Origin of the sequence: Catenulispora sp. GP43 (assembly GCF_041260665.1) — a bacterium.
Lineage (GTDB): Bacteria > Actinomycetota > Actinomycetes > Streptomycetales > Catenulisporaceae > Catenulispora.
Window position 1 is genome coordinate 114,792 of record NZ_JBGCCT010000025.1, and the last position, 57,671, is coordinate 172,462.

Sequence of the window (57,671 nt, forward strand, 5' to 3'; positions counted from 1 at the left end):
CGATCTTCTCGATCCAGTGGTACTTCTGCAGCGCGACGGCGTCGAAGCCGCCGAGGTCGCCGATCGCCTCGAACGAGGGCTTGAGGCCGGACAGGGTCTGCACCGTGGTGCCGGGACGGATGAACTCGTCCTCGTCCAGGATCGTCAGGCCGTTGCGGTCCCGGACCGGGACCACCGAGTTCTTGAAGTAGCCGGCGGCGCGCGCCGCGGCGGCCAGTTCCTGCGAGCGGACGGCGAACTCGTCGACGTCGGTGCGGGAGAAGCCCTCGATGGTGGCGATCAGGTCCGCGCCGATGCCCTGCGGGATGAAGGAGATGTCGTAGGCGGTCTCCGGGTCCTCGAACCAGGCGCCGCCGTCGGAGCCCATCGCCACCCGGGACATCGACTCCACGCCGCCGGCGAGGATCAGGTCCTCACCCAGACCCGAGGCCACCTTCTGCGCAGCGGTGTTCACCGCCTCCAGCCCTGAAGCACAGAACCGGTTGAGCTGGACCCCGGCTGTGGTGTCCGGCAGGCCCGCGGCCAGCGCCGAGACCTTGGCTATGTCCGAGCCCTGTTCGCCGATCGGGGACACCACGCCGAGGATGACGTCCTCGATCAGCGCCGGGTCCAGGTTCGGGTGGCGGGCCGTCACCTCCTGGATCAGACCGACCATCAGCGAGATGGGCTTGACGGTGTGCAGCGAGCCGTTCTGCTTGCCCCGGCCGCGCGGTGTCCGGATCGCGTCGTAGACGTACGCGTTCGACATCGCAGTTCCTCTCTATCTCGTCCGGTCGCCTCCGCTACAGGGAGCGGGCGATCAGTTCCTTCATGATTTCGTTGGCGCCGCCGTAGATGCGCTGCACCCGGCCGTCGGCGAACAGCCGGGCGATCGGGTACTCGAGCATGTAGCCGTAACCGCCGTGCAGCTGCACACAGCGGTCCACGACCTCGGTCTGGCGGTCGGTGATCCAGTACTTGGCCATCGAGGCGGTGGCCGCGTCCAGGCCGCCGTCCAGGTGCTTGATGACGCAGTCGTCGAAGAACACCCGGGCCACGCGCGCGACGGTCGCGCACTCGGCCAGCTCGAAGCGGGTGTTCTGGAGCTTGAACAGCGGCTTGCCGAAGGCCTCGCGCTCCTTGGTGTAGGCCACGGTGTAGTCAACGGCGGCCTCCAGCATCGCCATTCCGATCGCCGCGACCAGCAGGCGCTCCTGCGGCAGTTGCAGCATGAGCTGGATGAAGCCTTGGCCCTCGACACCGCCGAGCAGGTTCTCGGCCGGGACGCGCAGGCCGTCGAAGAAGAGTTCGGCGGTGTCGGTGCTGTGCTGGCCGACCTTCTTCAGGACGCGGCCTCGGGCGAAGCCGGGGGTGTCGTCGCCGACCTCGGCGACCAGCAGGGAGACGCCGTGCGCGCCCTGGGTGGTGTCGGTCTTGGCGACGATGATGATCAGACCGGCGTTGTAGCCGTTGGTGATGAAGGTCTTGGCGCCGCTGACGACGTACTCGTCGCCGTCGCGTACCGCTTTGGTGGCGACGTTCTGCAGGTCCGAGCCGGTGCCGGGCTCGGTCATGGCGATCGCGCCGATGAGCTCGCCGGAGGCCATGCGAGGCAGCCAGCGAAGCTTCTGCTCCTCGGTGGCGTACGCGTTGAGGTAGTGCGCGACGATGCCGGCGTGCACGGTGATCGCCATGGCGCCGGCGCCGGAGCGCATCTGCGCCTCGGTGATGGCGACCTCGTGGGCGAAGGTGCCGCCCCCGCCGCCGTACTCCTCGGGGATCGAGGCGCACAGCAGCCCGAGCTTGCCGGCCGCCTGCCAGATGTCCCTGCTCGGGAACCCCTGCGCCGCGAACTCCTCCTCCCGGGGCAGCGCCTCGTTGGTGAAGAAAGCCGTCGCGAGCTCCCGCAACGCCTCCACATCCTCGCCCGCCCAGGCCGATCTGCTCATGTGCGACTCCATGTCTGCCGAGGCCCACCGCCTAACGGCGATTAACATCGCGCGCCCCGCGGGCCGGTGTCAAGAGCACCGCCAGCATCAGCGCGCGCAGCCGGCCGGCCAGCCCCGGGCGTTCCAGCAGGCGGCGGGTGCGGGCGGTGTCGTTGACGACGGCGAACGCGGCCAGGACGCGGATGCGGATCTCCGCGGGAGACGCTGAGGGATTCGCGGCGGCCAGGAGCGCGGACCAGTGAGCGGTGTAGGCGCGCTGGAAGCGGCGGGTCTCGGCGCGGTCGCGGTCGGGGAGGTTGTGGCCCTCGGTGAAGTAAGCGGCGACCAGGTCGCGGGAGGAAAGGACGGTGGCGACGTAGCGGGTGGACAGGTCCGTGAGGGTGGTGAGCGGGGTGAGGGCTGCGGATGACGTGGCGGGGTCGGCCGCCGCATCACTGTCGGCCAGGTCCTGCCGCAACAACTCCCCGATCCGCTCCGTGATCGTGCGCAGCAACTCAGTCTTGCCGGCGAAGTGGCTGTAAACACTCGGCCCCGCGATCCCGGCGGCGGCGCCGATCTCGTCGAGCGTCACCTCGTGATACCCGCGGTCCCAGAACAGCCGGGCCGCGGCGGCGAGGATCTGCTCTTTCCGGTCCGCTGCCGCCGGCTCGTCGGGCCTGTTATCGCCGCCAACGCCGCCGAACTCCACCGACACCACATCCATCGCGATCCCGGCCAGCAGCTCCTCGAAGGCCGCCCGGGGCAGCCGGATCCGGTGGTCGGAGATGCTGCCCATCACGCTCAGCGCCGCCCACGCCACCAGCTCCGCGTCCGCCGGGTCCAGCTCCGGGCGCAGTTCGCGCAGCTCGGCGACCACCGCGTCGGTGGCCTCGCCCATGCGCTTGGCCAGGTCGGCCGCGTCCTCGGGGGCCAGGTGGCGGTACTCGCGGCGCCACATCACGCCGAAGGCGGGCCGGCGGATCACGAAGGATGCCAGGTCGCGGTAGGTCCGGCGGAGCCGCTCGGCCGGGTCGGACATGCCGGCCAGGTCGGCGGCCAGGACGGCGGCCATCTCGTCGAAGCCGGAGCGCACCACCTCGGCCAGGATGGCCTGCTTGCCGGGGAAGTGGCGGTAGATGGCCGGTCCGGACAGGCCCGCGGCGGCGGCGATGTCGCCGACGGTCACGTTGTGGTAGCCGTCGCGGGCGAACAGGCCGGCGGCGATCGCCGTCAGCTGGTCACGGCGCGCGCTGGTCCGCGGGGTCCGGGTCGTCATGGAAGTCAGCTTGATCCCGCGCCGCCGCCGCTGACAAGGCCGCGGCCGGGCGGTGCTCCGGCCCGTCAGTGCTCCGGCAGGTCGACCACGGCGACGTCGGCCACGTGCGCGCGGATCCGTTCCGGCGGCAGCGCCACCGCCTTGGCCCAGTAGTAGATCACCAGGCTCACCACGGCCACCACGGCCAGCGACCACCACTCCGACAGCCACGGGTCCTTCATCGGCCCGAAGGCGCTGACCCGCACGATGATCCCCATCCCCAGCAGGTACGGCAGCAGCCACTGCGCAGAGCGCAGCTCCAGCGGCGGCTGGGCCGGGTTCAGGTGAAAGATCCGGGAGATCGCCAGCAGCACGTAGCCGATGACGATCGCCACCCCGAGCCGCCAGTCGGTGTCCCAGCCGGCCCACAGGATGATCAGGTTCGCGACGATGAAGGCGAACGGCGCCATCACCTCCCCGGCAGCCAGGCGGTAGGGCCGCTCCACGTCCGGGAGCTTGTCGCGGAACACGCCGAAGGCCAGCGGCGCCCCGGCGTACATCAGCACACTGGCCGAGGTGATGAACGACACCAGCTGCTGCCAGCTGGGGAACGGCAGGAAGCAGATGCAGCCGACCACGAACGCGGTGAGCATGCCCAGCCACGGCACCCCGCGCCGGTTGACGTGCTCGTACTGCACCGGGATGTAGCCGTTGCGGCTCAGGCCGTAGGTGATGCGGGAGGTGGACGTGGTGTAGATCAGGCCGGTGCCACCGGGGGAGATGATCGCGTCGATGTACAGGATCGTCGCCAGCCAGCCCAGGCCCACCAGTGTCGCCAGGCCCGCGAACGGCCCGCTGATGTTCTTGTAGTCCAGGTGCGCCCAGCCCGCGGCAAACGTCGCGGCCGGCAGCGCGGCGATGTAGACCACCTGCAGCATGATGTAGATCGCGGCGCCGATCAGGATCGACAGGATGGTCGCGCGCGGGATGTCCTTGCGCGGGTTGCGCGACTCCCCGGCCAGCTGGATCGCCTGCTCGAAGCCGAGCAGGGCGAAGATGATGCCGGAGGTGGAGACCGCCGACATGATGCCGTGCGCGCCGAAGGGCATGAAGCCGCCGGCCTGCTTGGCCGTGAAGTTCGAGGCGTGGAAGTGCGTCAGGGCCAGCACGAAGATGGTGAGCAGCGGCACGCCGACCTTCCACCAGGTGGCGGCGTTGTTCACGGTGGCCAGCTTCTGGATCCCGAGGAAGTTCACGGCCGTGAAGATCGCCATCAGCAGCACCGCGACGAGTTCCCCGTAGCCGGTGAGCGTGCCGTCCTTGTGCTGCCAGCTGTCGGCCCAGGTGTAGTGCTGGGCGTAGCCGATCATCGCCTGGACCTCGATCGGCGGGACGGTCACGGCCTGCAGCCAGGTGAACCACCCGAACGAGGCCCCGGCCGCGCCGCCGAAGGCGTAGTGCGGGTAGCGCGCGGTGCCGCCGGCGACCGGGAACATGCCGCCGAGCTCGGCGTGCACGAACGCCAGCGCGATGATCGCCACCGCCGCGATGCCCCAGCTGATCAGGGCCGCGGGTCCCGCCGCGACCAGCGCCTTCTGCGCGCTGTAGAGCCAGCCCGACCCGATGATCGACCCTTCGGAGGCCCACAGCAGACCGATCAGGCCGATGTCGCGCCGCAGATGGGTCGAGTGCTGCCCGGAGCCGCCGGCCGCTTCTTGTACCGCCATATTCGGAGGTTTCGTCCGAAAGGGCTCTTCTGTAACCTTTCTGCCTCCGAACGGGTCACCGGCTGGCGTCCGCGCCGTGTCAGGACCGGGACACCAGCTCCCTGGCTTCGGCGGGGTCCGCGGCGTCGCGCGCCATGGCCGCGAGGTCCCGGCACTGCGCCAGGGTGCGCGCGCCGAGTGCGGCGTGGACGGCGGGAACCGCGGCGGCGGCCATCGACAGCGAGGTCACCCCCAGCCCGACCAGCACCGGGGCCAGCCGCGGATCGGCCGCCGCCTCGCCGCAGACGCCCACCGGCTTGCCCGCCTCGCGCCCGGCCCCGGCGGCCAGCGCGATCAGCTCCAGCAGCGCCGGCTGCCAGGGGTCGAGCAGGTCCGGCAGGCGGCCGTCCTGGCGGTCGGCGGCCATCGTGTACTGGCCCAGGTCGTTGGTGCCGATGGACAGGAAGTCCAGGTGCTCCAGCAGCCGGGCCGCGCGCAGCGCCGCGGCCGGGATCTCGATCATGGCGCCGACGTGCTCCAGGCCGTGCGCGCGGGCCCGTTCGGCGAACTCGGCGGCCTCGCCGGGGGTGGCGACCATCGGGGCCATGGTCCAGACCTCGCAGGACGCTTCCGCGGCAGCCGAGGCGATGGCGGCGAGCTGGTCGTCCAGGACTTCGGGGCGCAAGCGCGCGGTGCGCAGGCCCCTGACGCCCAGCGCCGGGTTCTCCTCGGCGGGCAGGCCGAGGAAGGGCAGGGGTTTGTCGGCGCCGGCGTCCAGGGTGCGGATGACGACGCGGGTGCCGGGTTCGGGGAAGGCGTTGAAGAGCTCCAGGTAGGCGGCGTGTTGTTCAGCTTTGGAGGGGGCGTCTTTGCGTCCGAGGAAGAGGAACTCGGTGCGCAGCAGGCCGACGCCTTGGGCGCCGGGGCGGACGTCTTTCAGCGCGCCGATGTTCAGGTAGAGGGACACGGGATGGCCGTCGGCGGTGCGGCAGGGGCCGAGGGCGGCGAGGTCGGCTTGGGTGCGGGGGCGCGGCACGGTGGCGCTGGACTGTTCTACGCCGACGGCGACCGTCCCGGCGGTGCCGTCGACCGCGACGACTGTCCCGTCGGCGACCCCGGTCGCGCCGGCGGCCGCGACGACCGCCGGGATGCCGAGGCCGCGCGCCAGGATCGCGGTGTGGCTGGTCGGGCCGCCGCGCTCGGTGACGATCGCGAGGACCCGGTCCGGGTTCAGGTTCGCGGTGTCGGCGGGGGCGAGGTCGGCGGCCACCAGGACGAAGGGATGGCCGGGGTCGGGGATGCCGGGGATCGGCCGGCCCAGGACGGTCGCCACGGCCCGGTCGCGCAGGTCTTCGAGGTCCGCGGCACGCTCGGCGAGGTAGCCGCCGTCCTCGCGCAGGAGGTCGGCCTGGGCGTCGAAGGCTTCGGTAAGGGCGTGGGCGGCGTCGGAGCCGGCGGCGGTGCGGTGGCCGATGTCCTCGGCCAGGAGCGGGTCCTGGGCGATCATCGCGAGGGCTTCGAGGATGTCGCGGGCCTCGCCGGACAGGCGCTCGGCGCGGGTGGTGAGGTCGGAGGCCAGGGCGGTGACGGCTTGGCAGGCCGAGGCCAGTTCGGCGGCGGGGTCGGTGACCTGGTGCGGCGGCGGGAGGGGCGCCGGGGCGGTCATGCGGACGACCGGACCGGTCGCCGCGCCCGCGCTCACCCCGACACCGCTGAGCATCACCAGATCAGTGAGTTGTCGCTCAGGCATCCCCGCCCTCCTCGTCCAGGTTCCGCGCGATCAGCTCGGCCAGCGCCGCGACCGCCGCCTCGGCGCCCTCGCCGTCGGCCTCCAGGGTGACCTCCGTCCCCTGCTTCACCCGCGCCGCGAGCACCGCGAGGATGCTGCGGGTGTCGATCGCCGGCCGGTCGCCCACCCGCAGGCGCACCGTCGCCGGCTGCTGCGCGGCGGCCTGGACCAGCAGTTTCGCCGGGCGGGCGTGGAGTCCGCTGGTGGATCCGACGACGACGGTGCGCTCGATCATGGCTGTCTCCTCAGCTCGGGACTCGGTTCGGGGCCCGGTTCAGGGCTCGATGGTGACCTTGATGGCCTCGCCCTTGGCCACGATGTCCAGGGCGTCCAGCACCCGCTCCAGCGGCAGCCGGACCGAGATCAGGTCCTTGACGGGCACCTCGCCGGTGGCGATCAGCTCCAGGGCGCGGGCGTTGTGCGCCGGCGAGGAGCCGTTCGCGCCGACGATCGTCAGTTCGCGGTAGTGGACCAGGTTGGAGTCCAGGGTGATGGTCGGCTTGTCCTTGGGCAGACCGCCGAAGAAGCTGATGCGGGCGCGCGGGGCGGCGATCTGCAGGGCCTGCTCCTGCGCGGCGCCGGCGGCGGTGGCGGTGATCACCACGTCCACGCCGCGGCCGTCGGTGAGCTTGCGGACCTGCTCGATGATGTCGCCGTCTTCGGCGCAGACCGTGTCGTCGGGGTGGACCAGGTCCGCGGCCAGCTGGAGGCGTTCGCGGTTCACCTCGATCATGATGATGCGCGCCACGCCCCGGGAGCGGGCCAGGCGTACGTGCAGGCAGCCGATGGGGCCCGCGCCGAAGACCGCCACCACGTCGCCGGGGCCGGTGCCGGCCAGTTCCTGGCCGTTGAGCACGCAGGCCAGCGGTTCGGTCACCGAGGCCTCGTCGGCGCCGACGCCGTCGGGGATCCGGTTCATCCCGTCCACGGCCAGTACGCTGCGCGGGACCACCATGTACTCGGCGAAGCCGCCCTCGTACTGGTAGCCCATCGACTCCTGGTTCAGGCACACGGTCTGGTGGCCGCGGGTGCACTCCTCGCAGGTGCCGTCCGGGATCGCGGCGATCACCTGCACCCGGTCCCCCGGCGCCCAGCCGTCGACGCCGTCGCCGACCTCGACGATCTCCCCGGCGATCTCGTGCCCCATCACCCGGGGCGGGGCGATGCGGAAGTGCCCGGAGCGGAAGATCTTCAGATCGGTCCCGCACATCGAGCAGGCCAGCACCCGGATCTTCACCTCGCCGGGGAGGGGCGTGGGTTCGGGCACCTCCTCGATCCGGACGTCCCCGGGTCCGTGGAACACTGCGGCCTTCATACGTTCTCTGCCTTTCCTGCTGGCTGAAGCAGCCGGATCACTTCGTTCGCGGTTGTTGCCTGGTGCAGTTGGTCGGCCCGCTCGGGGTCCATCAGGACCTCGGCGAGTTCGGCGAGGATGTCCAGGTGCCGGTCGCCGAGGGCGGCGATGGCCACGCACATCGACACCTCCTGTCCATCGCCCCAGTCGACGGGTTCGGCCAGGGCGAGGACGGCCAGCGCGTCGCGCCGGACGTACTTCTTGCCGGCGGCGGTGGAGTGCGGGATCGCCACTCCGGCGCCGATGTAGGTGGAGATCTCGTCCTCGCGCTCGCGCATCGAGGGGATGTAGTCCTCGCTCACGGCTCCGATCTCGACGAGCAGCTCGCCGCAGCGGCGGACCGCGTCGTAGCGGTCGGAGACCGGGACGCCGAACCGGACGCCCCTGCCGGCCAGCAGGCCGTCACGGGTGTCAGACATCGATGGTGCCGCCTTCCTTCACGGCCTTGACCACCTTGGTCACCGCCGGGTCGCCGAGGAAGACCTGGAAGGCCACCACCGGCTTGCCGGGGGCCGCGGCGCGGGCCCGCTCGGCCAGGCTCTGCTGGGTCAGGATCAGGTCGGCGTCGGCGGGGATCGCCGAGACCTGCGCGTGCTCGACGCTCACGCCGGTGTTCTTCAGCTGGCGCTTCAAGGTTCCGGCCAGCATCACCGAGGACCCCATGCCCGCGTCGCAGGCCACGATGATCTTCTTGATGTCCGTCGCGGACAGAGTGCTCATGCCGTCGCTCCTTCCGGTGAAGCCTGTGCGGGCACGGCCGCGCCGTCGTCCGCGTCTGTCGTCTCCTCAGCTTCTTCCGGTTTTTCGCCGCGCCCGAACCCGAGCAGCAGCGAGGCGACGATGAAGGACACCGCCGCGGCTACCACGACTCCGGCCAGGACTCCGAAGTAGCTCCCGCGCGGGGTCTCGGTGAGGTAGGCGAAGATCGAGCCCGGCGAGGGCGAGGCGACCAGGCCGGCCCCGGTGACGGAGAACACTGAGATACCCGCGAAGCCGCCGGCGATCGCGGCCAGGATCAGGCGCGGCTTCATCAGGATGTAGGGGAAGTAGATCTCGTGGATGCCGCCGAGGAACTGGATCACGATGGCGCCGGGGACCGACGGGCGCAGCGCGCGCGGGCCGAACAGCAGGTAGGCGCACAGGATCCCGAGGCCCGGACCGGGGTTGGACTCCAGCATGAACAGGATCGACTTGTGGTGCGGGCCCGCGGCCTGGGCCACCGCCAGCGGGTCCAGGACGCCGTGGTTGATGGCGTTGTTCAGGAACAGCACCTTGGCCGGCTCGATCAGGATGCTGACGAAGGGCAGCAGGTGGTGGTTCAGCACCCAGTTGACGCCGTGCCCGGCCCAGTCGGTCACGTGGTTCACGGCCGGGCCGATCGCCCACTTGCCCAGCACCGCGAAGGCGCCGCCGATGATGCCCAGGGAGAAGTTGTCGACCAGCATCTCGAACCCGGCGCGCAGCCGGTCCGCGGTCAGCTTGTCGAACTGCTTGAGCACCCATGCCGAGGCCGGGCCGGCGATCATCGCTCCGAGGAACATCGGCACCGAGGAGCCGACCACCACGCCGGTGGTGGCGATGGCGCCGATCACCGCGCCGCGCTGGCCGTGCACGATCCGGCCGCCGGTGTAGCCGATCAGGATCGGCAGCAGGTAGGTGATCATCGGCGAGACCAGCTCGCCGAGGGACTTGTTCGGGGTCCAGCCGGTGGGGATGAACAGCGCGGTGATCAGGCCCCAGGCGATGAAGGCGCCGATGTTCGGCATCACCATCGAGGCCAGGAACGAGCCGAACTGCTGAACCTTGGCTTTCAGTCCGGTGCCGGTGGGGGCCGGCGTATAAGCCATCGAAGACATGCGTCCTCCTAGGGACGTCAGGACAATCGTGTGGGTTGGTTCCTCACTTGCTGTGCTGGGCAGTGCTTCGGCGCAGGTGGCGGCGGGGTTCAGCCGTTGTCGGCGAGGTGCAGGGACCCCGCCGGTTTACCTCCCGGGTCGCGCACGACCCGGATTCCCTCCCGGCTCACGTCCGGCGGGCCGGGCATCTGGCTGCCCGGCAGCCCGACCGCGGCCCTGGCCCAGGCCATTCCCTCGATCAGCGCCTGGCCGCCCTCACCGCCGGCGGCCAGGAACCCGGCCAGCAGCGCGTCCCCGGCCCCGACGGTGCTCACCGGCTCGATCGCCTCGGCGGTGCCGAACAGCGCGCCGGAGGAGTCGACGAGCACGGAGCCGTCCGCGCCCAGGCTTGCCAGGACCGCCTTGACGCCCCGGGAGCACAGCTTCTCGGCCGCGGCGACGACCTCGCCGATGCTGTTCAGCGGGGTGCCGACGGCGGCGGCCAGCTCCTGGCGGTTCGGCTTGACCAGATCCGGGCCGGCGTCGACCGCGGCCAGCAGCGCCGCGCCGCTGGTGTCCACCGCGACGCGGACCCCGTGCTCGGCGAACTGCGCGGTCAGGGTCGCGTAGACGTCGTCGGGCACACCCGGCGGCAGGCTGCCGGACAGCACGGCCCAGGAGGCGCCGGCGTTCGCAGGATCCTGCGACACGCAGCGGTCCAGCACCGCCTCGGCGAGCAGCGCCACCTCCCTGCCGGTCAGCGCCCCGCCGGGGGCGTTGACCTTCGTGACCCGGCCGTCGGCCTCGGCCAGCGTGATGTTCGACCGGGTCCAGCCGTCGACCTGGACCTCGGTCACCGGTACGCCGTCGTTCTGCAGCAGGCGCGCCAGTTCCTCGCCGTCCGGCCCGGCACACGGGATCACCGCGTGCGAGGCGACGCCGAAGGCGCGCAGCACCCGGGTCACGTTCACGCCCTTGCCGCCGGGGTCGATCCGGGCGGAGGTGGCGCGCAGCACCTCGCCGCGGCGCAGCGAGTCCAGCGCCAGTGTGCGGTCCAGGCTGGGATTGAGGGTCAGGGTCACGATCATGCCCGGACCACCCGCACCCCGGCGCCGCCGAACTCGGCGGCGGTCTCCTCGTCCAGGCCGGCGTCGGTGACGAACAGGTCGACGTCGTCCAGGCCGCCGAAGCGCGCCATGCAGTCGTTGCCGACCTTGGTGTGGTCGGCCAGCAGCACGGTGCGCCGGGCCGCGCCGATCATCGCCCGCTTCACCGCCGCCTCGGCCAGATCCGGGGTGGTCAGCCCGCGCGCCACCGACACCCCGTTGGTCGCCATGAAGGCCACGTCCACACACAGTTGGGACAAGGGGGCCAGGGCCCATTCGTCCACCGCGGCCAGGGTGCGGCCGCGGATCCGGCCGCCGAGCATCAGGACCGTGAGATTCGGCCGGGCGACCAGCTGCGCGGCCAGCGCCGGGGCGTTCACCACCACGGTCAGCTCGCGGTCGGCCGGCAGCGCCGAGGCCAGCCGGCCCGTGGTGGTCCCGGCGTCGATGATGATCGAGCCCTCCTCCGGGATCTCGGCCAGCGCGGCCTTGACGATGCGCTCCTTCTCCGCGGTCATGCTCTGGTCCCGCACGGCCAGCGCCGGCTCGAAACCGAGCCGCTCGACCGGGATCGCCCCGCCGTGCACCCGGCGCACGAGGCCGGCCCGCTCCAGGGCGGTCAGGTCCCGGCGGATCGTCTCGGTGGTCACCGTCAGGTCCTCGGCCAGGACCACGACGTCGACCCGGCCGTCGACCCGCGCCTTGTGCAGGATCGCCTGCTGTCGTTCCTCTGCGTACATGGGCCACCCCGGGTGTGCTCGGTGAGCTCAGCGATCTTCTTGCGGCATCCGGCGTTTGGTTTCCACGCCGTTTCCCTTTGTTCGTGTTGGTTTTACGCCCAGCCGCCGGGGCTGTCAAGGCTCCGACCTCGGACGTCGCAGACCGCTGATTCTTTGCGCGCGAACCCTGGCCGTCCGCCGCGGGCCGGAGTAGCATCCCCGGTGACTTCGTGGGTTGAATCGATTTAATCTTCAGCGCGACCAGCACAAGCTGTGCACTCCCAGTACTTCTCATGAGCTCGATTCCCCATGCCCGAAAACGTTTCAGGAGAGGCACCACCGTGAGACACCTACCGATCGCCGTGCTCGCTTTCGGCCTGACCGCCGGCGGATTCGGCACCGCCGCGAGCGCCTCCGCCGGCACCCCGGCACCACATCCGGCCAAAGCCCACGCCGCGTACGCCAATCCCTGCGCGGCGGACAACCTGTCCCCCACGTCCCGAACGGTGAACCCGGTCGCGGTCTACGCCACCAGCGGCACCGTCGCAAACGCTTCCGCCTTGCTGAACGGGCAGAACACCCGACTGACCGGCAACGGATCGGCGGTGACGCTGGACTTCGGCAAGGACGTCGGCGGCCTGGTGAGCCTGCGCTTCGCGGACGCCAGCGATTCCAGCCAAAGCGTCGGGCTGGCCTTCTCGGAGTCCAGCCAGTTCGTCGGCAACGCCAGCGACGCCTCCAGCGGCGGCGGTGCCGACGGCTTCGTGGCGGCGGCGGTTCCGGTCGGCGGTGGGAGCTACACCGTGCCGAAGGACAAGCTGCGCGGCGGATTCAGGTATCTGACACTCTTCCTGAACTCCGGCGGCTACGCCGATCTCGACGGCGTCTGGCTGGCGTTCAGCGCGGCGCCGAACGCCTCGGACCCGGCCGCGTACCCGGACTACTTCTGCTCCAACGACACCGCGCTGAACCAGGCCTGGTACGCCGGCGCCTACACCACCCAGCTGGACACCATCGATCCGACCGAGGGCCGGGTGTGGCCGCCGCCGTCCTCGGGCTGGGAGAACAACGGCGTCGTCGGCACCGGGACCGAGGTGCTCACCGACGGCGCGAAACGGGACCGGTCGGTGTGGCCGGGCGACATGGGGGTCTCGGCGACCACGGCGTACGTGAGCACCGACGACATGCTCGGCGTCCGCAACTCCTTGTCCACGATGTATCAGAACCAGAAGTCGACCGGCGAGCTGCCGTACGGCGGTCCCGAGTTCCTCTTCTACAGCTCGGACACCTACCACATATGGACGCTGGTCGGGACGTACGCGTACTACCTGTACACGGCCGACAAAACCTGGCTGGACAGCATCTGGAGCAAGTACCAGCTCGGCATGAACTTCATCACCGCGAAGATCGACGGCAACGGCCTGCTGAACGTCACCGGCACCAACGACTGGGCCCGCGGCGACCAGGGCGGGGAGAACATCGAAGCCAACGCCCTGATGTACGAGGCGCTGTCCACCGGGGCGAAACTCGCCACCGCCGAAGGCAACAGCTCGCTGGCCTCGACCTACACGAACAAGGCCGCGACCTTGAAGACGGCCGTGAACGCCACGCTGTGGGACTCCTCGACCGGTGCGTACAAGGACAACCCGAGCAGCACGCTGTACCCGCAGGACGGGAACTCGCTGGCGGTCTGGTACGGCCTGGCCGGCGGTTCGCAGGCTACTGCGATCGCGACCCACCTGCGCGGGAACTGGAACAGCCTGGGAGCTCAGGCCCCTGAGTTCAACAGCAACATCTCGCCGTTCTCGGGCTCGATGGAGCTCTATGCGCACTTCGCCGCCGGCGACGACGTCAACGCGCTCAACCTGATCCGCGACGAGTGGGGCTACATGCTCGACTCCCCGATCGGCACCGGCAGCACCTTCTGGGAGGGCTACGCGAACAACGGCACGCTCAACGCGTATTCGAGCCCCTTCACGAGCCTGGCGCACGGCTGGTCGACCGGCCCGACCGGCGCGCTGACCACCGACGTGCTGGGCATATCCCCCACCGCACCGTCGGGGAGCTCGTACCAGGTCGTGCCGCACCCCGGCGACCTGACGCACGTCGAGGGGACGCTGACGGTGGCCGCCGGCAAGCAGATCCACGCCAGCTACGACCACGACAGCGCGGGCGACTTCAGCCTGCAGGTGGATTCCTCGACGAACAGCGGCTCGGCCGGCGTCATCGCGGTACCGACGTGGGGTCAGAACCGGACGGTGACGGTGAACGGGCAGACCGCGTGGAACGGCAGCGCGTTCGTCGGAGCGTCCGGGATCACCAGCGCGGACACCGACGGGCAGTACGTGTACTTCCGCGGGGTCTCCCCCGGTGTCTACACGGTCGCCTACAGCGCCTCGGCGACCGCACCGCCGATCTCCTACCGCGAGCTGCCCGGCACCTGGACCCGCTGCGCCGCCGAGAACGGCAGCTGCGCGGTGAGCGGGACGTCGGTGATCGCGTTCGGGGCCGGCGGGCAGTTCAACTACCTGCAGACAGCCAGCAGCACCACGTGCAACGACACGAACTTCGGCGACCCGGCGCCCAACGTCCCGAAGTGGTGTTACGTGCAGACCACACAACCGGCCTCGCCCGGCTGGCAACAGTGCGCCACCGAGAACCAGAGCTGCTCCTACAGCGGCCTGATGACGATCGCGTACGGCGGAGGAGGCACCTACAAGTTCGCCACACTCGGCAGCGGCGGCACCGCCTGCGACAACGCGGTCTTCGGCGACCCGGCGCCGAACACAACCAAGGCCTGCTTCCTGCTCGGCCCTCCCCCGGGCTTCACGACGTGGACGTCGTGCGCCGCGGAGAACGGGAGCTGCGCGTTCTCCGGGACCCGTGAGGTGGCCTTCGGTGCGAACGGCCGGTACTACTTCGGCAGCTACAGCGGCGGGACGCCTTGTACGGACACGGTTTTCGGCGACCCGGCGTTCGGGTCGGCGAAGGCGTGCTACCTCCAGTAGTCATGAATCGATTCAGCGATGATCAGCCCGCTTACTCAGCCAAACCGGCTCCGCAGCCCTTGACGCACCTCACTCTCGGAGCTAACTTCACCGCAATTTCATTGAAACAATTCACTCGGGAGTCTCATGGACAACCCCGAAAACCCCGACCCGGACCCCACGACTCCGGTCCTCGCGCTGGAGGGGGTGAGCAAGTCCTTCGGAGCCGTTCACGCTCTGCGTTCGGTGTCCCTTCAGCTGTTCAGCGGCGAGGCGCACGCACTGGCCGGCGAGAACGGGGCCGGCAAATCCACGCTGATCAAGGTGCTGGCCGGGGTGCACCGGCCGGATGAGGGCTCTGTGCTGCTGGACGGGGCACCGGTCGAGTTCGGCGGGCCGGCCGCCGCGCGGGACGCCGGTGTCGCCGTCATCTATCAGGAACCCACGTTGTTCCCCGACTTGAGCGTGGCGGAGAACATCTTCATGGGCCGCCAGCCCACGCGCTCGTTCGGGCGGGTCGACCACCGCGCGGTGCGCGAGGCGGTGGCCGCGTTGTTCGCCAGGCTCGGGGTCGCGATGGATCCCGAGCGGCCGGCCCGGGGCCTGTCCATCGCCGATCAGCAGCTGGTGGAAATCGCCAAGGCGCTGTCCTTCGACGCGCGGGTGCTGATCATGGACGAGCCGACGGCTGCGCTGACCGGCAGCGAGGTGGCCCGGCTGTTCACGGTGGTGCGGGCCCTGCGCGAGCAGGGCGCGGCGGTGCTGTTCATCTCGCACCGGCTGTCGGAGATCTTCGAGCTCTGCCAGCGGGTCACCACGCTGCGGGACGGCGCGCTGGTCGCCGCCGAACCGCTGGCCGGCCTGACCGAGGCCGATCTGGTGCGGCGCATGGTCGGCCGGACTCTGGACGAGCTCTATCCCAAACAGGAAACGGCGGTCGGGGACATCGCGCTGGACGTCAGCAGGCTGACTCGCGAAGGGGTCTTCACCGACGTCTCCTTCCAGGTCCGCTCCGGCGAGATCGTGGGCCTGGCCGGACTGGTCGGTGCCGGACGCAGCGAGGTGGCGCGCGCCGTGTTCGGCGTCGACCGCTTCGACGCCGGCCACGTCGCCGTCGGCGGACGCCGCCTGAAACCGGGCTCGCCGAGCCTGGCGATGGCCGCCGGACTGGCCCTGGTTCCGGAGGACCGGCGCGCGCAGGGCCTGATCATGCAGATGAGCGTCGAGCGCAACATCGGCCTGGCCGATCTGCGCGCGGCGACCACCGCCGGGCTGGTGAGCCGGCGCGCAGAGCGTGACCGCGCGGTCGATTGGGCGGCCAGGCTCCAGGTGAAGTACGCGCGCCTGTCGGATCTGGTCGGCACGCTCTCCGGCGGCAACCAGCAGAAGGTGGTCCTGGCCAAGTGGCTGGCGACCGGGCCGCGGGTGCTGATCGTCGACGAGCCCACGCGCGGGATCGACGTCGGCACGAAGGCCGAGGTGCACCGGCTGCTCTCGCAGCTGGCGGCGGACGGCGTCGCGGTGCTGATGATCTCCTCGGATCTGCCGGAGATCCTGGGCATGGCCGACCGGGTGCTGGTGATGCGCGAGGGCCGGATCAGCGCCGAGATCTCCCGCGAGGGGGCCACGGAGCAGACCGTGATGGCGGCGGCCACGGGCGCGGCAGCCACCGGCGCGGCGGCCGGGGGTGCGCGATGACGGCGTCAGCCACAGCGGCGGCCGTGCAGGCGGTGCCGGCCGCCGACGCGCCGCGCGCGCTGCTCGACCGGGTGCTGCGGATGCGCGAGCTGGCGATCCTGGCGGTGCTGGCCGTGATGCTGACGGCCACGCAGATCGACAACACCTCGTTCCTGTCCGAGCAGGGCATCAAGGACCTGTTGCTGAACGCGACGATCCTGGTTCTGGTGGCGGTCGGCGAGGCGGTCGTGGTGGTCACCGGCAACGTCGACCTGTCGGTGGGCTCGGTGCTGGGCGTCACCGCGTTCGCGGCCGGGGATCTGCTGCGGCACGGAGGGAATCCGGTCCTGGCGGTCGGGCTGGCGATCGTCCTGGGCGCCGGCTTCGGTGCGTTCAACGGGGTGCTCGTGGGCGTGGGTCAGGTGCCTTCGCTGGTGGTCACTTTGGGGACGCTCTACATCATCCGTGCCTTGGACTCGATCTGGGTCGGTTCCCGGGAGGTCACCGCGGCCCGGCTACCGAGCGGCTTCAAGAGCTTCGGCCACGACGGGATCTGGGCGGTGCCGTATCTGGCGGTGCTGGCGGCGGTCGTGCTGGTCGCGGTCGGCTACTTCCTGCGGAACTACCGCAGCGGCCGGGAGTGCTACGCCCTGGGTTCGCACGCGCAGGCCGCGGCGCTGGCCGGGGTGCCGGTGCGGCGGCGGATCGTGGGGGCGTTCGTGCTGTGCGGGGCGCTCGCGGGACTGGCCGGGGCGTTGTATCTGGCCCGGTTCGGGTACGCCGACGCCGGGACCGGCAGCGGCTACGAGCTCACGGTGGTCTCGGCCGTGGTGGTCGGCGGCGTCGGGTTCACCGGGGGTTCGGGCAGCGTGTACGGGGCGGCGCTGGGCGCGCTGCTGCTCACCTCCATCAACAGCGTCCTGCCCGCGATCGGCGTCAGCTCGGTGTGGGTCGAGGCGATCGACGGGATCCTGCTGCTCCTGGCCATCTCGGTGGACCGGGTCGTGGCGCTGCGGATCGCCGGGCTGCTGCGCAGCCGGGCCCGACAGGCGAGGACCATCGCTGATGGCTGATATTCCGGCCGCGCCGAGCGGCTTGCGCCGGCCGCCCCTGCACGGCGCCCTGCGCTGGGACACCGTGGTCTCAGTGCTGCTGGTGATCCTGCTCGCCGTCTCCTTCAGCACCGTCGGCGGTTTCGGCAACGCGCTGAACATCAGCTTCCTGATCGGTAACACGCTGCCGGTCGCGGCAATCGCGCTGCCGATGACGATGCTGGTGGCCTCTGGGGAGATCGACCTGTCGGTGGGCTCCACGGTGGGCTTGTCGGGGGCGGTGATGGGCGCGCTGTGGAACCACGGCATGAACATCAACGCGATCATCGTGGTCTGCGCGGCGCTCGGCGTGGTCTGCGGTCTCATCAATGCCCTGCTGGTGACCCGGCTTGGGCTGCCCTCGCTGGCGGTCACGATCGGCACGATGGCGCTGTACCGGGGCGTCGCGCAGATCGTGCTCGGCTCGAATTCGGTCACCGACTTCCCGCAGAACTACCTGGATTTCGGCTCCGGGCGCCTGGCCGGCTCGTTCCTGCCGACCGCCGTCCTGCCCTGGCTGGTGCTGGCCGCCGCGGCCGCGGTGGTGCTGCACGCCACCGGCTTCGGCCGCTCGGTCTTCGCCGTCGGCGCCTCGGCCGAGGCCGCCTGGTTCGCCGGGGTGCGGGTAAAGCGGGTCAAGCTGTCGCTGTTCGTGGCCACCGGCCTGGTGTCCTCGCTCACCGGGGTGTTCTGGGTGCTGCACTACGCCAGCGCCACCTACAGCAACGCCACCGGTCTGGAGCTGTCGGTCGTGGCCGCGGTCCTGCTCGGCGGCGTGGACTTCGACGGCGGCCGCGGCACCGTCGGCGGCGCGATCGCCGGGGTCTTCCTGCTGGGCACGCTGCAGAACGTGATGAGTCTGGCCGACGTCTCGGCGCAGTCCCAGACGATCGTCACCGGCGTGCTGCTGACCGTCTCCGTGCTCGGGCCACGCGTGGCCCGGCAGATGTCGCCATCGATCCGTTGAGGGGAATGCCATGAGCAAAGCCACGAGCTTCGCGGCCCTGGCCGCCGGCAGTCTGCTGGCGCTGAGTCTGAGCGCGTGCGGCGGGGCCACCAAGAGCTCCACCGACAAGGCGGCGTCCACCGCCCCGGCCGCCGGGCAGGGCGGCGCGGCGAACCCGGACGCCGCGACGAAGAAGGGCCTGGCCGTCGCCTTCCTGCCCAAACAGGTCAACAATCCCTACTTCAACATCTCCGACGCCGGAGGGAACACCGCACTGACCGCACTCGGCGAGAGCTACAAGGAGGTCGGCACCAACAGCGCCACCGACACCGCCGGACAGGTGTCCTACGTCAATACCCTGACGCAGCAGCACGTGTCGGCCATCGCGGTGTCCGCACAGGATCCCGGCGCGCTGTGCACGGCGCTGAAGCAGGCGATGAGCTCGGGCATCAAGGTCGTCACCTACGACTCGGACACCGATCCGGGCTGCCGGCAGGCGTTCGTGTCCCAGGCCAGTTCCGAGGACCTGGGACGCAGCGAGGTCGACCTGCTGGGCAAGGAGCTGAACTACTCCGGGCAGATCGCGATCCTGTCGGCGGCGCAGACCGCGACGAATCAGAACGCGTGGATCGGCTACATGCAGGACGAGCTGAAGAAGCCGCAGTTCGCGAACATGAAGCTGGTGAAGATCGCCTACGGCAACGACGACGCGCAGATGTCGTTCCAGCAGACGCAGGGACTGTTGCAGCAGTACCCGGATCTGAAGGGGATCATCTCGCCGACCACGGTCGGGATCAAAGCGGCCGCGCAGTATCTCGACGGCTCGCAGTACAAGGGCAAGGTGCTGCTGACCGGCCTGGGGACGCCGAACGACATGCGCTCCTACGTCCAGGACGGCACGGTCAAGGCCTTCGAGCTGTGGGACCCGGGCAAACTCGGCCAGCTCGCGGCGTACACCGCGGTGGCCCTGGCCTCCGGGCAGATCTCCGGCGCGCAGGGGCAGAGCTTCACCGCCGGGTCGCTGGGCCGTTTCACGGTCGGGGCCCAGGGGGTGGTGACGCTCGGCGCGCCGACCGTGTTCGACTCCTCGAACATCGGCCAGTACGACTTCTAGCGACCGTTGCGACAGCCGGCCGCCGGGGCTGCGCGAGCGGCCCGGCGTGCTGGGCGGCGCGGCGTGCTGGGCGGCCCGGCGGTCAGGCGGTCAGGCGGTCAGGCGGTCAGCTGTGCAGCGTGACGACGTACCCGTCGGGGTCGGCGAACGCGAAGGTCCGGCCGAACGGGCCGTCGAACGGCTCGGTCACGATCGGCACGCCGTGCTCGGTGAGGTCGGCGTGGATCTTGTCGACGTCCTCGGCCTTGAGCCACAGCGCCACGCCCCAGCCGAGCTTGTCGGTGGCGTCCAGGTCGACCAGGGGTTCGCGCACCGCGAACGGGATCGGCCGGGTGTCGAAGACCACCCCGTGGGGCGGGGAGACGGCTGCGCGGGTGAGTCCCAGCCGCTCCTCGTAGAAGCGTGCGGACGCCTCCAGGTCGTGTACCTGCAGGGCGATGAACGACGGTCCGACGGCGGCCATGGCGGCACCTCTCCTTAGTTGTCAGGAAACCTGATATCCAGGGTAGGCCCGCGGCGCGAACAATGCAAGGTAACCTGATAACCATGAGCGGCTCAGAACGGCCCCAGGACACCGTCGACCGGCCCGGGTACCTGATCAAAAGGGCCCAGGCCGCGCTGCACGCCCACATGGCCCGGGCGCTGCACGAGCACGGCGTCACCCTCACCCAGTTCGCCGTACTCACGGCCCTGGACGAGGAACCCGGCCTGTCCAACGCCGAACTGGCGCGACGGGCGTTCATCACCCCGCAGAGCATGAACGAGACCCTGCGCGACCTGGAAAAGCACGCGTGGGTCACCCGCAGCCGGCATCCCACCCATGGACGGATCCTGCGGATCGAACTCACCGAGCAGGGCCGCGCGACCCTGCAGGCCTGCGACAAGACGGTGAACGTCATCGAGCAGCGGATGCTCGCCGACCTCGACGCCGGCCAGCGCCGCCAACTCGCCACGGCATTGAGCAGCTGTATCGCCGCCTTGAACGCCGCGCAGCCGGACACAACCCACGCGCCCTCATAAGGAACCGCGGACGAACGTCGAGCCCCGCCTCGGCGGGAGGCGGGGCTCGACGGTTCCGGTGGGGTGTCAGAACACGTACAGCGTCAGGCGACGTAGACGGAGACGCCCATGCCGGCCAGCGCGGAGACGTGCGCGCCGGGGTCGATGTTGTTCCAGATGACGTCGCGCGCCGGCGGCGCGGTCCGGGTGAGCCAGTTCGAGTACCAGCCGCGCGCGCCGCCGTCGGGCATCACGAAGATCATGCCGGCGTTGCTGTTGATGGAGGGGAACCACCAGTAGTTCGCGGGGTCGGCGCCCGGCGTGGAGCCGTTGAACAGGTACAGCACCGGGTAGCGCTTTGTCGGATTGCTGTAGTAGTCCGACGGCAGCACGATCCGGATGTGGTGGCCGCCGTTGTCCAGCCCCGGCTGCCCGGCGACCTGCGGCGTGGAGACCGTGATGACGAAGTCGTAGGCGGTGTTGGTCTGCGTGTAGGCGGGCACAGGCGCGGCTGGGGGCCACGACGCGCTTCCAGGCAGGGTTACAGGCCGGGCGGCGCGGGTGGTTGTGAGGTCTGCGAGGGTTGTGAGGGTTGCGGAGGCTGTGAGGACTGCGGAGGTTGCGAGGGCTGTAAGGACTCTGAGAAGCCATCGGCAGATCGGGCGTGCGGCAGACGCCACAGCGCGGCTGCCTGGTGGCGCTGGTCGTCGGTGAGCAGGGTCCGGGCCTTCTCGGCGGCGAACTCGCGGACCAGGGCGTGCAGCGCGTAGCGGCCGTGCCGCGGCGATTGGAGCAGGTTCAGGTCGACCAGGCGCTCCAGGATGTCCTCGGCTTCGGCGGACGGACGGCCCAGCAGGGACGCCGCGACTGGAAGGCCCAGTTCTGTGCCGCTCCACAGACCGAGCAGGCACAGGGCGGTCGCTGAGGTCTCGCCGAGTGCGGTGAAGCCGGCGGCCAGGCTCGCCCGCACGTCGTGGTCGGCGAATCTGAGTTCGTCCAGGAGCGTGGAGCCGGCGTTTCCGATCGCCGAGTTCGCCAAGCGGGCGGCCAGATCGGCGATCGTCCAGCAGGGCCGCGCGACGAGACGGCCGGCGGCGGCCCGGATGGCCAGAGGCAGTCCGGCACAGGCCTTCAGGACCTCGTCGGCGGCCTCGGGTTCGGCGGCGGTCCGATCGCTTCCGGCCATCCGATCGAGCAGGTCGCGCGAATCATCGAGGGTCAGAGGGCTGACAGAGATCCGCAGCGCCCCGGCGGCACCGACGTGCCGGTCCCGCGTGGTCACCAGCAGCCCGCAGCCCGGCGAGGCCGGAATGAGCGGCGCCAACTGCCTGGCGTCATGGACATCGTCGAGCACGACCAGAACTCGCCGCACGGCCAACAGACTGCGGTACAGCGCCGCGGACTCCGTTTCGGAGCTCGGCAGATCTCCTGGTGCGATGCCGAGCAGCCGCAGGAACACAGCCAGCACCTGCTCGGCCGAGGCGCCCCGCATGTCCGCGTAGAGCTGGCCGCCGGGGAACCGGCCGGCCAGCCGGTGGGCCGCGTGCACGGCCAGGGCGCTCTTGCCGACCCCGGCCATGCCGTCGACGATCACGGTGTTCGGGCCCGCCGTCGTTCCGATCGTGTCGGTGATGCGGCGTAGCAGGTCCTCGCGGCCGGTGAAGTCGGCGGTGTCCCAGGGCAGGGTGTGCGGCGTGGGCCAGGCGACATATCCGGCGCTCGGCTCGTCGTGGTCCTCCGCGGCTCTGCCGTCGCTGTCGCCGGCGCCGTCGCTGCCGCTGCCGGTGCCACTGCCGGTGCCGGTCCCGGTCCCGGTGCCGCCGGGTCCGGCGTCCATCGCCAGAATCCGCTGGTGCAGCGCACGCAATTCGGGGCTCGGTTCCATCCCCAGATCACGCACCAGCACCGTCCGCAGCAACCGGTACACCTGCAGCGCCTCGACCCGGCGGTCGGCGGCGGCCAGCGCCGACATCAGCAGCGCGTAGGCCGGCTCGCGGTGCGGATGGTCGGCGGCCAGCCGGCGCAGCGCCGCCGCGGCGTCGGCCGCGCGGCCCAGCGCGATGTCCGCGCGCGCCCGCAGCTCGATCGCCTCCACCCGCATCTCGGCCCAGGCCGCGGCCTCCTCCAGGTGCAGCAGCTCCGAGGGCACGTCGGCCAGCGGCTCGCCGCGCCACAGCGCCAGCGCCTGGCCGGCGAAGCGGGCCGCCGAGCGCCAGTCGCCGGCGTCGGCCGCCTCCTGGCCGGCCTGGTAGCGGGCCACGAAGATCCGGGTGTCCAGTTCGGTGGCCGGGTCGAGCAGGAGCCGGTAGCCCGGCGCGACGGTTTCCAGGCGGCGGGCCTGCGGGCCCAGGCAGCGGCGCAGCCGCATGACGTGGCTGCGCAGCGTCGTGACCGCCCCGTCGGGCGGATCGGCGCCCCAGACCGCGTCCACCAGCCCGTCCACGCTGACCACCCGGTTGGCCTGGCACAGCAGCGCGGCCAGCAGCGCCCTGGTCCGCGCCGACGGCAGCGGGACCGGTTCCCCGTCCAGCCGGATGTCCACCGGACCCAGCAGCCCGAACCAAACGGTAGAGCCCACCCCCGCGCCCCTTCCCCCAAACCCTTGTTCAACAGGTATTCAACACCAAACCGCGAGACTGGCGCGGTCATATGTCGACGCAAGCGCCTTACGCTCGCTGTCCGCGACACTCGGGGGAGGTGAAGAGTGACGAACGCAGCTGTGGTGCGCGTGTGCCACACCCCGGCTCGTCACCCGCTCACCCGCGAGGCCTCGTCGGCCTCGATCTCACACCGGAGCCACACACCGGCGGGATTCCCGTTGTCCGGCACCGGTTTCGCCTACTACAGCGTCGGCGGGTGGGCCCAGGACTGAACGTCACCCCTCTCGTCCACGCAGTTCACATCACTCGGGGAGTTGTCTCAACACCATGTCTCACGCCGCAAAGAAGCGCTCGAAGATACTGGCCGTCGGTTCCATACCGATGGCCACGGCCGTCATCGCGGCCGTCGGCATGTCGTCCGCGCAGGCCCAGAGCAACGACACGACCAACAACGGCCACACCGACTCGCTCGGCCGGGTCGCGGTCGCCGGGACCCAGCCCGACTGGGCGACCCCGGCCACCGAGAAGGCCGCCGTGCCGGCCACCCAGACCATCAGCACCCGGGTGTACCTGGCGGGCCAGAACCAGGGCCAGCTGGCGGCGCTGGCGCAGTCGGTCACCGACCCGAGCAGCCCGAACTACCACAAGTACCTGAGCACCTCGCAGGTACAGTCCGAGTTCGGCGCGACCGCCGCGCAGATCAAGACGGTCACCGACTGGGCCAAGGGCGCCGGCCTGACCGTCAAGAACGTCGCCGACAGCTGGATCGACCTGCAGGGCGAGGCCTCGGTGGTGCAGGCCGCCTTCGGCACCAAGCTGGCCAACTACACCGCGCCCGACGGCCAGGCGCACTACGCGCCGGCCACGGCCGCGATGGTCCCGGCCAACGTCGCCAACGCGATCTCGGGCATCTCCGGGCTCTACGACGCGCCGAAGTTCCACACCCCCGGCGCCGTGCAGTCCCCGGCCACCGCCTCGCACCCGGCCTCGACCACCTTCGACACCTCGTGGTGCGCGACGTCGTGGGGCTCGAAGAGCTACGACGGCATCCCGGCGCCGATCTGCGGCTACGACTCCGCGCAGCTGCGCGGCGCCTACGGCGTGGCCAACTCCGGCCTGACCGGCAAGGGCGCGACCGTCGCGATCGTGGACGCCTACACCAGCGGGACCATGGCGCAGGACGAGACGACGTACAACAACCAGTTCCACCAGCAGCAGTTCCGCCCGGGGCAGTACCGCGAGGTGACGAACACCGCGGCGTACAACAACCAGAGCAGCTGCCACCCGGACACGTGGGCGGAGGAGCAGAGCCTGGACGTCGAGGCCGTGCACAACATGGCCCCGGACGCCAATGTCGTCTACGTCGGCGCGGCCTCCTGCGAGGACAACGACCTGATGGCGGCCTACGAGTACGTGGTCAACACGCACGCCGCCGACATCGTGTCCGTCTCCATCGGCGGCCTGATGCACACCAACGGCTGGAACCAGGACGCGGCCACCACCGCCGCCTTCGACCGCATCTTCATGAAGGGCGCGGTCCAGGGCATCGGCTTCAACTTCTCCACCGGCGACTGCGGCGACGACGACCCGGCCAACGCGGCCACCGGCCGCAACTGCGACTCGGGGTCCGCGGGCCGGCAGACCGAGTACCCGGCCAGCTCACCGTGGGTCACCGCGGTCGGCGGCACGGCGCTGAAGGTCGACGCGAACAACAACTACGGGGGCGAAGAGCCCTGGGGCGACTACGAGACCCCCGCGGGCAGCCCCAGCAGCCTGAAGCCCGGGCAGTTCACCGGCGGTGGCGGCGGCGGTACCTCGACCGACATCGGGCAGCCGTTCTACCAGCGCGGCGTGGTCCCCACCAGCATGTCGCAGACCGCCCCGAACGGCGCGCACCTGAACACCCCGATGCGCACCATCCCGGACGTCGCGATGGACGCCGACCCGCTGACCGGCATGGCGCTGTTCCACACCGCCGGCGGGCAGCCGGAGTGGACCCCGATGGGCGGCACCTCGCTGGCCGCGCCGCTGTTCGCCGCCGAGACCGCGCTGCAGATGCAGGCGCACGGCGGCACGGCGCCGGGCTTCGAGAACCCGACGATCTACGCGAACGCCGGCAAGTTCCGGGACGTCTCCGCGAACGACAACATGTACACGATCATCCCCGAGGGCTCCCAGGTCCAGGAGGAGATCATGGGCCACGACACGTCGCTGCGCGCCGGCGCCGGCTACGACGAGGCCACCGGCCTGGGCTCGCCGACCCTGGCGTACCTGCAGGGCTCCTACGACGCCAACCGCGTGGGCCGCATCGCCGGTGACGACCGGTACCAGACCGGCATCCAGATCTCGCAGCAGCAGTACCGGAACAGCGGCTCGGCCGACAACGTCGTGCTGGCCGTGGGCACCAACTTCCCGGACGCGCTGTCCGGCGCCCCGCTGGCCAAGAAGGTCGGCGGCCCGCTGCTGCTGACCCCGGGCAACGTGGTGGACGCGCAGGTCGTCGCCGAGATCCACCGGGTCCTCAAGCCCGGCGGCAAGGTCTACGTCCTGGGCGGCACCGGCGCCATCAGCCAGACCGTGGTCAACGGCCTGGGCCTGCCGGCCGGCCAGATCACCCGCATCGGCGGCGTGGACCGGTACGACACCTCGCTGAAGATCGCGGCGGCCATGGGCAACCCGGACCACGTGGTCCTGGCCACCGGCACCGGCTTCGCCGACGCGCTGTCCGCCGGCCCGCTGGCGGGCAACACGTTCGCCGACAACGGTGCGCCGGCGGCGATCCTGCTCACCGACGACAAGGTCATGAACCCGGCGGTGGCGAACTACGCGCACCACGCCAAGGCCGTGGCCGCGGTCGGCGCCCAGGCCGTCACCGCCGCGGCGAACGCCCACATCCCGAACGTCACGGGCTTCGCCGGCTACGACCGTTTCGACACCGCCGCCCGCGTGGCCGCCACCTTCCACGGCGAGCACATCGCGGGTGTGGCCACCGGCCTGAACTTCGCCGACGCCCTCACCGGCGCCGCGCAGCTCGCCGAGGCCGACGGCCCGCTGGTCCTGACCAACGTCACCAACCTGCCCTCCTTCTCGGCCAACGCCCTGCACGGCATCGGCGCCTCGCTGGGCGGCGCGGGCCTGATCGAGATCTTCGGCGGCCCGGTGGCCATCAACCAGGCCACCGAGTACGCGATCGCGGGCGCGGCCGGCGCCATCGCCGAGGGCTGATACCGCGACTGACACGGCCTGAGTCCGCGCCCCGCCTGCCCGGCGGGGCGCGGACTTTTTGGCGCCCCTGACGATGTGCCGGCATGAACCATGACCGGACTGAGCAACTACCGGGTGGACGAGTCGCCCCGCCACCTGTCTCAAACCTCTGCCGAAGGAGCCGCGCATGGAACCGGACGCCACCGCCCGGGAAGCCTGTCCGAGGCACCGTCTGGACCCCCTGGGCGGCAGCCCGCACGCGCAGAACGCGCGCTGGCTGACCGAGGGCCCGACGCTGCGCGTGCTGATGCCCGGGGACGTCCCCGGCGCGATGGTCCTCGGGCACGCCGCGCTGAAGCAGTTCCTGGCCTCCCCCGACGTCTCGAAGGACCCGGCGAACTTCGCCGAGTACCAGCAGGGCCGCGTGCCCGAGGGGTGGCCGCTGTCCGGGTTCACGCTGCCGCGCAGCATGCTGACCGCCGACGGCGCCGAGCACCGGCGGCTGCGGTCGGTCATCGGGAACACGTTCACGCGCAGCCGTATCAAAGCCCTGCGTCCGGTGGTCGAGGCGCTGGTCGAGCGGCTGCTGGAGGAGTTGGCGCAGGCCGCGCAGGCGTCCCCGGACGGGGTGGTCGACCTGCGGGCGCGGTTCGCGATGCCCTTGCCGCTGGAGGTGATCTGCGAGCTGCTGGGCATCCCGGCGGCGGCCCGCGCCAGGCTGCACGAGATCGCCTCGCTGCTCATCAACACCGACGTCGAACCCGCCCTGGTGATCGCCGCGAGCCAGGAGATGATCGCGATCCTGTCCGCGATCGTGGCCGAGCGCACGCGGCAGCCGCGGCAGGACCTGCTCAGCGAGATGATCGCGCGCACCGACGACCCGGCGCTGCTGAGCGTGGAGGAGCTGACCGCGACCCTGCGGAGCCTGTTCATCGCCGGCCACGAGACGACCATGGGACTGGTGATGAACGCGGTGCGGGCGCTGTGCGCGCACCGGGAGGCGCTGGAAGCGGTCCGGCAGGGCAAGGCGAGCTGGCCGGCGGTGGTCGAGGAGACGCTGCGCTGGGACGACCCGGTGAGCTACTTCCCGATGCGGTACCCGACCAAGGACATGGACATCGCAGGGCACTGCGTCGAGGCGGGCACGGCGGTCCTGGCGGGCTACTCGGCGGCCGGACGGGACCCTGCGGCCTACGGGCCGGACGCGGACCGGTTCGACGTGACGCGCGAGGAGCCGGTGGAGCTGCTGGCGTTCGGATACGGGCCGCACTACTGCCCGGGCGCGCCCTTGGCACGGCTGGAGGCGGAGATCGCGCTGGCGCGGCTGTTCGAGCGGTTCCCGGAGCTGGACGTGGCGGTGAGCGAGGCGGAGCTGGAGTATTCGCACACGTTCGTGGGGAACGTCGTGGTCGCGCTGCCGGTGCGGCTGGGGGTTGATCGGGGGTGAGGGGCGAGTGGCTCAGGGCTCTGGCACCGGCGGCACGGACCAGTCCCGGATCGGGCGGCAAGGCGGCGAGATCCTCGGCAGCACGCACGGCCTCCTCGGCCCGGTCGAGCACGGTCCGTGCGCGCCGGCACCCACACCGGTTGCCTACCCCATCGCCACCTTATGCGGATCAGAACGCTGAGGCGGCGCCATCCTGCAAGCCGGCCGGTCAGGTCATCAGACGGACCGGGCTGCCCGCCTGGAAGGCGGCGATGTCGGCGACGGCGTCCTGGTAGAACGTCTGGTAGAGCTCGCGGGACACGTACCCGATGTGCGGAGTGAGCAGCGCGTTCGGCAGCGTCCTGAGCGGATGGTCGGCGGGGAGCGGCTCGGTGTCGTAGACGTCGATCGCGGCCCCGCCGATCCGGTTGCCGCGCAGCGCCTCGATGAGCGCGGCCTCGTCGACGATCGGCCCGCGCGAGGTGTTGACCAGGATCGCCGAGTCCTTCATCGCGGCCAGCTCGGCGGCCCCGACCAGCCCGCTCGAGCGCCCGCTGAGCACGAGGTGGACGCTGAGCACGTCGCTGCCAGCGAACAGCTCCTCCTTCGTCACCGCCCGCACCCCGTGCCCGGCCGCCTTCTCGGCGGTGAGGTTCTGGCTCCACGCGATCGTCTCCATGCCGAACGCCTGCCCGACGCGCGCCACCGCGGACCCGATGTTCCCCAGCCCCAGCAGACCAAGGGTCTTGCCGCGCAGCCCGGAACCCAGCCCCACCTGCCAGCCGCCGACGCGCATCGAGGCCGCCTCCTGCGGCAGGTTCCGCACCGCGGCCAGGATCAGGGCCCACGTGAGCTCGATGGTCGGCGCCGGGGAGTACCCGGTCCCGCAGACCGTGACACCCAGCCGCCGGGCCGCGTCCAGGTCGATGGCGGCGTTGCGCGGACCGGTGCTGACCAGCAGACGCAGATCGCCCAGCCGCTCCAGCACGTCGGCCCGGAAGCGGGTGCGCTCGCGCATCGCGACGATCACGTCGAAGCCCGCCAGGGCGCGGACGGCGGCGTCGGAGTCGGCGAAGGGGGTGGTGAACACGGTGGTCTCGGCGTGCAGGGACGGCCAGTCGGCCAGGGTCAGGGCGACGTTCTGGTAGTCGTCGAGGATGGCGATCTTGGTGGAGGTGGGCACGGGGGAAAGCCTCTCACCTTCCTGTGCCGTCCATCCCTCAGCCCGGCGGAATCAACTTGACGTAAGCCTCTAATTGTTCGACCATCTAATCATGAGTGAGTCGAACCAACTGTCCGGGCTGCCCGCCGAGCGGGTGGTCGACGCTGTGCAGGTGCTGGTGCGCCTGCGGCGGTCGCTGGAGCGGGTGGACACCGGCTTGAGCCTGCCGCAGTACCAGCTGCTGTCGATGGTGCGGGGCGGCGGGGAACGGTCGGCGCGGCTGGCCGACAAGCTCGCGGTGCGCAAGCCGACGCTGACGGCCGCCGCCGATGCGCTGGTGGCCGCCGGGCTGCTGGAGCGGGAAGCCGACCCCGGGGACCGGCGGGTGGTCCGGGTGCGGATTACCGAGGCCGGTTTGGCCGCTGTACGCAATGCCGAGGAGCAGTTGGCCGCCGCGTTGGCGCCGCTGTTCGGCGACGCGGCCTCGCACCTGGAGGGCGGCGCGGAGGCGCTGCTGGACTGCTTCGACGCGCTGGGCGGGGCCCTGGACCGGCGGTTCGCCGAGCATCGGGCCCGGCATCTGGCGGCGCAGGCCGAATAAGAACGACGACTAGGGGTGGATGTGACGAACGCCGAGCGCCGCGACGCGCGAGGGAGCAGGGCCGGTGATGACGCCGGTCGCACCACGAACGACATCAAGCACATGAGTAGCACAGGCAACACGAGCAACACGGGCAACACGAGTAGGACGAGCAACACGGAAATCGGAAAGCCCGGCCAGCAGGCCAAGGCACCCCAGACCCCCAATGCCCCCCAGACCCCCAAGACTCCCAAAGCCGACAACCCCTCCAGCTCCTGGATGCGCCGCCTGTTCGCGGTCAGCTGGGTCTACCGCCGCAGCGTCCTGGTCGCCTTCGGCGGCTCGCTGCTGGCGATGCTCGCCAACGCCGCCATGCCGCTGATCCAGCGGCACATCATCGACGACGTCGTCATCAGCCGCACCTCGCCGCTGGCCCCGTGGGCCGCCTTGGCGCTGGTGCTGGCGGTGCTCAACTTCGCCGGGACGCGGCTGCGCCGGTATGTCGGCGGCAAGCTGTCGCTGGACGTGCAGTACGACCTGCGGAACCGGATCTTCGGTGCGCTGTCCCGGCTGGACGGCGCGCGGCAGGACGAGTTGGCGACCGGGCAGCTGATCTCTCGGGCCACCTCCGATGTCACGATGGTGCAGGGGCTGCTCGGCATGCTGCCGATGCTGACCGGGAACTTCCTGCTCTTCTTCGTCGCCCTCGGGGTGATGGCGTTCCTGTCGCCGCTGCTGACGCTGGTCGCGCTGGCGACCGGTCCGCTGCTGTGGCTGGTGGCGGTGGCCGCGCGCAAGCGGCTGTACCCGGCCACGTGGGAGGCGCAGCAGCAGGCTTCGGCGCTGGCCGGCGTGGTGGACGCCGCGGTCGGCGGGGTGCGGGTGGTGAAGGGCTTCGGGCAGGAGGAGCAGGAGCTCGGGAAGCTGGAGGCGGCCGGGGAGCGGTTGTTCGCCTCGCGGCTGCGCGCGGTGCGCTTCTCCGCCCGGTACAACCCGGCGATCATGGCGATCCCGGCGCTGGGGCAGGTCGGGGTGCTGTTCCTCGGCGGGTGGCTGGCGCTGCGCGGGACCATCACGCTGGGCACATTCCTGGCGTTCTCGACCTACCTGGCGCAGATGCTCGGGCCGGTGCGGATGCTGTCCTCGCTGGTGACGATCGGGCAGCAGGCGCGGGCCAGTGTGGAGCGGATCTTCGAGATCATCGACTCCCAGCCGAAGGTCACCGAGAAGCCGGACGCGGCCGAGCTGCCGCGGCAGGCCTCCGGGGTGGAGTTCGACGGCGCGGTGTTCGGCTACGTCGCCTCCCGGCCGGTGCTGCGCGGGCTGGACCTGGCGGTGCGCCCCGGGGAGACGGTGGCGCTGGTGGGGACCTCCGGGTCCGGCAAGTCCACGGTGTCGATGCTGCTCCCCCGCTTCTACGACGTGCAGGGCGGCGCGGTGCGGGTCGGGGGCGCGGACGTGCGCGACGTCACCCTGGAGTCGCTGCGCGAGGCGATCGGCCTGGTGATGGAGGACAGCTTCCTGTTCTCCGACTCGGTCCGCGCCAACATCGCCTACGGCCGCCCCGACGCCTCCGACGAGCAGGTGCGGGCCGCGGCGCGGATGGCCGAGGCCGACGAGTTCGTCGAGCAGCTGCCCGCGGGCTACGACACGGTGGTCGGCGAGCAGGGCCTGACCCTGTCCGGCGGCCAGCGCCAGCGCATAGCCCTGGCCCGGGCGCTGATCACCGACCCCCGGGTGCTGATCCTGGACGACGCCACCTCCGCGGTGGACGCCCGCGTGGAGGCGGAGATCCACGACACGCTGCGCCGGGTCATGGCCGGGCGCACGACTCTGCTGATCGCGCACCGCCGCTCCACCCTGGCGCTGGCCGACCGGATCGCGGTGCTGGACCGCGGCCGGGTCGTCGACATCGGCACGCACGAGGAGCTCACCGAGCGCTGCCCGCTGTACCGGCTGCTGCTGTCCGGGCCGGGCGACGACGCCGAGGGCATCGACGCCGGGGATCTGACGAGGGCGGCGGCCACGGGCAACGCAGGCAACGGCGCGCGGCCACTGGTCGCCGCGTCGGTCACCGTGGTGGCTGACGGCACCACGGTCCAGATCGACGGCACCGAGGCCCAGGTCGACGGCATCACCCCGAGCCTGTGGCCGGAGGTCGAGGACGACGGCGACGACCTCGCCGAGGCCAAGGGCTCCGGCACCCGGGCGCTGCCCGGCATGGGCGGAGGAGGCGGGGGCCGCGGCGTCGGGGGCGGCGGCGGAGGTGGCTTCGGCGGGTTCCTGGCCTCGATGCCCCCGACCCCCGAGCTGCTGGCCAAGGTGGCGAAGCTGCCCCCGGCCACGGACGTCCCCAACGTCTCCCAGGGCGAGGCCCGCGCCGCCGACCCCGGCTTCGCCCTGCGCAAGCTGCTGCGTCCCTTCCGGCTCGCGCTGCTGCTCGGCCTGCTGCTGGTCGCCGCCGACGCCGCGGCCGGCCTGGCGCTGCCGGCGCTGATCCGCGGCGGCGTGGACCGGGGCATCCTGGCCCACTCGCTGTCGGCGATCGTCGGGGTCTCGGTGGCCGCGCTGGTGGTGGTGGCCGTCGACACCGTGGTCAACGTCTGCCAGGCCCGGGTCACCGGCCGCACCGGCGAGCGCCTGCTGTACGCGCTGCGGGTGAAGGTGTTCGCGCAGTTGCAGCGCCTGGGACTGGACTACTACGAGCGCGAGCTGTCCGGGCGGATCATGACCCGGATGACCACCGACGTGGACGCGCTGTCCACGTTCCTGCAGACCGGTCTTCAGCAGGCGGTCGTCAGCGTCCTGTCGTTCGTCGGGATCGTGGTGGCACTGGTGGTGATCAACTGGCAGATGGCACTGATCGCGCTGAGCGTCCTGCCGCCGCTGCTGATCGCGACCGCGGTGTTCCGTTCCAAGTCCAGCAAGGCCTACACCGAGGCGCGGGAGAAGGTCTCGGCGGTCAACGCCGACCTGCAGGAGAACGTCGCCGGTATGCGGGTGACGCAGGCGTTCCGGCGGGAGGGCACGAACGCGGCCCGGTTCGCCGGGCTGTCCGACGAGTTCCGCGTCTCGCGGCTGCGCGCGCAGAAGTACATCGCCACGTACTTCCCGTTCGTGCAGTTCCTCGCCGACATCGCCGGGCTGCTGGTGCTGGCCGCCGGCGCCTCCCGGGTGCACTCCGGCGAGCTGACCGCCGGCGCGCTGATCGCCTACCTGCTCTACATCGACATGGTGTTCTCGCCGGTGCAGCAGCTCTCGCAGGTGTTCGACGGCTACCAGCAGGCCGCGGTCGGGCTGCGCCGGATCGGCGACCTGCTGCGCACCGTGCCGTCCACGCCGGAGCCGGCGCGGCCGGTGCCGGTCCCGACGGCGCTGGAGGAGATCGTGTTCGACGACGTCACCTTCGCCTACGGCCCGGACACCAGGCCGGCGCTGGAGGGCGTGAGCGTGCGCATCCCGGCCGGGCAGACAGTGGCGCTGGTCGGGCAGACCGGCGCGGGCAAGTCCACCTTCGTGAAGATGGTCGCCCGCTACTACGACCCGACCGGCGGGGAGATCCTGGCCGGCGGCCGCGACCTGCGGGAGTTCGAGCTGACCGACTGGCGACACCGGCTCGGCGTGGTCCCGCAGGAGGCGTACCTGTTCGACGGGACCGTCGCCGAGGCCATCGCCTACGCCCGGCCGGACGCCGCGCCGCGGGAGATCGAGGCGGCGGCCCGCGCGGTCGGCGCCGAGGAGATGATCGCGGGGCTGCCCGAGGGGTTCCACTCCCGGGTGGCCGAGCGCGGCCGGAACCTGTCGGCCGGGCAGCGGCAGCTGCTCGCGCTGGCCCGCGCCGAGCTGGCCGACCCCGACGTGCTGATCCTGGACGAGGCGACCTCCGCCCTGGACCTGGCCACCGAGGCCGCGGTCACCCGCGCCGAGCTGGCCCGCTCCACCGACCACGGCGCGGTCGGGCGCACCCGCACCACCCTGGTGGTCGCGCACCGGCTGACCACGGCGGCGCGCGCCGACCGGATCCTGGTGATGGACGGCGGGCGGATCGTGGAGGACGGCACGCACGCGGAGCTGGTCGACGCCGGCGGGACGTACGCGGGACTGTGGGAGGCGTTCGCCGCCGGGCACGAGGACGGCGAGCGGACTGCGGAGTCTGCCCAGACTGCGGAGACTGCGGGAGCCGCTATATAGCGGGCCCTATATAGGACTCGCTATATAAGAGCTCCCATATAAAGAGTCGGCCCGGCGGATCTGATCCGCCGGGCCGACTCGTGTGTGAACTCTCAGACGGTCTCAGGCAGCTGCCAGTCGATCGGCTCCTGCCCGAAGCCGACCAGGGCCTCGTTCACCGCCGAGAACGGCTTGGAGCCGAAGAACAGCTTCGCCGACAGCGGCGAGGGGTGCGCGCCCTGGACGATCGCGTGCCGCGAGGCGTCGATCAGCTTGGCCTTCTTCTTGGCGTGCGCACCCCAGAGCACGAACACCACCGGCTTCTCGCGCGCCGAGACGTCCTTGATGACGGCGTCGGTGAACTTCTCCCAGCCGCGGTCCTTGTGCGAGGCCGGCTCGTGCGCGCGCACCGTGAGCACCGTGTTGAGCAACAGCACGCCCTGGTCGGCCCAGGCCTTCAGGTAGCCGTGCTTGACCGGCGCGACGCCCAGGTCCGTCTCCAGCTCCTTGTACATGTTCCGCAGCGACGGCGGGATGCGCACGCCCGGGCGCACCGAGAAGCACATGCCGTGGGCCTGGCCGTCGTCGTGGTACGGGTCCTGCCCGATCAGCACCACCTTGACGTCCTGGTACGGCGTCGCCTCCAACGCCGCGAACACCTCGTCCTCAGGCGGGAACACCTGGTGCTCGGCACGCTCGGTCTTAAGGAAAGCCTCCAGGTCGGCGAAGTACGGCTGCTCGGTCTCGGCAGCCAGCACCGGCGCCCAGGAGGCGGGGATGAGTTCACGCATGAGAGGAACCTATCCGGCCGCTGTGACAGCGCTGAGCAAGTTATCGATACTGCGACGCGTAGCGTCTCCATAACGGGCGGTGGTGGGAGACGGGAGGGGCCGAAAAACTTCCCAGAAAAAACTTTGGGCGCCATGTATCAGGGGGCGTTTGGGGTGCTCTTGTAAGTGAGCGGGTCGGGGGGCCCGCGGGCGTGGTCCAGTCGGTGTGTGTCTCTAGGGGGGACGCGCCGCCGGCCAGGCCGGGTGGAAAGGGTGGTGTGCCGTGACGCCGGGGGGTGGGTGCGGCACACCACCGCCACCGAGGTAAGAGGGGGGCTCCGCTGGGGGGCGGGGTTGCAACACTTGGGGGGAACAACACGGGGACCACGGGGAACCGGGGGAACTGGGGGGAAAGCACGGGGGAACGGCAGGACCAGCGGCAACGGTCTGTGGGGGAACGCGGCCGCTTGGGGGGACCGGAGGCGGGACTGGGACGGGGGTCCAGTTCCGCCTGCGGCTATTGGCAGGGCAGCATAAGTGCTGACTAGGTTGTTCACAGGGAGGGAACCATGACGGACCACGCGGCCTGGCTGGCCCGGATTCTGGAGACACACCCGGACGTCGTCCACGTCGACGGCGCCACCGAGACGCTGATCAAGCGTGACGAGCTGCTGGTGCTCGACACGCACGCGGACGCGGTGCACGACAAGGCGCGTCGGTGGGTCGACTCCCGGGAGGACTCGGCGGCGCCGGGGGTGACCCGGCTGCGGCTGGTGGCCGGGACGGACGCCGCCGACCTGACGCACACGCTGCGGGGCGGGGCCAAGGCGCACCGGCGCTGGAGTGTGACGCCGAACCACGTGCTCAGCGGGGCTCCGACCTGGACCGGCGGTCCCTATGGCCACCCGACCCCGCAGGCGGAGATGACCCAGCCGGTCGCCGGCGACGGCGGCGCCCAGCAGGTCACGATCGGGATCCTGGACACCGGCATCGACCAGCACCCCTGGTTCGAGGACAAGCCCTGGTACCTGGCCTGTACCGAGGACCAGCACGAGGCCCTGAACCCGGCCGTCGACGCGGACCTGGAGTCCGAGTCCGGGCACGGCACGTTCATCGCCGGGCTGATCATGCAGGAGGCGCCGGGCGCCTACCTGCGGTTCGAGCGGGTCCTGAGCCCGGCCGGCGTCACCGACGAGGTGGAGCTGCTCAACGGCCTGGACCGGATCGAGCAGCGGGTACGGGCCGGGGGCGGCAACCTGGACATCCTGAACCTGTCGCTGGGCTGCTACACCTTCGACGACCGGCCCTCCCCAGTGGTCACCAAGGCGATCGCCCAGGTGGCCCGCCGCACGCTGGTGGTGGCCGCGGCCGGCAACTTCGACTCCGACCGCCCCTACTGGCCCGCCGCCCTCAAGGACGTCGTCGCCGTCGCGGCTCTGGCCGACGGCGCCGACGGCGAGCCCGAGCGGGCGTCGTTCTCGAACTACGGCTGGTGGGTGGACGCGGCCGCGCCGGGAGTGAGGATCAAGAGCACGTTCCTGACGCACGGCCAGGAGGACGGCAAGGAGTTCCACGGCTACGCGAAGTGGAGCGGCACCAGCTTCGCCGCCCCTGTGGTGGCCGGTAGGATCGCCGCTTTGATGTCCGCCAAGGCTCTGCCGGTGCGCTACGCCGCCATGGAACTGCTCGACCCCGCGGGCGTCCGCATCCCCGACCTCGGGGTGGTCGTGCCGGCGGTCTTCGTTTGACGGATCCACGCTGGACACGTACCCCACATCAGTAAGAAGGCTCATATGGACCGCTCCCCCGCGTTGCTGGTCAAGGCCGCCGCCGCCGGCGACGCCTCGGCCTGGCAGCAGATCGTCGACGACTACAGCAGGCTGGTGTGGTCGGTGGCCCGGGGGTTCCGGCTCTCGCTGGCCGACGCCGCCGACGTCACCCAGAGCACCTGGCTGCGGCTGGTGGAGAACCTGGACCGGATCCAGAATCCGGACCAGCTCGCGGGGTGGCTGGCCACGACGACACGCAGGGAGGCGCTGCGCCTGATCCGCAGGACGCAGCGCGAGGTCCCCGATTCGGAGGAGGCCGAGGCGAACGTCTCCTTCTTCGGGGACTCCGAGGACGACGGCGATCCGGAGGCAGCTCTGGTCGCCCAGCAGGACAGCAGCGATCTGTGGCAGGCCTTCGCCACGCTCTCCGAGCGCTGCCGGAACCTGCTGCGGGTCGTCGCGGTGACGCCGCTGGAGAGCTACGCGGCCGTCGCCGAGGCGCTGGGCATGCGGGTGGGGTCGATCGGGCCGACCCGCTCGCGATGCCTGCAGCACCTCAAACGGGCCTTGAAGGCACTGAGCACAGTGCCGGAGACCACCCGGCCATGACAAGCACCACCGCACCGCCGTCCGAACCATCAGTACACGGGCACACCATATGAAGGACCTGATCCAGGGGGAACGATGCCGAAGTTGACGAACGGGGCCTCAGCGGAGGACATCGGACTCCTGTCCGCCCTCGGTGAGATGTTCGACGAGATCGACCCGGTGCCGCAGGACGTGGTGCGGGCCGGCTACGCGGCCTTCACCTGGCGGACCATCGACGCCGAGCTGGCCGAACTCGCCGAGGACTCGCTGCTGGTCGGGGCCGGATCGACCCGCGGCACCGACACCAGGCTGCTGACCTTCGAGGCGCCCAGCGTCTCGGTGGTCGTGGAGGTGACCGAGATCGGGGAGCGCCGAAAGCTCGTCGGCCAGCTGATCCCGGCCTGTTCGGACACGCTGCGGATCGAGCACCCAGCCGGGACGACCACCGTCGCGGTGGACGGTCAGGGCCTGTTCAGCGCCGACTCGCTGCCGGCGGGACCTGCGCGCGTGGCGCTGACTGTCCCCGGCGGGGGCGCCGTGGTCACCAGCTGGGTGACCGTCTAGACCCGGTCGGCGACCGCGCTTCCCCCGCGGCCGCCGCCGACTCGTCATTGCCGCCGCGCGTCACCGCACGGCGGCAATGAGTCATGTGCGGTGGAAGAAATCACCGCATCTTTGAGACAGTGTCCGCATGCCATCTACTGCCACGGACCGGCTCCCGCGTGCCATGAGCGCTCTCGATCAGGTACTGGCCCAGCCCTCCGCGGGCCGGGCGGCGGCCGAGGCTGTGCTGGGCGAGGGGGACGACGACGAGGCAGCGGTCATAGCCCTGCGCGCGATCGGCTTGTCCTGGAAGGAGAACGGCGACCTGGCTCGCGCCGCCAGGGCCCTGCGCCGAAGCGTGGCGCTCGCGGAGCGCACCGGCCTTTCCTACCGGGCCGCCGAAGCCCGGATGTCGCTGGTGGTGATCCTCGCCGACCGCGGCAACACCGACAGCGCGCTGGCCGAGGCGGCCCTCGCGGACAGCGTCCTGACCGGTCTGGACCGGGCCCGGCTGCGCGTGAACCTCGGCCTGGTCCTGGGCCGGATCGGCCGCACCGCCGAGGCGCTGGACGCCCTGGACGCCAGCCAGCCGGTCCTGGCCGCCTACGGCGACGCCCGGTGGGAGGCGATCGCCTTGAACCTGCGAGGGATCATCCACGTTTATCGGGGCGCCGGACAAACGGCACAGTCGGATCTGCTGCGCGCCGCGCACCTGACCGAGGACGGCGGTTACCGCCTGCTGAACGCGATCGTCCTGGGCAATCTGGGATTCGCCGCACACCGCGCCGGCGACCTGCCGTCCGCGCTGTACTGGATCGACGCCGCGACCCAGGGCTTCGCCGAGCACGACAAGCCGATCGTCACGGTGCTCATAGACCGCGCCGAGACGCTGCTGCGCGCCGGGCTCAGCACCGAGGCCCACACGACACTCCGGCAGGCGATCGCCGAACACGAACGCACCGGCTTCCGCTACGACCGCGCCGAGCATCACCTGATGTGGGCCCGCGCAGCCCTGGCCGACGGCGAACCGGCCGTGGCCGAGGACGCCGCGCGCACCGCCCGCGGCATGTTCGGCCGCCAGCGCCGCACGGCGTGGGCCGACCTGGCCCGGCATGTCGAGGCCTCGGCCCGGTTCGCAGCCGGCGAGCGCAGTCCGGCGTTGCTGAAGACGGCCGTCGACCTGGCGGACCGGATGGCCGCCGCCAAATGGCCGGTCACCCCGCTGGAGGCCCGGCTGCTGGCCGGCCGTATCGCTTTGGCGCTGAACCGCAATGATCAGGCCTCGGCATTGTTCGCGCAGGTGGCCCGCCACCGGAACCGGCGGGAGGCCGAGGTCAGGATCCTGGCCTGGCACGCGCACGCGCTGCACGCGCTCGCCAATGGCCGTGCCTCGGCCGCGGAGCGGGCCCTCCAAGCCGGTCTGCGCGTGCACGCCGAGAACAACGCCGTCCTGGGCGCCACCGACCTGCGCGCACACGCGGCAGCCCGCGGCGAAGAACTGGCCAAGCTCGGCCTGCGCCTGGCGCTGGAGCGCGGCGACGCGCGGGCGGTCCTGCGCTGGGCCGAGACCTGGCGCGCGGCCTCGCTGCGGCGTCGGCCAGTCCGGCCGCCGGACGATGAGCAGCTGGCCGCCGACCTGGCCGAGCTGCGGAGGGTGGTGGCCGACCTGGCGGCGGTGGAGGCGCCGACGACGCTGGAGTCCTCGCGCTCTGAGGTGTCGCGGCTGAACGCCGAGCGGTTGCGCCTGGAGGCGGCGATCCGGGACCGGTCGCGGTACGCACGCGGGACCTACGCGCCCGAGCCGCCCTTCTCCCCCGCCGCGCTGGCCGAGGTTCTGGGGGCGCGGGTGCTGGTGGAGTTCGTGCGGCTGGACGACGATCTGCACGCGGTGACGGTGCGGGACGGGGTGGTGCGGCGGCATCGGCTGGGCTCGTACGCGGCGGTGCTGAAGCAGCTGGACGTCGTGCGGTTCACGATGAACCGGATGTCGCGGCGGTTCGGGTCCGCGACGATGCAAGCCGCCGCGGTGCAGGCCTACGACCACAGCCGGCAGGTGCTGGACGGGTTGTTGTTCGGGCCGGTGCGGCGGGCCTTGGACGGCATAGCCGGGGTGGCCGGAGTGGCCGGGGACGCCGAGCCCAAGGCAGCCGGGGCCCCGGACCGCCCGCTGATCGTGGTCCCGACCGGATCCCTGCACGCCCTGCCGTGGACCGCGCTGCCGACCTGTGCCGGTCGCGCGGTGAGCGTGACGCCCTCGGCGCGGCTGTGGCTGGCGGCGGCCAATGCCGTCGAGGCGGCCGCGGTCGCGGTCTCGGCCGGCCCGGCGACCGGCGACAACTCGGCAGCCCTCGGCGGTTCGGCGACCGTCGACGGCTCAGCGGCTTCCGCCAGCCCGGCGACCGGCGACAACTCGGCAGCCCTCGCCAGCGCCGCGACCGGCCTCGGCACCGTGCTCATGGCCGGCCCGGGCCTGGCCCACGCCGAGCCGGAGATCGCCGCGCTGGCCGCGCGCTACCCGGACGCCGTCGTGCTCTCCGGCGATCAGGCCACCGCCGCGAACGCCGCGCGCGCCCTGGACGGCGCCGCGTTGGCGCACGTGGCCACGCACGGCCGGTTCCGGGCCGATCATCCGCTCTTCTCCAGCCTGGATGCCTTCGACGGTCCGTTGTACGTCTACGACCTGGAGCGCCTCGGCTCGACCCCGCAGACGCTGGTGCTCTCGGCGTGCGAGTCGGCGCTGTCCGGTGTGCGGCCGGGAGATGAGCTGATGGGGCTGGCCTCGGCGGTCTTCGCGCTCGGTACCCGCACCCTGATCGCCAGCGTCACGCCGGTCGACGACTCCGACACCCGCACCCTGATGCTCGCGCTGCACGCCGCGCTGGCGGCCGGCCGGCCGGCCGCGGCGGCGCTGGCCGAGGCCTCGGCCCAGACCGGGATCGGCGGGTTCGTGTGCTTCGGGTTCGGGGGCTGAGCGGGCCGGGGCTTGCGCGCAAAAAGCGCGGGTGTCCACCGGCCTTCGCCGGTGGACACCCGCGCCCCAAGACTGCGGAAGTCAAGACTACGGAAGTCAAGACTACGGAAAGTGCCTAGTCGATCCGCACGCTGCCGCCCGCGCAGCGGAAGTGCACCGCCAGCACGCCGGGCTCCTCGGCGTCGATCCAGTCGACCGTCACCTCTTCCAGCGGGTCGTGGTCCGGCGAGCCGCCGATCCAGGACAGCACCTGGGTGCGGTCGCCGCTGATCTCCAGGCGTTCGAAGGCCGGGATGCCGTTCTCGGCGCCGGCGCCGGGGCGCTGGTCGGCGGAGATCTCCCAGGCCAGGAAGTAGGGCAGCTGCGGGTCGGCCATCAGGTCGAGGACGCCGAGCTGCTTCCAGCGCAGGTCGAAGCCGTCGGGGCGGACCCGGTGGCCCTCGGCGGCCGGACGGCCCAGGCGCTGCTCCCAGGGGGTGATGTCGTCGACGCCGACGACCCAGCCGAGCCAGCCGCCGCCCTCCTCGGCGCGGGCCTTGACGGCCTTGCCGAACGGGGCGGAGTCGGTGGCCGGGTGGTCCAGCGGGGCCACGACCTCCACATACGAGCCGCCGGCCAGGGGCAGCACGAAGTTGCGGGTGCCGAAGCGCGGGTGGACGCCGCCGTCGCGGAAGGTCGCGCCGAGCAGCGTGCCGAGCCGGTTCACCGTGGAGCCGAGCTCGGAGTTGGACACAGCATAGGAAACGTGATCGAGACGCACGGTTCATACTCTGCCCTGCGGATGCCTGGATAACCCAATCGGGGCCGTCCGGGTGCCCCTTACCGTTGATCCCGATACGCCCCGCGCATGGGTCGTCACCTGCGGCGACGGTAGACGATCAGATGATCGTCACTTCCGCTTCCACACCGCCTCGCGCTTCTCGGCGAACGCCTTCGGCCCCTCCTTGGCGTCCTCGGTGGCGAACACCGGCCAGCCGATCTCCAGCTCCCGGGCCAGGCCCTCGGCCTCGCTCATCCCGGAGGTCTCCTTCACCGACCGCTTCACCGCCTCCACGGACAGCGGCGCGGCGGCGTTGATCAGCGCGGCGATCTCCAGGGCCTTGTCCAGGGCTTTGCCATCGTCCACGAGGTGCCCGACCAGGCCGATCCCCTGCGCCTCGGCGGCGGTGTAAGGGCGGCCGGTGAGCAGCATCTCCATGGCGTGGCTGTAGGGGATCTGCCGGGGCAGGCGCACTGTGGAGCCGGCCACCGGGAACAGGCCGCGCCGCACCTCGAACAGCCCGAAGGTGGCCGAGGCCGCCGCGACCCGGATGTCGCAGGCCTGGATCAGCTCGGTCCCGCCGGCCACCGCGTAGCCCTCGACCGCGGCGATCAGCGGCTTGCGCGGGCTGTAGTGCCGCAGCAGCGCCTTCCAGTGCAGGTCGGGATCAGCCTTCAGGCGTTCGGCGTACTGCGAGCCGGCGGCCATGTTCATGGCCTTGAGGTCCATGCCGGCGCAGAACGCTCCCCCGGCGCCGGTCAGCACGATCGAGCGGACGTCGTCGTCGGCGTCCGCCTCCACCCACGCGTCGGCCATCCCGACCAGCATCGGCAGCGACAGCGCGTTCTTGGCCTCGGGCCGGTTCATGGTGACGACCAGGGTGTGGCCGTCGCGTTCGACAGTGCAGTGCTCGGTGCCGCCCATCAGTGTCCCCTCTGCTGCGGAGCATGAAAACGAGAACACGTTCTACCAAGCGGCGCCAGATGGCAAGAGGCGGGCTATCTCCCGAGCTCGCGCACCACGACACCGACGACGCGCTCGCCCGGGCAGCAGCCCCAGCGGCGGGAGTCCTCGCTGGCCGGGTTGTCGCCGAGCAGGTACAGGTGGTCCGGCGGCACGGAGCCGTCGGGGATCGGGTCGCCGGGCAGGGCGGTGACGCGCTTGACGAACCAGGGGCTGTCCCCCGGCATGCCGCCGGCCCGGTCCGCGACCTTCCAGCCGGTGACCAGGTCGGGGCGCAGCACGACGACCGCCTGGCCGCGCTCGACGCCGTCCAGCCCGCAGCGGCGGACCAGCAGCCGGTCGCCAGGCCGATAGGTCGGAGCCATGCTGGTGCCCTCGACGGTCACCACCACGTGGCGCCGCGCCTTGGCCAGCGCGGCGATGGCCAGCGCCGCCAAGGCGGCCGCCGCGACCAGCCCCGTCACCACGGCCACAGCCATCAGCGCGCGCTCCCCGCGCCCGCCGGCTCCTGGTAGCCGGCGGACTGCAGGGTGAACAGCGCGTGGTAGCGGCCGCCGAGGGCCATCAGCTCCTCGTGGCTGCCCTGTTCGGCGATGACGCCGTCCTCGAGCACGACGATCACGTCGGCCTCGCGCACCGCGCCCAGGCGGTGCGACACCAGCAGCGTGGTGCGCCCGGCGCGGTGCCGGCGCAGCCGGGTGTGGACGTCGTGTTCGGCCTCGGCGTCCAGGCCGGAGCTGGGCTCGTCGAGGATGAGCAGGTCGGCGTCCTCGCGCATCATGCCGCGGGCCAGCGCCACCCGCTGCCACTGCCCGCCGGACAGGGTGACGCCGGTGCGCGGGTTGTCCTTGTCGGCCATGTCGAAGAACCGGCGGCTCAGCAGCGTGTCATAGCCGAAGGGCAGCGCCCGCAGCGTGGTGTCGATGCCGGCCAGGGCCGCGGCCGACTCGATCCGGTCCGGCCGGCCGAGCGCGGGCAGGTCCCCCATGCCGATGTTCTCCGAGGCCGGCAGGTCGTAGGCCATGTAGTCCTGGAAGACGGTGCCGATGCGCGAGCGCAGCGCGGCCGGCTCCATGGCGCGCAGGTCGACGCCGTCCCAGCTGATCGCGCCCCGCTCGGGGTCGTAGAGCCGGCACAGCAGCTTGATCAGCGTGCTCTTGCCGGCGCCGTTGAGCCCGACCAGCGCGACCGTGGCGCCGCACGGGACGGACAGCGACAGGCCCTTGAGGATCCAGGGCTGCTCCGGGCCGTAGCGGAACCACAGGTCGTCGATCTCGATCGCGCCGCTCAGGGCCGGCACCGGGACCGGATCGGGACGCACCGGCAGGTCCGAGCCGCCGTCGCGCAACGCCTCGAAGTGCTTCAGCAGGCCGCGCGCCTCGGTCATCTCCGCGATCCGGCCGGCGACCGTGCCCAGACCGTTCTGCACCGCGACGACCGCGGTGAAGAACAGCATCACGGTCCCGGCCGAGAAGCGGCCGGAGGTGCCGCCGACCGCCCAGAACAGGCCCGCGCCGGTGATCGCGGCGGTGGCCGCCGCCAGCGTGGACTGGGTGGCCAGCGTCGCGCGGTCGACCTTCTCCTCCTCGCCGTGCACCACGCGGGTCTCCGTGCGCATCCGCCCGAGCAGGAAGTCGCCGAGGCCGAACAGCCGGACCTCCTTGATCGCGTTGAGATCGGTGAGCAGGCTCGCGTAGAAGATCTGCCGGCGCAGGTTCGGCGACACCGTCAGCTGCGTCCGCGCGCGGCGCCGGCCCAGCCGGTGCTGCGCCCACACCGCCGGCACCGCCGCGGCGAACGTCACCAGGGCCAGCACCGGCGCGATCGTGAGCAGCGCGAGCAGGAACCCGGCGGCCGAGATCACCGCCTGGACCGTTCCGAAGCCGGCGGCGACCAGCTGGCCCGGCGCGGTCTGCGTGGCCTGCTGGGCCAGCCGCACCTGGTCCAGGTGCTTCGGGGACTCGAACCGGCTCAGGCCCTCCAGGCGGTTCAGCCCGGCGAACAGCTCCTCGTGCATCCGCAGCGTCACCCGGCGCCGCAGGCCGGCGTCCAGGAAGCGGTTGACGTGCGGCGCCACCGCGGTGACCGCGACGGTGACCACCAGCACCGCCAGGTAGCCCGAGCGGTGCCCGGCCCCGGCGGGCCCGGCCGCCAGCGAGTCCAGCAGGCCGCGCAGCGCCCAGGCGGACACCACCGGACCGCAGCCCAGCAGCAGGGTCGCGACCGCCTGGCCCAGCGCGAAGCGGGCCGAGGACCGCCAGATCAGGGCGGTGACACCCACGGTCAGGCTTCCGCGGGCTGGGGCAGGCGGGCCGTGGTGAAGGCGACGTGCTCGACCCGGCCCTCGGGGTCCAGGACGTACATCGTCGGGAACGCCTCGACCGCGAAGGCGCGCGCCACCGGGCCGTCCATCTTCTCCACCACGGCCTCGACGCCGGGCAGATACCGCTCGTGGAAGGCCCGCGCGGCCCCGGGCGCGCCGTCCTGGACGACCGCCAGGACCCGGCCGGGTGCGAATGAGCGCGCGTATTCGGCGAATCTCGGCGCGTTCTCCACGCAGGGTTCGCAGGTCGTGGAGAAAAAGCCGACGAGATTGCGACCGCCGGACAACCCGGAGCGCTGGAATCGGCGTCCGCTCTCGGCGGTCACTGCGAATTCCGTCGGAGATTCACCGATTGCCAAAGTCGGCGGGGCCGTCGGAGCGCTTCCCGTTTCCGTCGCCATTGTCCGCATTCTGCGAACCAGGCCGAGAGTGACCAGCATATGGCCGGCGGAGAACAGGGTGAGCAGAATGACGGCGGCAATCAGGTAAGGCATCGTCCGATTCCTCCGAAGTCGTCGGCGAGGCGGATGGTGGGAGAGGTCCTCACAGCGAGAAAAGCTCCAGGAATTCGTCGAGGAGGACGACGGCGAGCGCCACCGCGGCCCCGGCGGCCCCGAAGACCGCGATCCCGGCGGCCGGCGGCAGCGCGGCCGATCCCAGCACGGCGCCGGCCACCGCCGCGGCGGCCAGGGCCGCGTCCCGCACGACGTGGCGCCGGGCCAGCGTCGCCGGGGAGGTCCCGAAGCACAGGCACGGCGCGCGCGTGCCGCGCCGGACGACCAGCGCGGTCGCGCCGGCGAACCCCGCCAGCAGCAGCGCGGCCAGCGCGAAGCCGGCCGGGGCCCAGGGGGTGAGCAGCAGGAAGGCCGCCGACCACTCCGCCGCGACGGCGGCCGCGGCGACCGCGCCGACGCTGCCGACCGGGACCAGGCCGAGGTCGCCGACCCAGCCGGCGAAGGTCCGCCGGGCCGCGCCGGACCGGCTCTTGGAGCCCGCGGCGACGAGGAAGAGGACGACGAAGGCGGCCCGCAGGCCGAGCGCGAGAGACTGCTGCCACTGCATGCCAGGAATGCCCACCGTGAAAGAAGGAGAATGCGAGTCCGCGCGAAGAGGGAAGAAACCCGAAAGGGACGCCGGACTACACTGCCGGCATAACCCGGCGCCCCGTGTTACCGCCTGCTGCAGGTCAGCAGCTGCCGACCTGGTGGCAGAACTCCTGGCCGGTGCAGTTGTTCGTGCAGTACATGTAGGCGTGATTCCAGCAGGTGTAGTACGGGTCGTTCGGAATGCACGCCGAGGCCTTCGCCTTCGGCGCCAGCCGCGCGACGATCTTGTCGGCCGCGCTGGTGAGGATACGAGCCACTTGACCACCATCCTTGTGAGAGGTTTTTGAGCAGCGATCGCTTCATCAGTATTCGTAGTTATGAATCAGATGACTGTCAAGACTTCGGCGGCCGGGGACTATTATGGACATGTCTGTGAATTCCCTGCCATGACCCGCCACCGGCCTGCCACCGGCCCGCAATCGGCCCGCCGCTGACCCCCGCACGGCCGGGCACGTGTGCCGCCGGGCACGCCGCGATAGCGTGAACCGCATGAGAGGTCATGATCTCCTTGTCGACGCCTTCGGGCGGGTCCACGAGTCCGTCCACGCCGCCGTCTCCGGGCTCTCCGTGGAGCAGCTGCACCGCCGCCTCGACGACGACGCGAACCCGATCGGCTGGCTCATCTGGCACCTGACCCGCGTGCAGGACGACCACGTCGCCGACGTCGCCGGCCTGGACCAGGTCTGGACGTCGCAGGGCTTCGACGCCAAGTTCGGCTCGCCGTACCCGGCCGCCGCCGTCGGCTACGGGCAGTCCTCGCACGAGGTGGGCAAGCTGACCGTGCCCTCGGCCGAGGCGCTCACCGACTACCACGACGCGGTGCACGAGCTGACACTCGGCTATGTCAGCGGCCTGAACGACGAGGACTTCGACCGCGTCGTCGACACCCGCTGGGACCCGGCGGTGACCCTCGGCGTGCGGCTGGTCAGCGTCGTGAACGACACCCTGCAGCACGTCGGGCAGGCCGCCTACGTCCGCGGGATACTGCTGCGCGAGGGCTAGAGCGCCGAGGTTGCGCACATCCCGGCGGCGAGTAGGTTCCGCAGCGACGGCACTCCCCCGAATCCCGGAGGCGCATCGTGACAGAGCACGGATCCCCTCGCTCCGGCCCGTCCAGGCGGCAGGCCCTGTCCGGTGCCGCGGTGCTCGGCGCCGCGGCGACGATCGGCGGGGCCGGCCCGGCCGCCGCCGCCACAGGTACCGCGAGCTCCACCCCGATCGGCGTCGGGCGCCAGCAGCCCGGCCGCGAACTGCGCGCGCTGCTGGCCGCCGTCGATCCGGCGCGGCTGAAGGCCACCGTCCTGAAGCTCACGACGTTCGGCACCCGCCACACGCTGTCCAGCCAGACCGATCCGGCGCGCGGCATCGGTGCGGCGACCGACTGGGTGGCGGCGCAGTTCGAGGCGATCGCGGCCGCCTCCGGCGGGCGGATGACCGTCGCGCGGCAGAGCTTCGTGCAGCCGGTGGGGCCGCGCATCCCGGTGCCCACGACGATCACGAACGTGATCGCGACGCTGAAGGGCACCGCGGCGACCGAGCGCGTGTACGTGGTCACCGGGCACCTGGACTCGCGCGTCACCGACGTCATGAACTTCACCAGCGACGCCCCCGGCGCCGACGACGACGCCTCGGGCGTGGCCGCCGTGCTGGAGATGGCCCGGCTGTTCGCCACCCGCAGCTTCCCCGGCACGCTGGTGTTCGCCACCGTCGCCGGCGAGGAGCAGGGGCTGTTCGGCTCGGCATTCATGGCCCAGCAGATGAAAGCCGCCGGGACCGACGTACAGGGGATGTTCAGCAACGACATCATCGGGGCCAGCAGCGCCTGGGACGGCACGCCGCCGGAGCCGCACACGGTGCGGCTGTTCGTCGAGGGCGTCCCCACCTCGGAGACCCCCGCGCAGGCCGCGATCCGCCAGGAGGTCGGCGGCGAGAACGACGGCCCCTCGCGCCAGCTGGCCCGGTTCGCGCAGGACGTGGCCGCCAACGACGCGACCGGGATGGACATCCGCGTGGTCTGGCGCCGTGACCGCTACCTGCGCGGCAGCGACCACATCTCGTTCTTGCAGCAGGCCTATCCGGCCGGGCGTTTCACGGAGCCGCGCGAGAACTTCAACCACGAGCACCAGGACACGCGGGTCGCCGACGGCGTGCAGTACGGCGACCTGGCAGAGTTCTGCGACTTCGACTACCTGGCCCGGGTCACCCGGGTCAACGCCGCGACGCTGTGGTCCCTGGCCGCCGGCCCCGGCACGCCGAAGGGCGTGACCATCCTGACCACGCCGCCGGCGAACTTCAGCGGCACCAACAGCACCACCTTGACCTGGACCCGCGGCGACGACGCCGGGCTGGCCGGGTACGAGGTGGTGCTGCGGGAGACCACGGCGGCGGTGTGGACCGAGGCGCTCGCGGTCGGGGACGTGACGACGGTGACGCTGCCGATCGCCAAGGACAACGTGCAGTTCGGGCTGCGCGCGGTCGGGGCGGACGGGATGCGCAGCCCGGTGGCGTTCCCGGCGGTGGGGTGAGCGCGCGCCGATGGCGCACGTGATCGCCGATAGCGCGGTTGTCGGAGGCGGGGCGTAGCGTCGATGCCGATGACTGCACCGCTGACCTCGGTATACGCGGAGTATCGGCCCCGGCTGGCACCGGGCCGGTTCGTGGCGTGCACGTGGACGCAGGTGAACCGCGGCGCGCGCGAGTACCGGCAGCTGGTGGTGCCCGACGGGTGTTCGGACCTGACCTGGCAGGACGGGGCCGTGCGGCTGGTCGGGCCGGACCGTGCGGCGTGGCGCGCGCCGTTGGCGGCGGGGTCCGCGATCGCGGGTGTGCGGCTGCGGCCGGGGGCGGCGCGGATTCTGCTCGGGCGGATGCCGGTCGAGGAGGTCCTCGGGGCGCAGGTGCCGCTGGAGTCGGTGACCGCCGATGTCGCGCTGCTGACGGAACGCTTGGCCGCGACCGACTCGCCGCAGGCGGCGGTGCGGGTGCTGGAGGAATTCGTGGCGGCGCTCGCCCCGCGCTACGAGCCGGACGCCGCGGTCGAGCAGGTGCTCAGGATGCTGCGATCAGGTGGCATGTCGCCGCACGTTCCGGCACTGGCCGACGCCGTCGGCTTGTCGGAACGGCAGCTGCGGCGCCGGTTCACGGAGGCGGTCGGGTACGGGCCGAAGACCTTACACAGCATCCTGCGTTTCCAGCACGCGCTGGACCTGGGCCGGAGCGGCGCGCCCGGGCTCGCCGCGATCGCCTACCAGGCCGGGTACGCCGACCAGGCACACTTCGCGCGGGAGGTCCGGCGGCTGGCCGGGGTGACGCCGAGCGAATTGCTCGGAGCGGGCGGGTAGGGCTGGCCCTACGTGGGGCTAGCCCCATTCCGCGGGCCGATGCGGCTCGCCAGAATCGATCACGTGACAGCCATCGTGCGCCGCGCAGCGGCCTTGACCTTCGCGTGCTCCACCATCGCCGGCCTGACCGCCGTGTCGAGCACGTCCGCCTCCGCCGCGAGCGCCGCGTCCTTCCCGCCGCTGAACCCGGCCGCCCTGCAAGCGGCCATCCAGACCCTGCCGAGCGACGACGCCGCCGGGGACGTCGTCCGCGTCGGCGAGCCGGGCGAGCTCTGGACGGGATCCACCGTCGACGCCGAGACCGGCCGGCAGATCCCGCCGAACGCGCACTTCCACGCCGGCAGCATCGCCAAGACCTTCGAGACCGTCGTGATCCTCCAGCTGGCCGCCGAGGGCCGGATCGACCTCGACCAGACCATCCAGCACTACATGCCGGGTCTGCTGCCGGACAGGTTCGCGCCGATCACCGTCCGCGAGCTGATCAACTTCACCAGCGGTCTGCCCGACGTGGACGAGGGCGCGCCCCCCGCCACCGCCGACCAGGTCATCGCGACCCGCTTCGGCTACCGGACCTTCGACCAGATCATCCAGCAGACCCTGAGCCCCACCGACGGCCGCCCGGCGCCGGTGTCGCACTTCACCCCCGGCACGGAGCAGGAGTACAACTCCCTCGGCTTCCGCATCGGCGGCGCGCTGATCGAGCACATCACCGGCCACTCGTACAAGCAGGAGCTCACGGCCCGCGTCCTGCGGCCCCTGCACCTGACGCAGACCTCGGTGCCGGAGGACGACCCGGTGATGCCGAAGCCGTACCTGCACGGCTACATGACCGACAGCCAGGGCCGGGCCGTGGACGTCAGCGAGCAGGGCGGCGACCCCTCCAACCTGATCACCACCCCCGCCGACCTGGACCGCTTCATCACGGCGCTGATGCAGGGCCGCCTGCTGCCCGCCGCGCAGCAGAAGGAGCTGTTCGCGCTGCCGACGGACGGCCAGGGCCACCTGCTGCCGTTCGTCAACGGCACCTCCTGCCCGAAGGTGGCTTGCTTCGGCGCCGGGCTGATGTCGACGACGTTGCCGAACGGCGCGGTGCTGTGGGGCAAGACCGGGCACGACGACGGGTACGCGAACGGGATGTTCGCGACCCGGGACCTGTCGATCCGGGCGGTGTACTCGATCTCGAACCTGAGCGTGGACTTCTCGGCGCCCAGTCCGCTGAGCGAGCGGTTGATCGGGGCGGTGCTGGCGCCGGCGAAGTAGGCCCCGGAGTAGGACCCGCCCTACAGCCTCCCGTAAGCCCGCAGCACCCGCAGCGCCTTCACCGTCACCCCCGGCCGCGCCTCCATCTCGGTGGTCGGCGACCACTTGGCCCAGTTGATGGGCCACCCGCCGTCCGCATCCTGCGATGCGGCCAGGTGGTCCAGGCTGCGCGCCATCTCCTCGTCGGTGAACCAGGCGCGGGCCGGGCTCGCGGGGTCCGGGGCGTAGTCGTGCGGGAGGTGGTACTCACCCTCGGCGTAGCCGGGTGCGATGACCGCCTCCTCAGGGTGCGCCGGGTCCAGCAGGACCGTGCGCTGCTCGCGCAGCAGCTTGCCGATGCGGTCGGCCTGGTCGGCGGCCCATGCCCGGTCCGGGGCGGCCTCCAGGAAGATCAGCGCCGACTCCACTCCGTAGGGGTGCGTCTGCTCCATGGCCTCGACCTCGCGGCGCGCGAAGGCGACCGCCGCCGGGATCCAGGGGTGGGTGACGCCGCTGCGCAGGACCGGGCCGAGGACCTGGCCGGTGGTCAGCAGGTCGGCGGCGGGGTCGGCGGCGACCGGCAGCCACGGCGGGCGCGGGTAGGCGGCCAGGGTCGGCAGGACCGCCGGGACGCCGCCTTCGGCGGTGGTGACCGTGGTCAGCCAGTCCAGGACCGGGGTCACCGATTCCGCGTCGAGGCGGCCGGCGTCCCGCAGGACCGCCAGTGCGGTGGCGGCGGTCAGCGGCTGGGGTTCGGGGCCGCGGATGTCCGGTTCGAGTCCGTACGCGTAGCCGCCGTCGGGGGTGCGGTAGGCAGCCAGCGCCGCGGCCAGGCCGGAGCCGTCGGGGGCGCCGCCGAACAGCAACTCGAAGCGGCGCTGCTCCAGCACGCGCCCGGAGGTCCACACGAAGCCCGCGGCCCGCTCCAGCACCGATGACGGTGTCGCCGGGGAGATGTTCTGGTTCATGCCCCCGACGCTAACCGCGCCCGGCCTGCCCGTCTTGAACGTTCCGGCCATCGCCGACACCGTGCCGAAGGCCACAGCGCTCCCACACGACATGTACAGGGCCCTGCTCTAAGGTCGGCTATGACGTAGCAATGAACATGTTCCAGTTTCGTTGGGAGCCATAGTCGTGAGCACACCGCATATCGGTTACGCCGCCATGTTGGAGCAGTTCGGTCCGATCGAGGTGACCGAGTACTCGGCGCTGGCCGAGCAGCACGGGTTCACCGGCACCATGGCCGCCGACCATTTCCAGCCGTGGGTGCCGCAGCAGGGGAACGCGCCGTTCGTGTGGAACGTGTTGACCGCCATCGGCGAGCGGACGACCACGGACCTCGGTCCGGGGGTGACGTGTCCCTCGTTCCGGATGCATCCGGCGATGGTGGCGCAGGCTTCGGCGACGCTGGAGGCGATGTATCCGGGGCGGCACTGGCTGGGGCTGGGCTCCGGGGAGGCGTTGAACGAGCACATCGTCGGCGGGTACTGGCCGGAGGCACCGACCCGGGTGGCGATGATGTTCGAGGCCATCGAGGTGATCAACAAGCTGTTCACCGGCAAGGACGTGAAGCACTCCGGCAAGTACTTCACCCTGGAGACCACCCGGTTGTGGACGATGCCATCGACACCGCCGCCCATCTACATCGCCGCCGCCGGCCCGTACACCTCGCGCAAGACAGGTGAGCTCGCGGACGGGATCATCACCCCGGGTGCGGCGCACTCGAAGGTGGCCGGGGTGTTCGAGAACTTCGCCGCCGGGGCGCGCAAGGCCGGCAAGGACCCCGACGGCATGCCGAAGATCCTTCAGCTGCATCTGTCCTGGGCGCCGACCGATGAGGAAGCCCTGGCCAACGCCGTGACCGAGTGGCCCAACGGCGGAATGAAGTTCCCCAAACAGGACATCCGCTCGCCGTTCGACTTCGAGCAGATGGCCAAGCTGGTGCGGCCGGAGGACTTCGAGGGCCGGATGGTCATCTCCTCCGACCCGGACGTGCACCGGGCCTCGATCCAGGCGTTCCTGGACCTGGGCGTGGACCGGATCTACCTGCACAACGTGGGCCGCAACCAGGCCGAGTGGATCGAGGTCTTCGGCCGCGAGGTGCTGCCGAAGCTGACCCGGTAGTCGCCGGAACCCGCCGACGGATTCCGGCGGGTGCCAGCGATCGTGTGATCGTGCGCCGACTGGTCCGGATGGCTGACATCCGGGCCGTCGGCGCTTCGCGTCCCGCAACCCGCGGCGCGGATGTTCGTTGTCGATCTCTGAAGGGGCGGATCGACGCCCCGGCCTCATCGACTTGCCAAGGGACATCCATGCACGGGTTTGTGAAGAAGGGTCTGCTGCTGTCGCTGGCCGCGGGCTCGCTGATGGTCAGCGGCGCGGGCGCGGCCGCGGCGGCCGACTCGGCCACCACCGAGGGCGCCGCCGCCGACAGCCCCGGGCTGGCCTCCGGCAACGCGGCGCAGGGCGCGGCGGACGTGCCGGTGCAGGTGTGCGGGGACGCCGGGTCGGCGGGCGCCGCGCTCACCGACGCGCTGGAGAACCGCTGCACCACCTGGGACAACCGTTCCTCGGTGCGCGGCGCGGCCGCCGACAGCCCCGGCGCGGTGTCCGGCGACGTCGTCGGCGGCGCGCTGGACGCCCCGGTGCAGGGCTGCGGCCTGGCCGGGACCGTCGTCGGCGCGCAGACCGACGCCGACGGGAACAGCTGCGACGACGTGCACACCGGCGCCATGGCCGTCGGCACCGCCGCGGACTCCCCCGGCGCCGTCTCCGGCGACGTGGTGCAGACCTCGGTCAACGCGCCGATCCAGTCCTGCGGCGACGCGCTGTCGCTGGGCAGCTTCGGCACCGGTGCGGAGGACAACCACTGTGTGAACGGCTGAGCGCCGAACACTGGTGAACACCCCCTGAACACTCCCGCTCCACCTCCCCGGTCCGGCCCCGCCACTGCGTGCGACGGCCGGACCCGGACTTTGCGAGGTCTTTCGATCCCTCTTTCGAGGGAACGCAGGATTCGCGCGGCGCGTACTCCCCGCTGTGGGCAACACACTGACCGTCAGGTCCGCAGCCCAGGAGGGTGCGGCACAAAAGGGGAGGTGGGTACGCGTGGCTACCCGGCACAGGAAGCCCGGCCCGATACGCAAGACCGCTGAGACGCTGCTGGGCGGCGCCGCGGGCATCGGGGCGGTGACCGCCGTGGCCACCGTGCTGCACACCGGGGCGGGCACGCCCGCCGCGGCGGGGACGTCCGCCCAGAGCGCGCCGTCCCAGCCCGGGGCGTCGTCCTCGGGGGCGAACGCCGGCGCGGACCCGGCGGTGGCGGTGGTCGGCAGCACGGTGCCGACGACCGCTTTGACGCCCGCGGCGCCGGCACCGAGCGCGACAGGTTCGGTGACGCCCTCGGACGTCGAGAGCACCGACACGCGCATACAGTACGAACCCACACACGCGGCTCCGCCGGCCTCGTCGCTGTCCTTCGCGCCGAACAGCCCGCAGCCGACGCAGGGGGCGTCCACACCCCCGCCGGTGCTGCGCTCACGGCCGCCTGCGCCGCCGACCGGGCAATCCAGCCAGCCCGGGCAACCCAGTCAGCCCGGCCCGCCGACGCCGACCAGCACGCCGCCGGCCCCGCCGACCACACCGCCCTCCCAGGCGCCCTCGCAGCCCGGGGGCGGCGGGAACGGAGGCGGCGACGGGGGCCTGGGCGGATTGCTGGGCGGGGTGCTCGGCACGCTCGGCAGCGTGACCGGCCTGCTCGGCGGGCTTGGAAGGCACTGACCGCTCCGCGCGGTGCCGAAGACCGGTCCGCACCGGCCTCAGCGGCTCACACCGGCCCGCACCGGCCCACACCGGCCCATATCGGCCACACCAGTCCGCATCGGCCCCGGCTTGTCAGTGGTTTGACACCGGGGCCGGGTGCGGAATCATTGTCCTGGCACCGTGTCCGTGTTATGCATCTCACGCGGTGCCCCGTCGGGCACGCATGCCCGCCCCGCCGTCGAACCTCAGGTCGCGGGCATGACGGTGACCTCGGCGCGGCCAGCTGTACGGCACCGGTATCGGTGATCGTCAAGTCGGCGCGATAGCCCTCGCCCCGATGACTGGCTACCTTGAACTGCACGAGTGCGGAGGCTGAGACGGGAGCGGAGGATGACGCGGCAGAGGTGGGGGTCGTCGGGGCCGTCAAGGCCGGCGCGCCTCGCCGTCGATCCCCGGAACAGGTGTCAACACTCTGGCATTGCCGCGATCTTCGCGCAGTGCTGCCACGATCGGGGACATCAGCTATCGCCGAGGCCGGATCGGGGCACAACCTCCGTGGCCGGGCAGCTGGTGAGGCGGCCCCTCGACCGGGCGGAAGCGCCGCGCCGGATGGGGCAAACCACGGCGCGCGGTGAGGATGTGTCGGCATGATTGTGTCTGGGCCCCCGCCGGGGTCCGCACGGACCACCCACAGGACGGCGGGAATGGCGTCGGCGTTCGACCTCTCCGGTTTCTCGGTCACCGACATGGTCGTCGCCTCCGGCGAACTGCGAGCCGCCACCGCCGGGGCCACCTCCATGGAGGAGGGCTCGGCGGCCATCGTCGAGTGGCTGCGGCACGCCTTCACCGACCCGGCCACCGGCCGCCCGGCCTTCGCGCTGGCCCGGATGTTCCACACCGTCACCTGGGACCGCCTCACCCCGGACCTGCGCTCCTACGTCGGCACCCGGGACCCGGCGGCCGCGGCCAACGACGACGGCCTGCCGTACCTGACGCTGCTGGCCACCTCCGGCGACCACCCGCACTGGTCGGACCGCCGCAACAGCCGCGACCACCAGGCGATCCCGCTGTCGGCCTCGGACGTGGTGCGGCGCGCGCCGCTGGCGCTGGCGCTGCTGGACCGGCTGCTGGGCCTGCAGCCGGCCCCCGACCCGGTGCCCGCGCGGCCGCACGGCGCCGAGGTGCCGGGGCTGTCGGCGCGGCTGCGGGACCGGTTCGACGTCTTCCATGTGCCCGAGGCGCTGGGCAGCCCGTACGTGCCGACGCCGGAGTTCGTGCGCGACTACCAGATCCGCTCGGCGATCGCGCTGGGCGCGGTGCTGGACTCCGGCGGGCCGGACCACCCGGATCTGCCCGGGGTGCGCAACACCTCGCTGTACACGGCGCTGCTGTATTCGCGGGTCCGCATCCCGGCCGAGACCGCGACGCACTTCCGGACGCTGGCCGCGGCGATCCGGCTGGCGCTGACCCCGCTGCTGACCGTCCCGCTGTTCGCGCCCTCCGCCCCGGCGGTCGGGCACCAGGTGTTCGGGGCCCGCAACGGGAACGGTTCGGGCAGCGGCACCGGCAACGGGGTGAGCGCCGCGCCTTCGGGGAACGGCGTCCCGGCGCCCTCGCCGGGGCCGTCAGGGAACGGACACCGGCCGGCGGCACCGCTGGTGCCGCAGCAGGCCTCCGCGCCGCCTCCGTCGTCCTCCTCGATGCCGGCCTCCCCCGGCGACGGCAACGCCGCGGCGCTGGCCGCCGAGGCCGAGCTGCGGGCCTCGCAGCGGCGGCTGACGCAGGAGACCCGGATCGTCGAGACGCTCTACATGATCGGGCAGTCGCTGCACCGGGAGCTGGACACCCGCAAGATCGCCAAGCTCGCCACGGACGCCGCGACCACCGCGATCGACGCCGAGTTCGGGTCCTGCTTCTACACCCTGACCTCGACCAACGGCCAGGCCCAGACCCGGTTCGCGCTGGCCGGGACGGTCCCGGGCGAGCGGTTCGAGAACCTGCCGATGCCGCGGCCGACCTCGCTGGTGGGCGCGGCGTTCCCGGGCACCGCGCCGATCCGCTCCGGCGACATCGCCGCCGACCCGCGCTACGGCCAGCGCGCGCCGTTCCACGGCCTGCCGCCGGGGCACCCGCCGGTGCGCTCGTTCCTGGCGCTGCCGATCACCACCATCGGCGGCACGGTGCTGGGGTCGATGTACTTCGGGCACTCCGAGCCGAACCGGTTCACCGAGCGCGACGAGCAGATCGTCAAGGGCATCGCCGGCCAGGCGGCCTCGGCGATGGACAACGCACGGCTGTACCGCCAGGAGCGCGAGACCGCGGTGGAGCTGCAGAACTCGCTGCTGCCGGCCTACCCGCCGCAGCTGGCGGAGCTGGAGATCGCCTTCACCTACCTGCCCGGCGCGCAGGGCACGCAGGTCGGCGGCGACTGGTTCGACGTGATCCCGCTGGCCGGCGGGCGGGTGGCGCTGGTCATCGGGGACGTGATGGGGCGCGGCATCAAGGCCGCGGCGATCATGGGGCAGCTGCGCACGGCGGTGCGCGCGTACGCGGTGATGGACCTGCCGCCGGGGCAGATCATGCACCTGCTGAACCGGCTGGTCTGCACCATGCCGGCCTCGGCCGCCAGCAGCTCGGCGGCCCTGAACGCGCTGAGCGCCTCCGGGACGCACCCGGCCGGCATCGGCGCCCTGGGACCGGCCGACGACGGCGTCGCCGAGCAGATCGCGACCTGCGTGTACGCCGTCTACGACCCGGCCGAGGAGGCGCTGACCTGGGCCAGCGCCGGCCACATGCCGCCGGCGCTGATCACCCCGGAGGGCACCGCGCACCTGCTGGAGGACGACCTCGGGATGCCGCTGGGCATCGAGGAGGCGGTGTTCGACGAGAAGGTGCAGAACCTGGGCGGCGGCAGCAGGCTGCTGCTGTACACCGACGGCCTGGTGGAGTGCCACAACGCCCCGCTGACCGAGCGGCTGAACCGGCTGGCCACCGAGCTGGTCCGCTCCGACGACGGCCCGCTGGGCTCCTCGGCCCCGCTGGGCTCGGAGACCGTCCAGCGCACCTGCGACCGCCTGCTGCACGCGATGCTGTCCGGCGACGAGCACGACGACGTGGCGCTGCTGATGGTCCGCACCCGCCCGACCCGCATCCGCAAGGCGGCGCTGGACCTGGACCCGGACCCGATGGCGGCGCGCGCGGCCCGCCGCTTCGTCACGGCCACGCTGACCGACTGGGACCTGGAGCACCTGACCGACGACGTGCTGTCGGTGGTGACCGAACTGGTCACCAACGCCACCCAGCACGCCGCGACCACCAGCCAGCTGGCGCTGCGCTCGCACCCGGGGCGCCTGATGGTGGAGGTCGCCGACGCCGACGGCCGCATCCCGCGCCCGGCGGTGACGCAGCACATGGACGAGCGGCACCGCGGGCTGTTGATAGTCGCGCAGCTGTCGCGGCGCTGGGGGGTGCGGCCCACGGAGCACGGGAAGATCGTGTGGGCGGAGATGGGCGAGTCGGCGGAGGCGTGAGGGCGGCGGGTCGTGCGAGAGGCGGCGCGGCTGCCGAGTAGCTGCCGACGGCGCAGCCGCTGAGCGGGTACCCGGCGGGGCGGCGGTCAGGCGGAGCGGCGGTCAGGCGGGCGCGCTGCGGCTGGTTGGCGGGTTTACAGGCATTTTTACGGCTTCGCGCATGGTTTGCCTGATCCGCTGGTGGCGCGGTTCGAGTGCGCCTCGGGTCGTGTAGGGGCGGCGGTGGTGTGGGTAGGTGGTCGGGTCTACTGCCACAGGCCACAGTCAAGAGCAAGGTCAAGAGCTGAAAGGCGCCTCCGGCGGCAATGCCACGTAGCTTAGTTTGATCTTGTTGCTGTGGCTGGGTGGTGCCGGATGGTGGGTGGGGTGTGGTGGCGGG

48 protein-coding genes (1 of these 48 only partly in view) are annotated in these 57,671 nt (G+C 71.7%); 23 read left to right on the forward strand and 25 right to left on the reverse strand.

All coding sequences use genetic code 11. The features are described from left to right. The 12 genes from ABH926_RS38205 to ABH926_RS38260 all read right to left on the reverse strand — a co-directional run. Positions 1 to 748, reverse strand: the 5' portion of a protein-coding gene (locus tag ABH926_RS38205) for an acetyl-CoA C-acetyltransferase (protein WP_370370850.1). It extends 470 nt beyond the left edge of the window; only the first 748 of its 1,218 coding nucleotides appear in the window; its start codon is at positions 746 to 748; the stop codon falls past the left edge of the window. A 34-nt stretch (positions 749 to 782) separates the two neighbouring features. Further along, positions 783 to 1,928: an acyl-CoA dehydrogenase family protein gene (locus tag ABH926_RS38210; RefSeq protein WP_370370851.1), complete on the reverse strand. Its 1,146-nt coding sequence runs from the start codon at positions 1,926 to 1,928 to the stop codon at positions 783 to 785. Between the two features lie 31 nt (positions 1,929 to 1,959). After that, positions 1,960 to 3,183 carry a TetR/AcrR family transcriptional regulator gene (locus ABH926_RS38215; protein ID WP_370370852.1) on the reverse strand — a complete coding sequence of 408 codons (1,224 nt, stop codon included), beginning with the start codon at positions 3,181 to 3,183 and terminating at the stop codon, positions 1,960 to 1,962. A gap of 65 nt (positions 3,184 to 3,248) precedes the next feature. Next, positions 3,249 to 4,889, reverse strand: a complete 1,641-nt coding sequence (locus ABH926_RS38220) for an APC family permease (RefSeq protein WP_370370853.1) — start codon at positions 4,887 to 4,889, stop codon at positions 3,249 to 3,251. A 79-nt stretch (positions 4,890 to 4,968) separates the two neighbouring features. Next, entirely contained in the window at positions 4,969 to 6,618 is a 1,650-nt protein-coding gene (ptsP, locus tag ABH926_RS38225) for a phosphoenolpyruvate--protein phosphotransferase (protein ID WP_370370854.1), read from the reverse strand. Then, a complete protein-coding gene (locus ABH926_RS38230; protein ID WP_370370855.1) occupies positions 6,611 to 6,892 on the reverse strand; it encodes an HPr family phosphocarrier protein in 282 nt (93 codons plus the stop codon). Before ABH926_RS38230 ends, ptsP begins: the two co-directional genes overlap by 8 nt. 39 nt (positions 6,893 to 6,931) lie before the next feature. Further along, on the reverse strand, positions 6,932 to 7,972 hold the full coding sequence (locus ABH926_RS38235; protein ID WP_370370856.1) for a zinc-dependent dehydrogenase: 1,041 nt from the start codon (positions 7,970 to 7,972) through the stop codon (positions 6,932 to 6,934). Then, positions 7,969 to 8,430 (reverse strand): PTS sugar transporter subunit IIA, encoded by a 462-nt coding sequence (locus ABH926_RS38240; protein WP_370370857.1) that lies wholly within the window; start codon positions 8,428 to 8,430, stop codon positions 7,969 to 7,971. Before ABH926_RS38240 ends, ABH926_RS38235 begins: the two co-directional genes overlap by 4 nt. Beyond that, complete coding sequence (locus ABH926_RS38245) at positions 8,423 to 8,731, reverse strand: PTS lactose transporter subunit IIB (protein WP_370370858.1); 309 nt, start codon at positions 8,729 to 8,731, stop codon at positions 8,423 to 8,425. Before ABH926_RS38245 ends, ABH926_RS38240 begins: the two co-directional genes overlap by 8 nt. Then, positions 8,728 to 9,867 (reverse strand): mannitol-specific PTS transporter subunit IIC, encoded by a 1,140-nt coding sequence (gene mtlA / locus ABH926_RS38250; protein ID WP_370370859.1) that lies wholly within the window; start codon positions 9,865 to 9,867, stop codon positions 8,728 to 8,730. The genes ABH926_RS38245 and mtlA overlap by 4 nt, the downstream gene beginning before the upstream one ends. Before the next feature lie 89 nt (positions 9,868 to 9,956). Beyond that, on the reverse strand, positions 9,957 to 10,934 hold the full coding sequence (pfkB, locus tag ABH926_RS38255; protein WP_370370860.1) for a 1-phosphofructokinase: 978 nt from the start codon (positions 10,932 to 10,934) through the stop codon (positions 9,957 to 9,959). After that, entirely contained in the window at positions 10,931 to 11,692 is a 762-nt protein-coding gene (locus ABH926_RS38260; RefSeq protein ID WP_370370861.1) for a DeoR/GlpR family DNA-binding transcription regulator, read from the reverse strand. Before ABH926_RS38260 ends, pfkB begins: the two co-directional genes overlap by 4 nt. 320 nt (positions 11,693 to 12,012) lie before the next feature. Here ABH926_RS38260 and ABH926_RS38265 point away from each other — a divergent pair, with 320 nt between their 5' ends. The 5 genes from ABH926_RS38265 (at position 12,013) to rhaS (ending at position 19,486) form a co-directional block, all read left to right on the forward strand. Continuing rightward, positions 12,013 to 14,679, forward strand: a complete 2,667-nt coding sequence (locus tag ABH926_RS38265; protein WP_370370862.1) for a trehalase family glycosidase — start codon at positions 12,013 to 12,015, stop codon at positions 14,677 to 14,679. A gap of 126 nt (positions 14,680 to 14,805) precedes the next feature. Further along, entirely contained in the window at positions 14,806 to 16,356 is a 1,551-nt protein-coding gene (locus ABH926_RS38270) for a sugar ABC transporter ATP-binding protein (protein WP_370370863.1), read from the forward strand. Continuing rightward, positions 16,353 to 17,408: an ABC transporter permease gene (locus ABH926_RS38275; RefSeq protein ID WP_370370864.1), complete on the forward strand. Its 1,056-nt coding sequence runs from the start codon at positions 16,353 to 16,355 to the stop codon at positions 17,406 to 17,408. The genes ABH926_RS38270 and ABH926_RS38275 overlap by 4 nt, the downstream gene beginning before the upstream one ends. After that, on the forward strand, positions 17,401 to 18,393 hold the full coding sequence (locus tag ABH926_RS38280) for an ABC transporter permease (RefSeq protein ID WP_370370865.1): 993 nt from the start codon (positions 17,401 to 17,403) through the stop codon (positions 18,391 to 18,393). The genes ABH926_RS38275 and ABH926_RS38280 overlap by 8 nt, the downstream gene beginning before the upstream one ends. 10 nt (positions 18,394 to 18,403) lie before the next feature. After that, positions 18,404 to 19,486 (forward strand): rhamnose ABC transporter substrate-binding protein, encoded by a 1,083-nt coding sequence (gene rhaS / locus ABH926_RS38285; RefSeq protein WP_370370866.1) that lies wholly within the window; start codon positions 18,404 to 18,406, stop codon positions 19,484 to 19,486. Between the two features lie 106 nt (positions 19,487 to 19,592). Here rhaS and ABH926_RS38290 read toward each other — a convergent pair whose 3' ends face one another. Beyond that, a complete protein-coding gene (locus ABH926_RS38290) occupies positions 19,593 to 19,949 on the reverse strand; it encodes a VOC family protein (protein ID WP_370370867.1) in 357 nt (118 codons plus the stop codon). An 83-nt stretch (positions 19,950 to 20,032) separates the two neighbouring features. Between ABH926_RS38290 and ABH926_RS38295 the strand changes: the two genes are divergently transcribed. Next, on the forward strand, positions 20,033 to 20,506 hold the full coding sequence (locus ABH926_RS38295) for a MarR family winged helix-turn-helix transcriptional regulator (protein ID WP_370370868.1): 474 nt from the start codon (positions 20,033 to 20,035) through the stop codon (positions 20,504 to 20,506). Positions 20,507 to 20,589: 83 nt separating this feature from the next. Here the strand turns inward: ABH926_RS38295 and ABH926_RS38300 are convergent, their stop codons facing one another. Both ABH926_RS38300 and ABH926_RS38305 read right to left on the reverse strand, forming a co-directional pair. Next, complete coding sequence (locus tag ABH926_RS38300) at positions 20,590 to 20,988, reverse strand: hypothetical protein (protein ID WP_370370869.1); 399 nt, start codon at positions 20,986 to 20,988, stop codon at positions 20,590 to 20,592. A 38-nt stretch (positions 20,989 to 21,026) separates the two neighbouring features. After that, a complete protein-coding gene (locus ABH926_RS38305) occupies positions 21,027 to 23,063 on the reverse strand; it encodes a BTAD domain-containing putative transcriptional regulator (protein WP_370370870.1) in 2,037 nt (678 codons plus the stop codon). Between the two features lie 126 nt (positions 23,064 to 23,189). Between ABH926_RS38305 and ABH926_RS38310 the strand changes: the two genes are divergently transcribed. The 3 genes from ABH926_RS38310 to ABH926_RS38320 all read left to right on the forward strand — a co-directional run bounded on the left by ABH926_RS38310 (position 23,190) and on the right by ABH926_RS38320 (position 27,736). Beyond that, positions 23,190 to 23,357: a hypothetical protein gene (locus ABH926_RS38310; protein WP_370370871.1), complete on the forward strand. Its 168-nt coding sequence runs from the start codon at positions 23,190 to 23,192 to the stop codon at positions 23,355 to 23,357. A 55-nt stretch (positions 23,358 to 23,412) separates the two neighbouring features. Further along, positions 23,413 to 26,310 (forward strand): cell wall-binding repeat-containing protein, encoded by a 2,898-nt coding sequence (locus ABH926_RS38315; protein WP_370370872.1) that lies wholly within the window; start codon positions 23,413 to 23,415, stop codon positions 26,308 to 26,310. A gap of 166 nt (positions 26,311 to 26,476) precedes the next feature. Then, a complete protein-coding gene (locus tag ABH926_RS38320; RefSeq protein ID WP_370370873.1) occupies positions 26,477 to 27,736 on the forward strand; it encodes a cytochrome P450 in 1,260 nt (419 codons plus the stop codon). A 208-nt stretch (positions 27,737 to 27,944) separates the two neighbouring features. Here ABH926_RS38320 and ABH926_RS38325 read toward each other — a convergent pair whose 3' ends face one another. Then, positions 27,945 to 28,898: a D-2-hydroxyacid dehydrogenase family protein gene (locus tag ABH926_RS38325; protein WP_370370874.1), complete on the reverse strand. Its 954-nt coding sequence runs from the start codon at positions 28,896 to 28,898 to the stop codon at positions 27,945 to 27,947. Positions 28,899 to 28,989: 91 nt separating this feature from the next. On the opposite strand from ABH926_RS38325, the gene ABH926_RS38330 reads away from it, so the two are divergent. Beyond that, a complete protein-coding gene (locus ABH926_RS38330; protein ID WP_370370875.1) occupies positions 28,990 to 29,478 on the forward strand; it encodes a MarR family transcriptional regulator in 489 nt (162 codons plus the stop codon). Positions 29,479 to 29,736: 258 nt separating this feature from the next. Next, positions 29,737 to 33,648: an ABC transporter ATP-binding protein gene (locus tag ABH926_RS38335; RefSeq protein ID WP_370370903.1), complete on the forward strand. Its 3,912-nt coding sequence runs from the start codon at positions 29,737 to 29,739 to the stop codon at positions 33,646 to 33,648. 92 nt (positions 33,649 to 33,740) lie between these two features. Here ABH926_RS38335 and ABH926_RS38340 read toward each other — a convergent pair whose 3' ends face one another. After that, positions 33,741 to 34,418, reverse strand: coding sequence for a uracil-DNA glycosylase (locus ABH926_RS38340; protein WP_370370876.1), 678 nt, complete (start codon positions 34,416 to 34,418; stop codon positions 33,741 to 33,743). 548 nt (positions 34,419 to 34,966) lie between these two features. On the opposite strand from ABH926_RS38340, the gene ABH926_RS38345 reads away from it, so the two are divergent. The 4 genes from ABH926_RS38345 (at position 34,967) to ABH926_RS38360 (ending at position 40,268) form a co-directional block, all read left to right on the forward strand. Further along, a complete protein-coding gene (locus ABH926_RS38345; RefSeq protein WP_370370877.1) occupies positions 34,967 to 36,145 on the forward strand; it encodes a S8 family serine peptidase in 1,179 nt (392 codons plus the stop codon). A gap of 45 nt (positions 36,146 to 36,190) precedes the next feature. Next, the gene (locus tag ABH926_RS38350) at positions 36,191 to 36,775 is read left to right on the forward strand and encodes an RNA polymerase sigma factor (RefSeq protein WP_370370878.1); all 585 of its coding nucleotides are present in this window, start codon (positions 36,191 to 36,193) and stop codon (positions 36,773 to 36,775) included. Positions 36,776 to 36,850: 75 nt separating this feature from the next. Then, positions 36,851 to 37,318 (forward strand): hypothetical protein, encoded by a 468-nt coding sequence (locus ABH926_RS38355; RefSeq protein ID WP_370370879.1) that lies wholly within the window; start codon positions 36,851 to 36,853, stop codon positions 37,316 to 37,318. A 163-nt stretch (positions 37,319 to 37,481) separates the two neighbouring features. Further along, positions 37,482 to 40,268 carry a CHAT domain-containing protein gene (locus tag ABH926_RS38360; RefSeq protein ID WP_370370880.1) on the forward strand — a complete coding sequence of 929 codons (2,787 nt, stop codon included), beginning with the start codon at positions 37,482 to 37,484 and terminating at the stop codon, positions 40,266 to 40,268. Positions 40,269 to 40,383: 115 nt separating this feature from the next. On the opposite strand, the gene ABH926_RS38365 is transcribed toward ABH926_RS38360, so the two are convergent. The 7 genes from ABH926_RS38365 to ABH926_RS38395 all read right to left on the reverse strand — a co-directional run bounded on the left by ABH926_RS38365 (position 40,384) and on the right by ABH926_RS38395 (position 45,677). Further along, a complete protein-coding gene (locus ABH926_RS38365; RefSeq protein ID WP_370370881.1) occupies positions 40,384 to 41,028 on the reverse strand; it encodes a VOC family protein in 645 nt (214 codons plus the stop codon). 129 nt (positions 41,029 to 41,157) lie between these two features. After that, a complete protein-coding gene (locus tag ABH926_RS38370; protein WP_370370882.1) occupies positions 41,158 to 41,952 on the reverse strand; it encodes a crotonase/enoyl-CoA hydratase family protein in 795 nt (264 codons plus the stop codon). A gap of 74 nt (positions 41,953 to 42,026) precedes the next feature. Next, positions 42,027 to 42,470, reverse strand: coding sequence for a S24/S26 family peptidase (locus tag ABH926_RS38375; RefSeq protein ID WP_370370883.1), 444 nt, complete (start codon positions 42,468 to 42,470; stop codon positions 42,027 to 42,029). After that, complete coding sequence (locus ABH926_RS38380) at positions 42,470 to 44,272, reverse strand: ABC transporter ATP-binding protein (protein ID WP_370370884.1); 1,803 nt, start codon at positions 44,270 to 44,272, stop codon at positions 42,470 to 42,472. Before ABH926_RS38380 ends, ABH926_RS38375 begins: the two co-directional genes overlap by 1 nt. A 2-nt stretch (positions 44,273 to 44,274) precedes the next feature. Then, positions 44,275 to 44,640 carry a TlpA disulfide reductase family protein gene (locus tag ABH926_RS38385; RefSeq protein WP_370370885.1) on the reverse strand — a complete coding sequence of 122 codons (366 nt, stop codon included), beginning with the start codon at positions 44,638 to 44,640 and terminating at the stop codon, positions 44,275 to 44,277. A gap of 217 nt (positions 44,641 to 44,857) precedes the next feature. Next, positions 44,858 to 45,376, reverse strand: a complete 519-nt coding sequence (locus ABH926_RS38390) for a MauE/DoxX family redox-associated membrane protein (RefSeq protein WP_370370886.1) — start codon at positions 45,374 to 45,376, stop codon at positions 44,858 to 44,860. A 124-nt stretch (positions 45,377 to 45,500) separates the two neighbouring features. Continuing rightward, on the reverse strand, positions 45,501 to 45,677 hold the full coding sequence (locus tag ABH926_RS38395; RefSeq protein ID WP_370370887.1) for a hypothetical protein: 177 nt from the start codon (positions 45,675 to 45,677) through the stop codon (positions 45,501 to 45,503). A 232-nt stretch (positions 45,678 to 45,909) separates the two neighbouring features. Between ABH926_RS38395 and ABH926_RS38400 the strand changes: the two genes are divergently transcribed. The 4 genes from ABH926_RS38400 (at position 45,910) to ABH926_RS38415 (ending at position 50,021) form a co-directional block, all read left to right on the forward strand. Then, entirely contained in the window at positions 45,910 to 46,422 is a 513-nt protein-coding gene (locus ABH926_RS38400; RefSeq protein ID WP_370370888.1) for a DinB family protein, read from the forward strand. 77 nt (positions 46,423 to 46,499) lie between these two features. Further along, complete coding sequence (locus ABH926_RS38405; RefSeq protein WP_370370889.1) at positions 46,500 to 47,945, forward strand: M20/M25/M40 family metallo-hydrolase; 1,446 nt, start codon at positions 46,500 to 46,502, stop codon at positions 47,943 to 47,945. A 69-nt stretch (positions 47,946 to 48,014) separates the two neighbouring features. Next, positions 48,015 to 48,761, forward strand: a complete 747-nt coding sequence (locus ABH926_RS38410; protein ID WP_370370890.1) for a helix-turn-helix domain-containing protein — start codon at positions 48,015 to 48,017, stop codon at positions 48,759 to 48,761. A 63-nt stretch (positions 48,762 to 48,824) separates the two neighbouring features. Beyond that, positions 48,825 to 50,021 (forward strand): serine hydrolase domain-containing protein, encoded by a 1,197-nt coding sequence (locus ABH926_RS38415; protein ID WP_370370891.1) that lies wholly within the window; start codon positions 48,825 to 48,827, stop codon positions 50,019 to 50,021. A 20-nt stretch (positions 50,022 to 50,041) separates the two neighbouring features. Here ABH926_RS38415 and ABH926_RS38420 read toward each other — a convergent pair whose 3' ends face one another. After that, positions 50,042 to 50,968: a hypothetical protein gene (locus tag ABH926_RS38420; protein WP_370370892.1), complete on the reverse strand. Its 927-nt coding sequence runs from the start codon at positions 50,966 to 50,968 to the stop codon at positions 50,042 to 50,044. Between the two features lie 166 nt (positions 50,969 to 51,134). Between ABH926_RS38420 and ABH926_RS38425 the strand changes: the two genes are divergently transcribed. From ABH926_RS38425 to ABH926_RS38440, 4 genes are all read left to right on the forward strand, one after another. Then, the gene (locus ABH926_RS38425) at positions 51,135 to 52,124 is read left to right on the forward strand and encodes a TIGR03557 family F420-dependent LLM class oxidoreductase (RefSeq protein WP_370370893.1); all 990 of its coding nucleotides are present in this window, start codon (positions 51,135 to 51,137) and stop codon (positions 52,122 to 52,124) included. Positions 52,125 to 52,312: 188 nt separating this feature from the next. Beyond that, positions 52,313 to 52,885 (forward strand): chaplin family protein, encoded by a 573-nt coding sequence (locus ABH926_RS38430; RefSeq protein ID WP_370370894.1) that lies wholly within the window; start codon positions 52,313 to 52,315, stop codon positions 52,883 to 52,885. 223 nt (positions 52,886 to 53,108) lie between these two features. Further along, positions 53,109 to 53,780 carry a hypothetical protein gene (locus ABH926_RS38435; RefSeq protein ID WP_370370895.1) on the forward strand — a complete coding sequence of 224 codons (672 nt, stop codon included), beginning with the start codon at positions 53,109 to 53,111 and terminating at the stop codon, positions 53,778 to 53,780. A gap of 686 nt (positions 53,781 to 54,466) precedes the next feature. After that, the gene (locus ABH926_RS38440) at positions 54,467 to 57,292 is read left to right on the forward strand and encodes a SpoIIE family protein phosphatase (protein ID WP_370370896.1); all 2,826 of its coding nucleotides are present in this window, start codon (positions 54,467 to 54,469) and stop codon (positions 57,290 to 57,292) included. Positions 57,293 to 57,671: the final 379 nt, after the last annotated feature.

Excerpts from the sequence above, each read along its gene's own strand:
- pfkB (WP_370370860.1), bottom strand. The coding sequence starts at position 10,934 with ATGATCGTGACCCTGACCCTCAATCCCAGCCTGGACCGCACACTGGCG.
- ABH926_RS38295 (WP_370370868.1), top strand. The coding sequence starts at position 20,033 with ATGAGCGGCTCAGAACGGCCCCAGGACACCGTCGACCGGCCCGGGTAC.
- ABH926_RS38350 (WP_370370878.1), top strand. The coding sequence starts at position 36,191 with ATGGACCGCTCCCCCGCGTTGCTGGTCAAGGCCGCCGCCGCCGGCGAC.
- ABH926_RS38355 (WP_370370879.1), top strand. The coding sequence starts at position 36,851 with ATGCCGAAGTTGACGAACGGGGCCTCAGCGGAGGACATCGGACTCCTG.
- ABH926_RS38235 (WP_370370856.1), bottom strand. The coding sequence starts at position 7,972 with ATGAAGGCCGCAGTGTTCCACGGACCCGGGGACGTCCGGATCGAGGAG.
- ABH926_RS38430 (WP_370370894.1), top strand. The coding sequence starts at position 52,313 with ATGCACGGGTTTGTGAAGAAGGGTCTGCTGCTGTCGCTGGCCGCGGGC.
- ABH926_RS38270 (WP_370370863.1), top strand. The coding sequence starts at position 14,806 with ATGGACAACCCCGAAAACCCCGACCCGGACCCCACGACTCCGGTCCTC.
- ABH926_RS38245 (WP_370370858.1), bottom strand. The coding sequence starts at position 8,731 with ATGAGCACTCTGTCCGCGACGGACATCAAGAAGATCATCGTGGCCTGC.
- ABH926_RS38280 (WP_370370865.1), top strand. The coding sequence starts at position 17,401 with ATGGCTGATATTCCGGCCGCGCCGAGCGGCTTGCGCCGGCCGCCCCTG.
- rhaS (WP_370370866.1), top strand. The coding sequence starts at position 18,404 with ATGAGCAAAGCCACGAGCTTCGCGGCCCTGGCCGCCGGCAGTCTGCTG.
- ABH926_RS38390 (WP_370370886.1), bottom strand. The coding sequence starts at position 45,376 with ATGCAGTGGCAGCAGTCTCTCGCGCTCGGCCTGCGGGCCGCCTTCGTC.
- ABH926_RS38215 (WP_370370852.1), bottom strand. The coding sequence starts at position 3,183 with ATGACGACCCGGACCCCGCGGACCAGCGCGCGCCGTGACCAGCTGACG.
- ABH926_RS38420 (WP_370370892.1), bottom strand. The coding sequence starts at position 50,968 with ATGAACCAGAACATCTCCCCGGCGACACCGTCATCGGTGCTGGAGCGG.
- ABH926_RS38290 (WP_370370867.1), bottom strand. The coding sequence starts at position 19,949 with ATGGCCGCCGTCGGACCGTCGTTCATCGCCCTGCAGGTACACGACCTG.
- ABH926_RS38275 (WP_370370864.1), top strand. The coding sequence starts at position 16,353 with ATGACGGCGTCAGCCACAGCGGCGGCCGTGCAGGCGGTGCCGGCCGCC.
- ABH926_RS38400 (WP_370370888.1), top strand. The coding sequence starts at position 45,910 with ATGAGAGGTCATGATCTCCTTGTCGACGCCTTCGGGCGGGTCCACGAG.
- mtlA (WP_370370859.1), bottom strand. The coding sequence starts at position 9,867 with ATGTCTTCGATGGCTTATACGCCGGCCCCCACCGGCACCGGACTGAAA.
- ABH926_RS38440 (WP_370370896.1), top strand. The coding sequence starts at position 54,467 with ATGGCGTCGGCGTTCGACCTCTCCGGTTTCTCGGTCACCGACATGGTC.
- ABH926_RS38330 (WP_370370875.1), top strand. The coding sequence starts at position 28,990 with ATGAGTGAGTCGAACCAACTGTCCGGGCTGCCCGCCGAGCGGGTGGTC.
- ABH926_RS38210 (WP_370370851.1), bottom strand. The coding sequence starts at position 1,928 with ATGAGCAGATCGGCCTGGGCGGGCGAGGATGTGGAGGCGTTGCGGGAG.
- ABH926_RS38320 (WP_370370873.1), top strand. The coding sequence starts at position 26,477 with ATGGAACCGGACGCCACCGCCCGGGAAGCCTGTCCGAGGCACCGTCTG.
- ABH926_RS38345 (WP_370370877.1), top strand. The coding sequence starts at position 34,967 with ATGACGGACCACGCGGCCTGGCTGGCCCGGATTCTGGAGACACACCCG.
- ABH926_RS38230 (WP_370370855.1), bottom strand. The coding sequence starts at position 6,892 with ATGATCGAGCGCACCGTCGTCGTCGGATCCACCAGCGGACTCCACGCC.
- ABH926_RS38410 (WP_370370890.1), top strand. The coding sequence starts at position 48,015 with ATGACTGCACCGCTGACCTCGGTATACGCGGAGTATCGGCCCCGGCTG.
- ptsP (WP_370370854.1), bottom strand. The coding sequence starts at position 6,618 with ATGCCTGAGCGACAACTCACTGATCTGGTGATGCTCAGCGGTGTCGGG.
- ABH926_RS38260 (WP_370370861.1), bottom strand. The coding sequence starts at position 11,692 with ATGTACGCAGAGGAACGACAGCAGGCGATCCTGCACAAGGCGCGGGTC.
- ABH926_RS38240 (WP_370370857.1), bottom strand. The coding sequence starts at position 8,430 with ATGTCTGACACCCGTGACGGCCTGCTGGCCGGCAGGGGCGTCCGGTTC.
- ABH926_RS38375 (WP_370370883.1), bottom strand. The coding sequence starts at position 42,470 with ATGGCTGTGGCCGTGGTGACGGGGCTGGTCGCGGCGGCCGCCTTGGCG.
- ABH926_RS38360 (WP_370370880.1), top strand. The coding sequence starts at position 37,482 with ATGAGCGCTCTCGATCAGGTACTGGCCCAGCCCTCCGCGGGCCGGGCG.
- ABH926_RS38340 (WP_370370876.1), bottom strand. The coding sequence starts at position 34,418 with ATGCGTGAACTCATCCCCGCCTCCTGGGCGCCGGTGCTGGCTGCCGAG.
- ABH926_RS38315 (WP_370370872.1), top strand. The coding sequence starts at position 23,413 with ATGTCTCACGCCGCAAAGAAGCGCTCGAAGATACTGGCCGTCGGTTCC.
- ABH926_RS38370 (WP_370370882.1), bottom strand. The coding sequence starts at position 41,952 with ATGGGCGGCACCGAGCACTGCACTGTCGAACGCGACGGCCACACCCTG.
- ABH926_RS38220 (WP_370370853.1), bottom strand. The coding sequence starts at position 4,889 with ATGGCGGTACAAGAAGCGGCCGGCGGCTCCGGGCAGCACTCGACCCAT.
- ABH926_RS38335 (WP_370370903.1), top strand. The coding sequence starts at position 29,737 with ATGCGCCGCCTGTTCGCGGTCAGCTGGGTCTACCGCCGCAGCGTCCTG.